Origin of the sequence: Bradyrhizobium sp. HKCCYLRH2047, assembly GCF_051168175.1 — a bacterium.
Classification (GTDB): Bacteria; Pseudomonadota; Alphaproteobacteria; order Rhizobiales; family Xanthobacteraceae; genus Bradyrhizobium.
In genome coordinates this window covers 450225-505040 of sequence record NZ_JBNPUM010000004.1, presented here as the reverse complement: position 1 = coordinate 505040, position 54816 = coordinate 450225, and the positions used below count along the sequence as shown (strand labels likewise).

Here is a 54816-nt window from a genome sequence, read left to right as displayed (position 1 = left end):
CATCAGCGAGCTGTCGCGCACTGCCGAGCGCATCGGTGATGTGCTCAAGCTGATCACCTCGATCGCCGCCCAGACCAACCTGCTGGCGCTGAACGCCACCATCGAGGCGGCGCGCGCCGGCGACGCCGGCCGCGGCTTCGCGGTGGTCGCCTCCGAGGTCAAGGCGCTGGCGTCGCAGACCGCGAAAGCCACCGAGGAGATCGGCCAGCAGATCGAAGGCATCCAGAGCGCGACGCAGTCCTCGGTCGCCTCGATCAAGCAGATCGGCGGCACCATCCAGCAGATCTCGGAGATCGCCGCCGGCATCGCCGCGGCCGTCGAGCAGCAGGGCGCCGCCACAGGGCAGATCTCGCGCAACGTGCAGGAGGTCGCCGGCGGTACGACCCGCGTCGCCAGCAACATCGGCGACGTCAGCAAGGGCGCCAGCGCCACCGGCACCGCGTCATCGCAGGTGCTGGCGTCGGCGCATTCGCTGTCGCGCGAGAGTGATCACCTCAAGGACGAGCTGGAGACATTCCTGCGCAAGGTGCGCGCGGCCTGACCCAGTTCAGCCGGCGCGTCGGGCGCGTCAGCGTGAGCATCACCCGCCATTCCTCCGCGTCGCAGGAACGGCGGACGACGTTGCACTGAACCGGGCCGACGCACCGGGCGTGCTACATCCCGTGGCTCTGGAACACCGCCGAGCAGCGCTTGCTCAGCTTGGTCCGGTTCTGCGTCAGACAGTTCTGAACTGCGAAGTCATCGCCGAGCTGACTGCGGCAGAAGCGCTTGGCATCCGGCGCGCACGCCTTCTGCTCCTGCGGCGTCCCCATATGGCCCTGGGCCATGGCGAATGACGGCAGAACGGACAGCGACACGGCAACCGCAAACATCAGCTTCTTCATTGGGTGCTCCTTCTTGGGCTGAAACAAACGTTTCCCGCCCAAGGGGGTTCCGACGGAACTGTGCGTCCGAAGACCGGATGGCGAGCATCGCAGCCAATGCGGCCTGCACATCCTGCTTTGAACGATCAGCGCCTTGCCGCAATTCTCAGCCGGCGCCGGACATCGCCCGCGCCAGCGCAGCACGCGCGAGCAGACGCGTCGAATCCAACGTCGGCAGAGGCGAGTTGGCATCGTCGATGATCAGCGGAATCTCGGTGCAGCCGAGTGCGACGGCGTCGCAGCCATCACCTTTCAACCGTGCGATGATCTTCTGAAAGGTCGCGACGGAGGGCGGCTCGAACCGCCCGTAGACGAGCTCATCCATGATGATGCGGTTGGCTTCGACGCGATCGGCCTCCTCGGGACGCGCGAACGCCAATCCGTGTGCCATCAGGCTGTCCGGATAGACATTGCTGTCGACGAGCCATGTCGTGCCGGTGATGCCGATACGCCTGTAGCCTCTCCTGACCGCCTCCTTGGCCACCTCGTCGGCGATGTGCAGCCACGGCAGCGGTGAGCATGGCAGCACGAGCGGCAACGCCTGGTGGATGGTGTTGTCGGGACAGATCAGGAAATCCGCGCCAGCCGCAGCGAGCTTGTGCGCCGAGGTCAGCATCAGCTCGGCGACGCCATCGAGATCGCCGCGATCGAGGCAGGCCACGTAGTCGGCGAGCGACGGCGTGTGCATCGACACCTCGGGATGGGCATGCGGCCCGAGCAGGTCGGCACCCTCCCTGCAGATCGTGCGATAGCAGAGCGCCGCGCCCTCGGCGGAGCAGCCGACGATGCCGATGTGTCGTGTCATTCGTCGTTCCATCCCATCAACGTCGCCGACGATGATAGCGCGAAAGGCGGCCGAGCGTGAGCATCGCCAGCCGCCCACGCGCACCATCCTCCGTCATTGCAACAGAACGCGCGCACGGCATCGCCAGGGCAGATCACACGCTGATCCGCCCTGCCGAGAGATCCGTTCGCGCTGGCCGGTCCGCAGCTACATCACGCCGCGGGACATCATGACATTTGCCATGTCGTGCCTGAGGCGATCGAGCGCGCGGTGAGCCGCGATATGGTCGAGATCGCCTTGCGTCAGGCCAATATCCACCAGTTGCGCCTCGCTCAGGTCCCGCAGATGCAGTCTCATCATCCGGCGCCGGCGGCTCTCCTGGAACGCCAGCCAATAGCCTGCGAACAGGCCGAACAGTCCCGGAGCCGTGAGGCCTGGCGGCCCCGCCGCATTCTTTTCCGACAATGCGTCGCGCAGCACCGTGACGGATGCGTCTGGACGCGGCGCGGCTGGCACCTGGTGCGCCGCGTTCTTCAGCAATGTGAGAGGACGATCGCGCGTGGCGGCATTGCGCGCGATCTCGGCAGTGAGGTGGCTCTGGGGTGGCATCGGATGCTCCTGCTGCGTGGTGCCGGCAGGGAGCGTGGCCAAACAAAAGGCCCCGTCCGATGCCGGCGGGGCCTGGTGGAATGATCGTGTCGTCGAAAACCTAGCGCACGACTCCTCCCACGGCCCGGCTGCGGCGGGTCGTATGTTTACGGTTGGAATTGCGCACGACGTTGATCATGATCTGCATGTACCATGGAGATTGCGCCGGATCAAGGCATGTAGTTCCTGCGCTCGCAGATGAGCACCTATGCGAGGCTTGCGTTCTGCCAAACTCCGCGCACACGACGTTTCCGGCAGAATGGTGTCCGGAGAGAAGCGCGATCTCACCGCCGTCATTGCGAGCGCAGCGAAGCAATCCAGAGTCGTGTGCGGGACCCTGGATTGCTTCGCTGACGCTCGCAATGACGTCGCGGCGATCATCTTGTGCTCTTGGTCGACTGTCGCCGCGGTCGCCACGCCCGCGATCGACTACATTCCCCGACGCGAGACGCCGCCCGGATATGGATCATCCCTCAACCTGTCGAGCGTCTGCAGCGCGGCGATGTGCTCGATCTCGGCGCGCGTGATGCCGATATCGGTGAGCTCGCGTTCGCTCAGCTCGTAGAGGCTTGCCCGCACGCGCTCGCGGCATTGCCATGCTTGAATGGCACGCCAGCATCGGCCGATCAGGCGGATGATCAGCCAGGTCGGCCTGGCCGGCGGACCGGCCGCGTCCTTTTCCGACAACGCGTCTCGCAAGGCTGCGATGGAGGTCATGGACTGCGTCGATGGCTGCACGCTGCTGATCGCGTCTTTGACTGAGGCGATTTGGACCGAGGCGATCGAGAGATCGACGGTGAGCCCTGACACGCGCCCGGCGTCGATCGTCGAGTTGGTCTGGTGGGGTGGCATCCTGCGCTCCTGCTGTTGTGCCGGCAGGGAGCGTGGCCAAACAAAAGGCCCCGTCCGATGCCGGCGGGGCCTGGTGAGAACATCGCGTCGTCGATCTCCTAGCGCGCGACTCCTTCCATGGCCCGGCCGAAGCCGGTCATGTGGTCGAAGTTGACGATGCGGATCGATGTGCTCATGAGACCTGGATACCACCAACATCGGATAAAATCAAGAGCTGTTCCGCATGACGGCGCATCTCTGACGCGAGTACTTCGAAGTGATGAGCTTACGAAGTGTCGTAGGGCGGATTAGCGCCAGCGTAGTCCGCCATTTCACGGGAAGACAAGGCGGCGCATCACGCTTCACTAATCCCCCCCTACTGATCTGCTCTGCGAAGTGCGGACTACGGGCTGGGGGCCGCCATGAAACGATCCACGATGGCTTTGGCCAACAATGACAAAACGCCTCCCAGAACGCCGATCATCGGCACGCTGATCTGAACACCATTAGACTGGAGCGCCATCACCCCACAGAACGTCAGAACCCCAGTCAGGACGCCTACGTAGAACAGCCTCATGCTTGCCTCCGAGCTTAGTTGGCCCCAACTTCAATCGGCGCGCCGCCGAGAATCAGCAGAACCAGCGGCGCCAACGGCCCTACAATCGCGGCAGCCCACAACCATCGTCGGGGCGATCGATCGCGCTCGACCGCCATCGCCGACGCGAGCGGGATCGATCCGAGCGACACGATCATGAAAATCCACCACGCCACTGTCATGTCATTCTTCCGAACTTTCGGCCGGATCCTAGCACGTCGGCAGTTCGGCCGACCCATCCTCGTCGAAAGCTAAGGCTGCCGTCTCGTGCGAACAGGCATCGCCGGACGCCCTGCGCCGAAAAACTCATTTATTCAATCGCTTCAAGCGGATCACCTTGATCCGCCGTCACCGATCAGATTCATGTTTCGTTTTTCCGAAAATCATGCTACACGTCGCCCATCCCACCTCGCCATGAGGGGCGCATCGCGATCGTCACGAGCGTGAGGTGGGCTGCGGTGGGCGTGTCGGGGTGCAGCGTGGTTGATCCGCGCGGACGAACATCCTGATGCGCACGGTGAAGCCGTGTGGTCCTGGCCTCCCGACGCTGAGGCCAAGCGGGCGCTGCGACGAAGCGCGCCGGTGACGGGGGCAAGAACGCCGGTCCCCGGGGAGAGCACGGAGTAAGCCGTAAAGCCATCGCGCAGGGAGGGCCGGATGTCCGGTCCGTACCTGTGGTTCTGCCGCGTGCTTTCTTTCTGCACGCGGACCATGGGTGCGACCAGCACCCGGCCTTCCCTGCGCCCTCTGTTCTCGAAGAGGGTTTTGAATGGCAAAGCTCGGGCGCGGATGCGCCGCGAGGACGATTGGTCATGTCTGAACGGAAAGCACACGTGAACGGAGCATTCCGACGCGATGGAGCACGTCTTCCTCGCGAGGATGCATCAGCCCCGCGGCCGTCCTTCGAGACGCACGCCTGCGGCGTGCCCTCAGGACGAGGTTCGTGGTTTTGGCGTGATCTCGGAGGGATGCTGGAGAGATCTTGGCGAAGCTCTCAACCTCATGCTGAGGAGCGCCGCTTGCGGCGCGTCTCGAAGCACGAGGCCCGGAATCGCTCGATGGCAGATGGAGGGCGTTGGACAGATGCGCGGCAACTTCAGCCGAGGACGAAGAGAGCGCAGCCCCCCTGCCCCTCTAGCGGCCGCGGCCGGCGGCCTGCGGCAGGAAGGTCGGCTGATGGACCGGGGCGATCGCCACCGCGCGGTTGCGGCCCTCGTTCTTGGCCCGGTACAGCGCATTGTCGGCGCGCTTCATGACGTCGGCAATCGGCTCGCCCTTCTGCTCCAGGGTCGACAGCCCGATCGAGACCGTGACCTCGATGCGCTTCTCGCCCTTGTGCACGGCGAACGGCTCGTTGGCGACCGAGCGCCGCAGCCGCTCGGCGACCATGCCGGCGACGTGGAGGTCGGTCTCGGGCATCACGATCACGAACTCCTCGCCGCCATAGCGGCAGGCGAGATCGATGCCGCGGATCGACTTGCGCACGCGCATCGCGAACTCGCGCAGCACGTCGTCGCCGGCATCATGGCCGTAATTGTCGTTGATCGACTTGAAGTAGTCGATGTCGAGCATCATCAGCGCCAGCGGCTTGCCGCGGCTCGCGGCCTGGTCGGCCAAGGTCGAAAGATGCGTCTCCATGTAGCGGCGGTTGTGAAGGCCCGTCAGCGCGTCGGTGATCGCCATCTCGATCGAGTTCTGGACGTTGTCGCGCAGATGGTCGGTGTAGCGGCGCTTGCGGATCTGGGTGCGGGCGCGCGCCAGCAGCTCGTTCTTGTCGACAGGGCGCAGCAGATAGTCGTTGACGCCGATCTCCAGCCCGCGCAGCAGCCGCGAATTGTTTTCCGCATCGGCGATCGCCAGGATCGGCACGTGGCGCGTGCGCTCCAGCGAGCGCAACTGGCTGCACAGCCTGAGGCCGTCGAAATCGTTGAGGTCGAGCGAGACGATGACGAGGTCGTAATTGCCCTCGGCGGCGTTGAACACGGCCTCGGCGGGATTGGTCTCGACGTCGATGGAATGCTCGGTCGCCAGCATCGGCCCGAGCCGCTCGTAGGACGACGGCCGGTCGTCGACCAGCAGCACCCGCCCGCCCTTGCCGGCGTCGGCGACCGCGTTGCGCTCGGGCGCCTGCACGCCGATCTCGAGCGAGGTCAGCGCGCGCATGCGCAGCTCGTCGGTCATCATCTTCAGCCGCGTCAGCGAGCGTACGCGCGCGATCAGCACGACGTCGGAGACGGGCTTGGTGAGGAAGTCGTCGGCACCGGCCTCCAGGCCGCGCACGCGGTCGGACGGGCTGTCGAGCGCCGTCACCATGACGACCGGAATGAAATGCGTGGCCGGATTCGACTTCAGCCGGCGGCAGACCTCGAATCCATCCATGTCCGGCATCATGACGTCGAGCAGGATGATGTCGCATTCGGCGCGCTGGCAGATCTGCAGCGCCTCGGCGCCGTTCGCGGCGGTCAGCACGTCGAAATATTCGGCCGACAGCCGCGCCTCCAACAGCTTGACGTTGGCCGGGACGTCGTCGACGACGAGGATACGCGCGGACACTGCAGAAACTCCTTAGCCGATAAAGCGGCGTACCGTTTCAATGAATTTTCCGACCGAGATCGGCTTGGAAAGATAGGCTTCGCAGCCACCCTCGCGGATGCGCTCCTCGTCGCCCTTCATCGCAAAGGCCGTCACTGCCACCACCGGGATGGCACGCAAATCCGGATCGTCCTTGATCCATTTCGTCACTTCCAGGCCCGAGACCTGCGGCAGCTGGATGTCCATCAGGATCAGATCGGGGCGGGTCCGGCGCACGATGTCGAGCGCCTCCACGCCGCTGGACGTACCGGAGGTCTGGTACCCGTGGGCTTCCAACAGATCGCGGAAGAGCTTCATGTTGAGCTCATTGTCTTCCACGATCAGGACGGTCTTGCCCATCCGCCCCTCCGAATCACTGACACCGGCATGTCCTCTGGCGGACGACTGTCCACCGCTACTCATCTAATTCAAACTAGCCCCAGATTCGTTCAAACCCGTTAAGGTGGGATTCCATCTTTCCCCGAGATGGTTTCCACTTGCTTGAACCCATTCCGAAGACTCGGGCATGATGGGCGCAAAGTAGAGCCGACAAGTTAACGGAAAGGCAAATCCGCCGTTGAAAAAGCCCGTTCGAAATCCGCGCGAAGTCGCTGAAATCGTTGCAGTTCAGGCCCTCGGCTTCCTGGCCGGCGAACCGGAGCGGCTGGGCCGTTTCCTGGCCGAGACCGGGATCGGGCCGGAGACGCTGCGATCCTCGGCCGCCGACCCCAATTTCCTGGTCAGCGTGCTCGATTTCGTGCTGCGCGATGACGAGACGGTAAAGGCTTTTGCCGCCCACTCCAAGTTACATCCCACCAATATCATGGCCGCGCGGCAGGTATTGGGCGACCGGCAGTGGGAGCGCGACGTGCCGTGACCGAAGCAGCGCCAGCGAGCGGGTCGCGCGCGGTCAGCGGGCCGACCTGCTTCTGCCGCGACTGCCTGACGGACCTCGACGATGGCGCGCGCCGCTGTTCCGCCTGCGGCTCGCCGCGCCTCGTCCGCCATCGCGCCCTGCCCGCGCTGACCCTGGCCCATATCGACTGTGACGCGTTCTATGCAACCGTCGAGAAGCGCGACAATCCAGAGGTCGCCGACCGGCCCGTCATCATCGGGGGCGGCAAGCGCGGCGTGGTGTCGGCGGCCTGCTACATCGCCCGCACCTATGGCGTGCGCTCGGCGATGCCGATGTTCAAGGCGCTGGAGCTGTGTCCCTCGGCGGCCGTGATTCCCCCGGACATGGCGAAATATGTCCGCGTCGGGCGTGAGGTCCGGCAGGCGATGCAGGCGCTGACGCCGCTGGTCGAGCCGCTGTCGATCGACGAGGCGTTCCTCGACCTCTCCGGTACCGCGCGCGTCCACGGCATGATCCCGGCCAAGGTGCTGGCGCGCTTCGCCCGCGACGTCGAGCAGACCATCGGCATCACGGTGTCTGTCGGGCTGTCCTGCAACAAGTTCCTGGCCAAGATCGCCTCGGATCTCGACAAGCCGCGCGGCTTTGCCGCGCTCGACCAGGAGGAAGCACTGATGATGCTGGCCGACAAGCCGGTCGGCTTCATCTTCGGCGTCGGTCCGGCGACCCAGCAACGGCTGGCGAACCAGGGCTTCCGCACCATCGCCGACCTGCAGCGCGCCGACGAGATCGAGCTGATGAAGCAGTTCGGCGGCGACGGCCGCAGGCTGTGGCGGCTGGCGCGCGGCATCGACGACCGCAAGGTGGTGGCCGACCGCGGCGCCAAGACGATCTCGAGCGAAACCACCTTCGACACCGACATCCGCGACTACGTGACCCTGGAAAAGACCCTGTGGCGGCTGTCGGAGAAGGTGTCGGCACGGCTGAAGGCGAGCCAGCTCGCCGGGTCGACCATCACGCTGAAGCTGAAGACCGCGGACTTCCGTCAACGAACGCGCTCGCAATCGATCGCGGCGCCGACGCAGCTCGCCGGCAAGATCTTCGCAATCTGCAAGGAGATGCTGGCGCGCGAGACCGACGGCACGGCGTTCCGGCTGATGGGCACAGGCGTCAGCGCGTTGCGCCCGGGCTCGGAGGCCTCCGACACCGACATGCTCGACCGCCGCTCGGCCTCGGCCGAGCGCGCGATCGATGCGCTACGCAAGAAGTTCGGCCAGGCCGCGGTGATCCGCGGCATCGCCTATGACGGCCCGGAGCAGACCGAATGACGCCCCGGTCAATTGCTGCAGGGCTTGCCGTCCTTCACGTCCTTGACGTCGAACTTGCCGAGCGCGCCGGCGATGACGAAATCATTGTAGTCGAGCACGAGCGCGCGCGAGACGCCGTTCTCGTAGAGCTCGAACGACATCGCGTAGACCGGCGTCTGCTCGCCCTCGGCCCGCTTGGCGTCGCGGTCATAATAGCTGACCGTCACCGGCCACCGCGTCATCTTCTTCATCTCGTCATTGTCGGTCGAGGCGTCGGGCTTGGCGGCGGCCTTGTCGGCCGGCACGGGCGCACCGATCACGGTCAGCGTGTTGTAGACCTTCTCGCCATTGTCCGAGCCGTCATAGACCGTCAGCTCGAGCAGCGACTTGCCCTCGCGCGCGGCGGCGATGATGCGATGAATCTGCTCGGTCGGAAAAACGGTCGAGCCGTCGAGCGTGAAGGTCTTCGCCTCGGGCTGCTTGAGCTTGACGGTGATGTGATCGCCGGTGCGCTCGGCGATACCGTCGACCGGGCTGGAGGCCTGCTCGTTCATGCGCGAGTCGATCTTGAAGCGGTAGCTCTTCCCGGCGCCGTCCTCCCATGCGGTGGACCGCAGGTCGCTCAGGGTCACCTTGCCCTCCCCGAGATCGAGCTCCGAGACCTGGCGGAATTCCGAAGTGTAGCCGTCGCAGGCGTTGCCGGAGAAATTGTAGAGGATGCGGCCGCGCGCGCTGTTGACCGGGCTCGAACCGCGCGACTTGACCAGGCTCAGGTCGTAGAGCGCCTGATGCGGCAGGAACGGCACCGCCGCCCCGGCCTGCGCCGGACCGAACGTGATCGCCGCGACGGCGAGCGCTCCCATCGACAGTCGAAACGAATGAGCCATGAGTTTTCCTCGGAGGACGTATCGCTAAACCGTCACATTAGAGACCGCTGCATTGCGTCGCAACTGCGGCTGTCTCACGGAAACGTGCGCTTAAAGCGCCGGAATCGCGTCGGTGCTGGCAGCTTGCATGTCACTGGCAACTGCGCCAAACAGGGCTGCGGTCCGGCACGGGACCGGCTTTCAGGCGACAGAACGGGGATTTGAGATGGCGGGTACGGTCGAACAGAACCTGGCGGCACAGGGCATCACACTGCCGGCACCAAAGGCACCGGTGGCCAATTACGTCCCGTTCGTGCGCACTGGCAATCTGCTGTTCGTGTCGGGCCAAGTCTGCCTCGGCGGCGACGGCAAGATGATCGCTTCCGGCAAGCTTGGCGGCGGCGTGTCGATCGAGGACGGCTACGCGGCCGCGAAGGGCTGCGGCGTCAACCTGCTGGCGCAGGTGAAGGCGGCGGTCGGCGATCTCGACAAGGTCGTGCGCGTGGTCCGGCTCGGCGGCTTCGTCAATTCGGCGCCGGATTTCCTCGACGGACCGAAGGTGCTCAACGGCGCCTCCGACCTGATGGTCGCCGCCTTCGGCGACAAGGGCCGCCACGCCCGCACCACCGTCGGCGTCTCGGCCCTGCCGTCCGATGCGGCGGTGGAAGTCGAAGGCGTGTTCGAGGTTGAGTGAGTTCGAAGTTGAAGACAATGGACGGGGCGAATGCGCGCACCTGACTGGCTGACGGCCCGCCCCGTCGCCCATCGCGGCCTTCACGATGCTGTCAGCGGCATCATCGAGAACATGCCGGCCGCCGCACGCGGCGCCGTGGCCGGCAACTTCGCCATCGAATGCGACATCCAGCTGTCGGCCGATGGCGAGGCCATGGTGCATCACGACTATGATCTCGGACGCCTCACCGAGGGCACCGGCCCGCTGATCGAGAAGACCGCGGCAGAGCTGAAAGCGATCAAGTTCAAGCAGACCGACGAGCAGATGATGACGCTCGGCGACCTCTGCAACCTGATCGCCGGACGCGTGCCGCTGGTCGTCGAGGTCAAGAGCACGTTCCAGGGCGATCGCCGTCTGGTCCGGCGCATGGCCGAGGTGCTGGCGTCCTACTCCGGGCCGGTGGTCGGGATGTCGTTCGATCCGGACCAGGTCCGTGCCTTGCGCGAGACCATGCCGAAGCTGACGCGCGGCATCGTCGCGCAGCGCAGCTACGAGGACGGCTATTGGGCCAAGCTGACCCAGGCGCAGCGCGACAGCATGCTGCATCTGAAGCACGGCTTCAGCAGCCAGCCGCATTTCGTCGCCTATTGGGTCGACCAGCTGCCTGCGCCGGCCCCCTGGATCGCGCGCAATGTGTTCGGCTGCCCGCTGCTGACCTGGACCGTCCGCACCCCCGAGCAGCGCGCCGCTGCGGCCCGCTACGCGGATCAGATGATCTTCGAAGGGTTTACGCCGGAGACGTGACGCCGGCCTTGAACTCGCTGCTGCGATGCACGATCTTCAGGGCGTGGCATCTGGAACGTCCCGGCCGGGGCGTCCCGTGCCGGCCGGTTTGACAAGGACTCGATGGCATCGCCTGAGATCACGCTCGAAGCCGTTCCCGGGATCAGCGAGATCCCGGCGGCCGCATGGGATGCCTGCGCCAATCCCGGCGGTCGCGTTGGTCCCGGCTCATCTCCCGCCTGCGGCCGCGGCTACAATCCGTTCATCTCACACGCGTTTTTCTCAGCACTCGAAGCCTCTGGCTCGGCCACCCTGCGCACCGGATGGGCGCCGCGCCATCTGGTGGCGAAGATCGGCGACGATATCCTCGGCGTCGTGCCGTGCTATCTGAAGTCCCATTCGCAGGGCGAATACGTCTTCGACCGCGGCTGGGCCGACGCCTATGAGCGCGCCGGCGGCCGCTATTATCCGAAGCTGCAGGTGTCGGTCCCGTTCACGCCGGCGACCGGGCCGCGGCTCTTGATCCGCGCCGACCAGGACCAGGAATTGATCGGCAATGCGCTTGCGCAGGGGCTCAAGGCGCTGTGCGGGATCAGCGAGGCGTCCTCGGTCCACGTCACCTTCGCCCGGGAGTCGGAGTGGCAGCTGCTCGCCGCGCAGGGCTTCCTGCAGCGCACCGACCAGCAGTTCCACTGGCACAATCAGGGTTTTTCCAGCTTCGACGATTTCCTGGCGACGATGAATTCGCGCCACCGCAAGGCGATCAAGCGCGAGCGGCGCGATGCGCTCGGCGCCGGCATCACCATCCATTGGCTGACCGGCAAGGACATCACCGAGGACGCCTGGGATGCGTTCTTCGCGTTCTACATGGAGACCGGCTCGCGGAAGTGGGGCCGGCCGTATCTGACCCGCAAGTTCTTCGCGCAGATCGGCGAGACCATGGCTGAGGACGTGCTGCTGGTGATGGCCAGGCGCGACGGCCGCTGGATCGCCGGTGCGATCAACTTCATCGGCTCGGATACGCTGTTCGGGCGCAACTGGGGCGCCATCGAGCACCACCCGTTCCTGCATTTCGAGGTCTGCTACTACCAGGCGATCGACTTTGCGATCCAGCACAAGCTTGCCGTGGTCGAGGCCGGCGCCCAGGGCGAGCACAAGATCGCGCGCGGCTACCTGCCGCAGACTACCTACTCCGCCCACTACATCGCCGACCGCGGCCTGCGCCACGCCATCGACGACTATCTCAAGCGCGAGCGCGCCTATGTCGAGCAGGCCGGCCGCGAGCTCGCCGAATCCGGACCGTTCCGGAAAGGCATGGACGAGCCGTCTTGACCGGCGACACCTGCCGGTGAGAGTAAGGCGCACCAAGAAGAACCGCTTAAGGGACTGCCCATGACCGCCTACGATCCCAACAATCCGTTCGCAAAGATCCTGCGCGGCGAATTCCCCTGCACCAAGGTCTACGAGAACGACCACGTGCTGGCGTTCCTCGACATCATGCCGCGCGTCCCCGGGCATACGCTGGTGATCCCGAAGGTGCCGGCCCGCAACATCCTTGATATCACCGAGGAGGACTACCTCCACGTCGGCCGTGCCGTGCGGACCATCGCGCGCGCGGCCAAGACCGCGTTCGCCGCCGATGGCATCACCGTGCAGCAGTTCAACGAGCATGCCGGCGGGCAGATGGTGTTCCACCTGCACGTCCACATCATGCCGCGCCACAATGGCGATTCCCTTCTGCCGCCCGCGAGCCGCAAGGAAGATCCGAAGGTGCTGGAGGAGAACGCCGCGAAGCTGATGGCGGCGCTCAAGGGCTGATCAGGCCTCGTCGAGCCCGATGTCCAGCGCGGCCGACGAATGCGTGATCCAGCCGACGGAGATCAGGTCGACGCCGGCCGCGGCGATCGCGGGCGCGGTCTCCACGGTGATCCGGCCCGAGGCTTCGGCGATGGCCTTGCCGCCGATCATGCCGACCGCGGTTTCGAGCTCCGCCGGCGTCATGTTGTCGAGCAGCACCGCGTCGACGCCGAGCGTCAGCGCCTGCTCGAGCTGCGCCAAGGTGTCGACCTCGACCTCGATCTTGACGAGATGGCCGGCATGGGCCTTCGCGCGCGTGATGGCAGCCTTGATGCCGCCGGCGATGGCGATGTGGTTGTCCTTGATCAGGACGGCATCGTCGAGCCCGAACCGATGATTGCCGCCGCCTCCGGCGCGCACCGCATATTTCTCCAGCGCGCGCAGGCCCGGCGTGGTCTTCCGGGTACAGACGATCTGCGCCTTGGTCCCTTTCACCGCCGCGACCAGCGACGCCGTCGCGCTGGCGACCCCGCTCAAGCGGCAGAGGAAGTTGAGCGCCACGCGCTCGCCGGTCAGCAGCGCCCGCGCCGGGCCGCTGATGGTTGCGATCGTGTCTCCCGGCGCCGCGGCGCTGCCATCAGGCCGCACGACCTCCAGGCGCACGTCCGGCGAGACGGTCTGGAAGGCGCAGCGCGCCACATCGAGGCCCGCGATCACGCCGTGCTGGCGCGCCCGCAGCTTCAGCGATGCGCGCTGCTCGGCCGGCACGATGGCATCGGTGGTGATGTCGCCGGCCCGGCCGAGATCCTCAAGCAGCGCCATGCGCACCAGCGGCTCGTAGAGCAAGGGCGAGAGAGGATTGAGACTCATGGCACTGCACTCCTCAACGGCGTCTGCTCGGCCTCGACGATGTCGCGCGCAACCGTGATCGCCTCGGGCAGAGTGAAGCTGGACGGCTGCGCGACGGTCCGCGTGTCCGGACGATCGCTGCGGAAATGCGCGCCGCGGCTCTCCTCACGGGCATGCGCCGCGACCGCGATCATCAGGCCGACCAGCGCAGGATCAGCCGCGGGCCCGGCCTGCTCCGCCAGCGGAAGCAGGCTGCGGACGGCCGCCGCGATCGTGCGGCGCTCGCGCATCACGCCGAGCGCATGCGACAGCAGTGGCCGTACGGCCGACGGATCGGACGCCGGCGGAATAGCCGCCACCGCGCATGGCTTGCCGGCACGCTGCGGCGCGCCGGCCACGCTTTCGGCCACCCATTGCGCGCAGACGATCGCTTCCATCAGCGAGTTGCTGGCGAGCCGGTTGGCGCCGTGCAGGCCGGTGCGGCTGGCCTCGCCACAGACCCACAAGCCCTCGACCGTGCTGCGTCCCATCGCGTCAACAGCGATGCCGCCCATATGATAGTGCACGGCCGGCCGCACCGGGATCGGATCGCGCGCGGGATCGATGCCCGCCATGCGGCAGAAGGCGCTGATCACGGGATAGCGCGCGGCGAAATCCTTGCCCGGCTTGTCGCGCGCATCGAGCAACACACGGTGTCCCTGCGCGCGGCGCCGCCACACCGCGCGCGCCACCACATCGCGGGGCGCCAGCTCGGCCCCCGGCTCGTCGGCCATGAAGCGCGTGCCGGTCTCGTCGATCAGCACCGCACCGTCGCCGCGGATCGCCTCGGTGAGAAGCGGCAGCGGCCGCGAGGGCCCGTCAAACGCGGTGGGGTGAAACTGCACGAATTCGAGATCGGACAGCACGGACCCGGCCCGCGCCGCCAGCGCGAGCCCCTGGCCGAAGCAGCCGGTGGGATTGGTGCTGTCGAGGAACAGCCCGCCGATGCCGCCGGTTGCGATCACGACGCGTGTCGTGGCGAGGATCAGAGCCGCATCGCCGCGCACCGCAACCACGCCCTGGATCGCGTTGTCGTCGACAATCAGCCGGCGCGCCTCGACGCCCTCCAGAAGCGTCACCGAGGGACATCGCCTGACCGCCGCGATCAGTGCGCGCATGATCTCGCGTCCCGTGCCGTCGCCGGTCGCATGCACGATCCGCTTGCGGCTGTGCGCGGCCTCCAGGCCCAGACGCCAGCGTCCATCCGCATGCCGGTCGAACGCGACGCCGAGCTGGGCGAGGCGTTCGACCGCGGCCGGCGCAGCATCGATGATACGGCGCGCGGCGGACTCGTCGCACAATCCCGCTCCGGCAGCGAGCGTGTCCTTCAGATGCAGCGACGGATCATCGTCATCGCCAACCGCCGCGGCCAGTCCGCCTTGCGCCCACATGCTCGATGCCTCCGCGCCGAGCGGCGACTTCGACAGCAGCACGACGGGCTCGGGCGCGAGCTGAAGCGCCGTCATCAGACCTGCGGCTCCGCCGCCGATGATCACGGGACGGCCAGCCAACTTCGAAACATCGATGCTCATGATGCCAGCATCCTTTCCACGGCGCGCCGCGCGCGCTCGGCCATCGCGGGATCGATCGTGACCTCGTGCGTGTTGGTCTCGAGCGCATGGCGGATGTTCTTCAAGGTGATCCGCTTCATGTGCGGGCACAGATTGCAGGGGCGGATGAACTCGATGTCGGGATGGAGCACGGCGACATTGTCGCTCATCGAACATTCTGTCAGCAGCACCACCCGGGCTGGCCTTCTTGCTCCGACGAAGTCCGACATCGCCGCGGTGGAGCCGGCGAAGTCGGCTTCCGCCACGACCTCCGGCGGACACTCCGGATGCGCGAGCACGGTGACGCCAGGATGGCTGTCGCGAAGCGTGCGGACGTCATCGGCGCTGAAGCGCTCATGGACCTCGCAATGCCCTTTCCAGGCCGTGATCCTGACCTTCGTCTGTGCGGCGACGTTCCGCGCGAGATATTCATCCGGCAGCATGATGACGTGATCGACACCGAGGGACTCGACGACCGCGCGCGCGTTGCCGGAGGTGCAGCAGACGTCGGACTCCGCCTTCACCGCCACCGACGTGTTGACATAGGCGACCACGGGCACGCCGGGGTGGCGCGCGCGCATCAGCCGCACGTCGGCGGCGGTGATCGACTCCGCCAATGAGCAGCCCGCCTCCACGTCGGGGATCAGCACCGTCTTGTCGGGATTGAGCAGCTTGGCGGTCTCCGCCATGAAGTGGACGCCGGCGAGCACGATCACCTCGGCATCGACCTTGGTCGCTTCGCGCGCCAGCAGCAGGCTGTCGCCGACGATGTCGGCGACGCCGTGATAGATCTCGGGCGTCTGATAGTTGTGCGCCAGCACCACGGCATTGCGCCGGCGCTTCAGCGCCAGGATGGCTTCGACATCGTCCTCGAAGACAGCCCATTCCGGCGGCGGGATCACCCGCCTCAGACGCTCAGCAAGCGATGCATTCGGCGCGACGGCGGGCAGGACAAGATCGGCCATTTATACTCTCCATGAGCATAAGATGCCTTATACTTATCCTGAGCATAAGCCTTGTCAAGAGCGGGCGATCAAGACCGCGAGAGCGGCAGCTTGGTTCCGACCACCGCCCGCTCGGCCAGAACGCCCTGCCGGAAGCGAAACAGCTTGGCCGGCCGACCGATCGTGTCGGCAGCGATTGCGCCTGTCTCTTCAACGAGTTCCTGCTGCTCGATGAGGCGGCGGAAGTTCTGCTTGTGGACGAGCCGGCCTGCCAAGGCCTCGACGCTGCGTTGCAGTTGCAGGAGTGTAAATTCTTCCGGCATCAACTCGAACACGACCGGCCGGTATTTGATCTTGGCGCGCAGCCGCGCGATGCCGGTGGCGAGAATGCGGCGGTGATCACCCGTCATGGCGCGGCCCGGCACGATCGGATCGCCTCCCTTTTCGCGCACGCTCTCGGGGATCAGCCCCGCCTCATACAGCAGCTCGTAGCGCTGCAGCGTCAGTTCCTCGTTCCACTCGCGGCCATCGAGGCCGAAGGTGATGGCGGCGCGCCGCCACCTGGTCTTCTGCAGCGTCGGCTCGTCGGCGGATCGGGCCCAGGCTTTCAGCTTCGGCGCGATGATCTTGGCCAGGATCGCCGGCGGCCCGTCGCGATGATCCTCCCACGGGAAGTAGTCGTACCAGGATGACCATTGCGCATCCGCGCCCTCGCGCCCCTCCTCCTCACGGGTCAGGCCGAGATAGCTGATGGAGATCCGGTGCGGCGCGTCGGGATCGCCGGTACGGCCACGGTCGGCGAAGGTGTAGAGCTGCTCGACATAGCCCAGGGGATGGCCGGTCTGGGCCTCGACCCAGGCGCGCAGGCCGGTCTGCAGCGAGCGGTGCCCGAACTGAAACGGTCCGCTCGGCAGCGCCGCAGCGTGCTCGATCGTCATGATCCTGGGCTGCCCGTCGGTCACCGCCACCAGCACGGCGACGAGGTCCGCCGTGATCGCATCCAGAGCCGTCACCGTCTTCTGCGGCCGCTTGTTCACCTTCGACATCCGGATCTGTCGGTCCTATTTGTCATCCTTGCCAGCCGCCCCTGGCGTGAACACGCAGTGATCCGGTTTCAGATCGATCAGCGGCGTCTCGTCGAGGCAGTCGAGACCGCGCACCAGAACGGTGCTGCCCTCCAGCGCGACGAAGCGGACCGTCGACACGCCGATCGGATTGGGACGCACCGGCGAGCGCAGCGCGAAGGTGCCCCGGGTCTCGCCATCATGATGGCGCGGGCTCTGCTTCACGAGATCACGGCGCGCTCGGTTGAGCCAGTACAGCACCTGGAGATGGCTGAAATGATCGATGCCCTGCAGCGCCGGCACCCAGGGCTCGAAGATCTCGAGCCGGCACACCGGCCCCTCGAAGCTGCCCTGCCGCGGCGTCTCCAGACGCGAGGTCCAGGGCGTGCGGATACGGCCGATGAAATACAGCGTGGCGTCGCGCGGCTGTGGCGCGTCGATGGCGACTTCGCCCGGGCGGAGATCGGTATCAGCAGTCATTGCGGAGTCCTCAGGTCTTCCCGGCAATCTATCCGAACCTCGGCTCACCGCAATTGCGGCCGCGCAAGATCGCGCAACTCATCCGAGCCACCATTTGCCGGCCAGCATCGCGGCCTCGCCGCAGACGACACCGGCGAAGATCGAGCGACGGGTCGCCATGAAGGCCGCAAGGCCGGCAACGACGGCACCGTAGCGCAGGCCCCACGGCACGCTGGCGAGCGCGCCCGGCGGCTGCACCAGGATCTGGGCGATGACCCCCGCCAAGATGGCGGTCGCGACCGCCTTGACCCACATCAGCAGGTCCGAGCCCTCGTCGAGCCCGCTGCCGAACCAAAGTCCGAGCAGGCGCCAGATCTGGTTGGGGATCACGCCTGCCACCAGCAGCACCACGAGCGCATGCCAATCGCCGATGAAGTCGCTCATGCCAGCCCCCGCCGCTCGCGCCATTTGTGCGCGCCGAACGCGAGCGTTCCGGCGACGACGCCGCTGACCAGGATGTCGACGCCGCTGTTGAGCTGGGCGGCCAGCGGATACAGCACGAGGCCGAGGCCCAGCGCGAGCACGTCGGCAAGCTCCCTGGCGTTGCGCAGGGTCGAGAACAGGAAGGCCAGCGGCGTCAGCAAGAGCACCGCGGCGCCGAAGGTCTGCGACAGATTGGCGGCGAGAAGATACCCGATGATGGTCGCGATCAGCGCAATCCCCATCAGGCCGGTGCCGAGGCCATGGACGAAGGCGATGCGGCGCTCGCGCGGCACATGCGGCAGGAAGCGATAGCATTCGACCCACAGGGTGACTGCGGTGAAATGCGCGATCAGCACCAGGTGCCGCCGCTTGGTCTGGGGCGAGCGGATCAGCGGCAGCACCGCCACCACCATCGGAAACAGCCGGATCGCGCTCATCGTCACCGCGATCGCCGATTGCAGAATGGTCTGGCCGGAGCCGAGCGTGGAGACCAGGATGATCTGCGCCGGCCCGGCCCATATCAGCACGGTGCTCAGGATCGCCCAGAGCATGCTGAAATGGGTGTCGTGGGCAAGCGCGCCGATGCCGATGAAGGTGACGAACAGCACCAGCGACAGGATGGTCGCCGACGTCGCGCGCAGCCCCCAGCCGAAGGCGCGCAGCGAACCATGCCATTGCGGCGAATCGAGCGGAGGAAGTGTCACGGGCGGCCCAGCGGAACGAACCGCGATAAGGCTGGCGAAAGCCGTTCGCGTCAACCGCCGTCACGCGCGCGCAGCTCTGCACAGCGCGCAAGCCGTCACGCGTCAGACCCGGTTGCGCAGCACGAAGCAGGCGCCGCCGGCGCGGCGGATGCGGTTGCAGAGCCCGTCCGCCTCTGGCCGGCTCTCGGCACCGATCCGCACCTGGTAGAACGCGCGGTTGCCGCGCGAGCGCATCACCGACGACAGCAGGCTGGGGTCGCGGTCACCAATGATGGCGCCAAGTCCCTTGATGGCGCGGGCATACATCGACAGGGCACGGTTGCGGTCGAAGCCCGCCGCCAGCTGCACGCCCCACGGTTTCGCAGCCGCCAGCGCCACATGCTGCTCGAGCTCGCGGACGAACGGGTTCGGCGCACGCTTCAGCAGCGCCATCAACTGATGACAGGACGTCGGTGGCGGGCTCGGCGGCATCTTGCCGCCCTTCCCCGCCGCGGCCCAATCGTCGATCGACGCGCCGGTGATGGCCGAGACGTAGTTGCGGGTTTCCCACGGCATCTGCCCCTTTCCGCCGAGCCAGTCCTGCACCCGGCGCGGCCCCGCATTGTAGGCCGCCGCCGCGAGCCCGAGATTGCCGAACTGATCGCGCAGCTCGGCCAGGAACTGCGCCGACTTCGGCAGCGCCTGAACCGGATCGAACGGATCGAGCAATTGGCGCTCGTTCGCCGTGCCCGGCATGAACTGGGCGATTCCCTGCGCGCGCTGGCCGTTGCGCGTGACCGGCCCGACTGCATCGCTCTGAAAGCGGCTCTCCTGCCAGATCACGCGGGCGAAGAATTCGAGCGGCAGATCATTCGCCTTGGCTGCGGATTCGATCATCAGGCAGATCGCCTCGCGCGTGCCGCTCTCCTTGGACTCATCGGTCTTGTTCTCCGGGCCCTCTGCTGCAGCGTCTGCCGGCTTCGCAGCCTCCTGCGGCGAATCCTGCCGCGCGCCATCCTTCGGATCAGCCGGCACGGCAACGTCGCGGTCGGAGGCCTGCTCCGCCGCCACGCCGGACAAGGGCATGGTCAGCATCAAGGCAAGGCCGAGACAGGCAATGCGAGCAACGGAAACCATGGAAAGCATCGTGGGCGCGGTGCAATGGTTGGAATTCTGCCGACAGACAAAGCCGAAGACCATGCGGGGTTCCACCGCGCGGCGCCTTGACACAGCGAACGAGCCGGCTAGCAATCCCCAAGTCCTGCAGGGAGCGCGACGGATGACCGCACCGACCGACGACAGACTCGGCTTCGCGCCCGACAGCGATGCGCCATTGTCCTATATGGCGCGCACGCGCGACTACTATCTGGCGATCGGCTATGACACGCCCTATCGCTGGGCCCACTACACGTCGGCGCCGTTTCAGCCGCTGCGCAAGCCGCTCGCGCAGTCGCGCGTCACCATCGTCACCACGGCCGCGCCTTTCGATCCCGCCAAAGGCGATCAAGGTCCCGGCGCGCCCTACAATGGCGGCGCCAAGTTCTACTCCGTCTATGACGGCGACACGTCGGCGCAGCACGACCTGCGCATTTCCCACATCGCCTATGATCGCGTGCACACCTCGGCCGAGGATGCCGGCACCTGGTTTCCGCTACCACAGCTCCTAAGGCTGGCAGGTGAAGGCCGCATCGGCACGGTCGGACCGCGTTTCTTCGGCGCGCCGACCAATCGCAGCCACCGCGTGACGATCGAGACCGATGCGCCGGAGATTCTCGCGCGCTGCCGCGCCGACGCGATCGACGCCGTCGTGCTGGTGCCGAACTGTCCGGTGTGCCACCAGACGGTGAGCCTGGTGGCACGGCATCTCGAAGCGAACGGCGTCGCGACCGTCGTCATGGGCTGCGCCAAGGACATCGTCGAGCACGCCGCCGCGCCGCGCTTCCTGTTCTCGGATTTTCCGCTCGGCAATTCCGCCGGCAAGCCGCACGACGCGGCCTCGCAGGCCTTCACGCTCGATTTGGCTTTACGTGTCCTCGAGAGTTCACCAGCCGCACGCACGACCGTGCAATCGCCTTTGCAGTGGAGCGAGGATCACGGCTGGAAGCGCGACTACAGCAATCCCGCCATGCTCGCGCCGCAGGAGCTGGCGCGGCGGCGCGCCGAGTTCGATGCGCAGAAGGCGATCGCGCGGCAGGTTCGTGGAAAGCAGGTGTGAAAGCCACACTCGGGCGAAACTCGCCCGGGAATTTCTTCGGATAATGCTGATTGCGCTTGCCGTCCCGCTCCAGTTGCGCTTGAGTTCCCCCGGGTTTCAAGGGGGCAGTACCAAATGAGAGTTGTAGCGTTGGTGGCGCTGTGCGCCGCGCTGGGAGGTTGCGCGTCCGTGACGCGGGGTACAACCGAGACGATCAGCGTCGCGTCGACGCCGTCCGGCGCCGAGGCCACGGTCGCCGGTCTCGAAGCGCCGATGACCTGCACGACTCCCTGCTCGTTCGTCGCCAAGCGCAATGCCGACATCTCCGTCACCATCGAAAAGCCTGGCTACGAGACCCAGATCATCCCGTTGACCAAGGACATCCCGGCGACCGGCGCGGCCGGCTTCGCCGGCAACATCCTGGCGGGCGGCCTGATCGGCATGGGTGTGGACGCGGCGACTGGCGCGGCGACCGACCACAAGCCGAACCCGGTGATCGTCACCTTGCAGCCACGCATGGCGGCACCGGCAGGCCGTGCGCAACGGCCGCCGCGGCGGTCGGCCCCGCCGCCGGCCCAACCGGAGGCCGGGACCTAGCCCGCTCGCCAGGCCTGTCAGCCAGCCGCCGATTGCGCTTCGCCAGGAGCGACCGCATCGACCGGCAGCGCGAACTGCTCGACCCGGTTGAGCGGCTTCTTGTTGAGCAGCAGCCGGGTCACATCGGGGCGCGAATAGTGCCCCGCCGGATCGGCGGCATTCTTGGCGATGCCGATCATGCCCAAATCGATCTCGGCGATCAGCAGGCCTTCCTGCTCCGGCGGCAGCTTCTCGGCGAGCGAAGAGCCATCCGGACCAAAGATCGCGGCGTGGCCGCCGCCGACATGCAGCAGCGCGTGCTTGTCGGGCCGGTCACACAGCTCGTCGATCATCGCCTGCGAGACGGTGGCGCACGGCGCCAGCACGAAGCACGAGCCCTCGACCGCATAGACGCGCGAGGCGGCGTTGTTGACCTCGGCGCCGAGCGCCGGCGCGAACGGATCGTACAGCGAGAAGCTGGGCCAGGCGGCGACATGCACCTGCTCGTTCTGCGCGTACATCGCGTATTTCGACAGCGGCTGCAGATGCTCCCAGCAGCACAGCGCACCGATCCGGCCGATGTCGGGACGATCATGCACCGCAAGGTCACTGCCGTCGCCCTCACCGTAGACGGTGCGCTCGGCATGAGTCGGCCGCAGCTTGCGGCGCCGGGCGATGGTCTCGCCCTCGGGGCCGATCAGCCATTGCGCGATGTAGAGGCTGCCGCCGTCGCGCTCGGAGAGTCCCAGCACGGCGGTCAGCCTCGCCTTGCGCACGGCAGCCCGCAGCGCCTCGGCCTGCGGGCTGTCATAGGCCAGCGAGTTGTCGAAATAGCGCTGCACGAAGCCGCGGCCGATGCACCAGGCTGGCGAGTCCATCCAGATGTGCCAGGGGTAGCCGGGGATGAACACCTCCGGAAACGCGATCAGCCTGGCGCCCTTGTCGGCCGCCTCCTCGATCAGGGCGATGGTCTTCTTGATCGAGGCGTCCAGGTCGAGCCAGGCCGGCGCCGCCTGCACCACCGCCACCTTGTATTTCGGATGTGCCAGTCCCATCGCTGCTGCTCCCTGATGCCCGTGCGCGGCGGGTGGCGCCGCGACCGGGCCAACTATTGACGCCAGCCGGCTTTCGCGCTCGTCTCCCAGGGAACGAACATTCGACTGCGGCTGCGACGAAGATCGAGCCGGCCCGGAATTTGCTGCATTGCCGCAGCCACAGGTGCAGGAGGAGACGGAGCGATGCCGATCCTGTTCACCACCGACGGAAGCCCGGGCCACCGCCGGCTGGCGCTGTGGCAGGACATCGTCTGCGACGTCTATGTCGGGCTCGATTGCACCTCCGATCTCGGCAGCGCGTTTCGCGGCTCGGTGACCCACACCGCGTTGGGACGGGCCGTGTGCTCCGAGGTCGCCTCGGACCGGCAGCGCGTGCACCGGACCTCGCAGCGGATCTCCCGGGCGGATGCCGACTTCATCCTCATCGCGCTCGGGCGCGAGGGGATCGGCGGCGTCGTCCAGGATGGCCGCGACACCGTGATCAGGCCCGGGGAGTTCGCGATCTACGACACGACCCGCCCCTATGAGCTGCAGTTCGACGCCGCGTTCAAGCAGATCGTGTTCAAGCTCCCGCGCGAGATGCTGCAGCGCCGGATCGGTCCGACCGAGACCGTAACGGCGATCAGCTTCGGCTCCGACAGCCCGCTCCAGCCACTCGCCCACGACTTCATCGTCAGGCTCTGCGAGCGCGCCGAGCGCATCGGCCCCGAGCATGCCGAACGGCTGGCGGACCAGGCCGCCGACCTGCTCGCCATGACCCTGGCCGAGCGGCTGTGCACCCAGCCCCTGCCCGCCTCGAGCCACCGCGCAGCGCTGCTCTATCGGATCAAGGCGCACGTCCGCACCCGGCTGTCCGACGCCGACCTCTCACTGCCGGAGATCGCACGCGAGCTCGGGCTCTCGGCGCGCTACGTCAACGATCTGTTCTCGGACGAGGAGACGTCGTTCCAGCGCTTCATGCTGGCCGAGCGGCTCACGCAATGCCGGCGCGATCTCGGCTCGCCGATGCTGGCTCATCGTCAGATCAGCGAGATCGCCTTTTCCTGGGGCTTCAATGACCTCTCGCATTTCGGCCGCGTGTTCCGCGAGCAGTTCGGCCTGTCGCCACGCGAGTGGCGGCGCAGCACCTTGAAGCGCTAAACTCCCTCGAAACTCCCTTGCAACGCGCCGGCCGCATGCGCTGGTCGGCCGGGCCGGATCTGCGATGCGCCGTTTTGCCTTGAAGGCTCTGTTTACCCTGCTGACGTTGAACCGGGATGATGACGATCCTCCCCGTTGGGATCTGATCATCCTGATCGGCTCGACGATCGTGAGCATTGGCCTGATCGGGCTTTACGCCTATGGAAAGGCCACCGGCCGCTGGTAGGCCGGATAAGTCGGGTGAACGTGACATGATCATGCGAGCAGGGCTTGGGTTGGCTTTGACGTGCCTGCTCACAGGCCCAAGCCATGCGCTGGACAGCGAGCAGAAGCGTGGAAAAGCGCTCTTGCAAAGCCTTTGCAGCCGATGCCATGCCGTAGGTCTCACGGGCGCCAGCCCGCACCCCGACGCGCCCCCGTTCAGGACCTTCGGTGACAGCAAGCTCTACGACGAGGATTTCGCCCAGCGGCTGCAGGCCGGCCTGTCGACCATTCACAAGGACATGCCGAGCTTCCAGTTCGACCGGCCCGAGGCGGAAGCCGCGGCCAACTATCTCAAGGCGATTCAGGTCCGCCCCAAACGGCGGTGACGCGTCGGCGCGCTCCGCCGGCGTGGAACGGGATATGTACCGCCGTGTTGCCCGTTCCCGTCCATTGTCCGCGGCGCGGCAGCGGCCGGAGCCCGCATGATGACGCCGACGACCCCAGGTCTGCACGCCGACGGACTGCCGCTGCCGCAGCGCACCTGGGCGATCGTGACGATCGCGCTCGGCATCGTGCTGGCCGTGGTCGACGGCGCCATCGCCAATGTGGCGCTGCCGACGATCGCCCGCGACCTGAACGCCAGCCCGGCGTTCTCCATCTGGATCGTCAACGGCTACCAGCTCGCGGTCACGATCTCGCTGCTGCCGCTGGCCTCGCTTGGCGAGATCATCGGCTATCGGCGGGTCTATCTCACCGGCCTCGTGCTGTTCACGGCGGCCTCCGCGTTCTGCGCGCTCGCCGACAGCCTGCTGCTGCTGACGCTCGCGCGCATCCTGCAGGGCTTTGGCGCCGCCGGCATCCTCAGCGTCAACTCGGCGCTGGTACGTTTCACCTACCCGCACGCTCTGCTCGGCCGCGGCATCGGCATCAATGCGATGGTGGTCGCAGTGTCCGCCGCGGTCGGTCCGACCATCGCCGCCGGCATTCTCGCCGTCGGCAGCTGGCCGTGGCTGTTCGCGATCAACGTGCCGCTCGGCATCGTCACCTTCGTCTTCGGCTTCCGCTTCCTGCCGCATACGCCGCGCGCCCCGCACATGTTCGACTGGCAGAGCGCGGCGCTGAGCGCGGTCGCCTTCGGCTTCCTGATCGCCGCCGTGGACAGCCTCGGCCATGGCGAGGCGCTGGTGACCTGCGCGATCGAGTTCGTCGTCGCCATCACGGCCGGCGTGTGGCTGGTCTGGCGCCAGACCCACATGGCCTCGCCGCTGCTGCCGCTCGACCTCTTGCGCATCCCGGTGTTCGCGCTGTCGATTGCGACCTCGATCTCGTCGTTCTGCGGCCAGATGCTCGCCTTCGTCGCCATCCCCTTCTATCTCGAAAGCCATTTCGGCTATTCGCCGGTGCAGATGGGTCTCCTGATCACGCCGTGGCCGATCGCGGTCGGCCTGACCGCGCCACTGGCGGGCCGGCTGGTCGAGCGCGTGCCGGCCGGCCTGCTTGGTGGGATCGGATTGGTGATCTTCGCCTGCGGGCTCGGTGCGCTCGGCCTGCTGCCGCGCGAGCCGTCGGCATGGGACGTCGTCTGGCGCATGGCGCTGGCGGGCTGCGGCTTCGGGCTGTTTCAGACGCCCAACAACCGCACGATGATCGCGGCCGCCCCGCGCGAGCGCGCGGGCGGCGCCAGCGGCATGCTCGGGACGGCGCGGCTGCTCGGCCAGACCACGGGCGCAGCCCTGGTCGCGATGTTCCTGGCGATCGACACGACCGACGGCACGCGGCTGTCACTCTTGACCGGCGTCGGTTTCGCGCTGGTCGGCGCATTCCTGAGCATGCTCAGGCTGTCGCCGGCCGGCGCCCGCGGCGCCGAGCGCGTCCGCGTCCAGGACGGCCAGCGGCTGAAGGGCGAGTAGCGACAGCGATGACGGACTGGACGATGCTGGCCCTGCTCGCCCTCGCCGCCTTCGGCTCGGGTATCGTCAATGCGCTGGCCGGCGGCGGCGCGTTCCTGACCTTCCCGACGCTGCTTGCGGCCGGCATCCCGGCCATCGACGCCAACGCCTCCAGCACCGTCGCGCTGTGCCCCGGCCAGTTCGTCAGCGCCTGGGCCTCCCGTGAGATCTTGAACGACGCAAAGGCGCCGTGGCGTCACGACCTCGTGCGGCTGTCGATCATCAGCCTGCTCGGCGGCACGCTCGGCGCCGTGCTGCTCCTGGTCACACCGTCGGCCGCCTTCAGCCGGCTGGTGCCCTGGCTGTTGCTGTTCGCCACGATGGTGTTCGCATTCGGCATGCGCTTTACGCCGAAGGATGGCGCGCGCTGGTTCGGGCCGCGGACCATCCAGGCGGTGCAGTTCGTGATCGCGATCTATGGCGGCTATTTCGGCGGCGGCATCGGCATCCTGATGCTGGCCGCGCTGGTGTTCTATGGCCTGCGCGACATCCGCGCCATGAACGGCATGAAGGTGCTGCTCGCCGCGCTCATGAATATGACGGCCTCCGCCATCTTTGCGTTCTCGGGCCGCGTGCATTGGCTGGAGACGCTGACGATGATGGGCGCTGCCATGGTCGGCGGCTTCGTCGGCGCGCGGCTCAGCCAGATCATCCCGCCGGCCCATGTGCGCCGCTTCATCATCGCCGTCGGCTGCGGCCTGACGGTGTATTTCTTCGTCAAGCCGGCCTGAGCCGGACGTCGCATCAAAGCACCTCCCGTCAACGAAAAAGGCCGGCGCGACGGCCGGCCTTTCGTACTCATCTCGTCGCGTCAGGCTTACGCCTTGACCAGCGGTCCCTTCGGCGCCGGCCCCTTCGAGCCGCCGCCGGATTTCGGCTTGCGCTTGCGCGCCGCCGGAACTTCGGACTTCGGCGTGACCGGGCCCTCGACGAACTCGAAGCCGATCTTCTCCTCGACGCCGGACTCGTCCTTGACGAGCACGACGCGGACGTGGCCGCCGCCCTTCAGCTTGCCGAACAGCACCTCATCAGCAAGCGGCTTCTTGATGTGCTCCTGGATCACGCGGCCCATCGGCCGCGCGCCCATCTGCTCGTCATAGCCGTGCTGGATCAGCCAGCTCTTCGCCGGCTCCGACAGCTCGATCGTGACGTCGCGATCGGCGAGCTGGGCCTCGAGCTGCAGCACGAACTTCTCGACGACCATTCCGATCACCTCGACGTTGAGGTGCGCGAACGAGACGATGGAGTCGAGCCGGTTGCGGAATTCCGGCGCGAACTGCCGGTTGATCGCCTCGTGATCGTCGCCTTCCCGCTTCGAGCGATGGAAGCCGAACGCCTGCTTGGCCATGTCGGCCGCGCCTGCATTCGTGGTCATGATCAGGATCACGTTGCGGAAGTTGACCTGCTTGCCGTTGTGGTCGGTGAGCCGGCCGTGATCCATGATCTGCAGCAGCACATTGTAGAGATCCGGATGCGCCTTCTCGATCTCGTCTAGCAGCACCACGCAATGCGGATGCTGGTCGACGCCATCGGTCAGGAGGCCGCCCTGGTCGAAGCCGACATAGCCGGGAGGCGCGCCGATCAGGCGCGACACCGTGTGCCGCTCCATGTACTCCGACATGTCGAAGCGCAGCAGCTCGACGCCGAGGGTCGACGCGAGCTGCTTGGCGACCTCGGTCTTGCCGACGCCGGTCGGACCCGAGAACAGGTAGCAGCCGATCGGCTTCTCCGGCTCGCGCAGGCCGGCCCGCGCCAGCTTGATCGAGGCCGACAGCGAGTCGATCGCCTTGTCCTGGCCGAACACGACGCGCTTCAGGGTCTGCTCGAGATGCTTGAGCACCTCGGCATCGTCCTTCGACACGCTCTTCGGCGGGATCCGCGCCATCGTGGCGATCGTGGTCTCGATCTCCTTGATGCCGATCGTCTTCTTGCGCTTGTTCTCGGCCAGCAGCATCTGCGCCGCGCCGGATTCGTCGATCACGTCGATCGCCTTGTCCGGCAGCTTGCGGTCATGGATGTAGCGCGACGACAGCTGCACCGCGGCCTCGATGGCCTCGTTGGTGTATTTCAGCCGGTGATAGTCCTCGAAGTACGGCTTCAGCCCCTTCAGGATCGCGATCGCATCCTCGACCGACGGCTCGTTGACGTCGATCTTCTGGAACCGGCGCACCAGCGCGCGGTCCTTCTCGAAATGCTGGCGATACTCCTTGTAGGTCGTCGAGCCCATGCAGCGGATCGAGCCCGAGGCCAGCGCCGGCTTGAGCAGGTTGGACGCATCCATCGCGCCGCCCGACGTCGCACCGGCACCGATCACGGTGTGGATCTCGTCGATGAACAGGATCGCGTTCGGATGCGCCTCGAGCTCCTTCAGCACCTGCTTCAGGCGCTCCTCGAAGTCGCCGCGATAGCGCGTGCCCGCGAGCAAGGTGCCCATGTCGAGCGAGAACACGGTCGCGGCCGACAGCACCTCGGGAACTTCGCTGTCGACGATGCGCTTGGCGAGGCCCTCGGCGATCGCCGTCTTGCCGACGCCGGCTTCGCCGACGAACAGCGGGTTGTTCTTCTGGCGCCGGCACAGCACCTGGATGGCGCGGTTGATCTCGGAGTTGCGGCCGATCACCGGATCGATCTTGCCGTCACGCGCCTTCTTGTTGAGATTGACGCAATAGGTTTCCAGCGCCTCGCCCTTTTTCTTGGAGTCCTCGTTGCCCTTGGCTTCGGTCTCCTCGTCGACGCCACGAACCGGGCGCGCTTCGGAGACACCAGGACGCTTGGCGATGCCGTGGCTGATGTAGTTCACGGCATCGTAGCGCGTCATGTCCTGCTCCTGCAGGAAGTACGCGGCGTGGCTCTCACGCTCGGCGAAGATCGCGATCAGCACGTTGGCGCCGGTGACCTCTTCGCGGCCCGACGACTGAACGTGGATCACGGCGCGCTGGATCACACGCTGGAAACCTGCGGTCGGCTTGGCGTCGTCGCTGCCGTCGGTGACCAGATTTTCGAACTCGGTTTCGAGGTAGTTCACGAGACTGCCGCGCAGCTTGTCGAGGTCGACGCTGCATGCGCGCATCACGGCCGCGGCATCGCTGTCATCGATCAAGGACAGAAGGAGATGTTCCAGTGTCGCGTATTGATGATGACGCTCGTTGGCGATCGCCAGCGCACGATGCAGGGATTGTTCAAGGCTTTGAGAAAAAGTCGGCATGCGCGTCCTCTGTGGCCCCTTGCCATCATGATCGCCGCCGCCCGGTCAGGCAACAACAACCTTCGTCAAATATAGTTATAACCGAGTGCGACAAAAGACCGGCCGAGCCGCTCGATTACGGGTTCACCGGATCGTCAATGCAAAACCCGTTCCCATTGCGGCAAATCGGGCTTGCGCCAACCGAACGTCGCAGGCCGCCGAGCGGGAAGAGATAAGGACCGGAGCGGCCGTAATTCTTCGGGCGAAACGTGAAACCTGCCGGATCGCGCTGACCTCGTCTGCAGCAATCTGCGGCCTTCGAGGATCCTTCGTCCGACGCCGATTCGCGGCGATCAGTCGGGCAGCCCCCCGAGCAGCCGGAGCCCCCGCCCCCCCTGGCTCGCAGACGCGCGCGTCGGCGGCTCTCTTCGCGGAGGGAGCCGGCTATTTCTTCTCCATCACACACTGCAACGGATGCTGGTGCTTGCGGGCGAAGTCCATCACCTGCGTCACCTTGGTCTCGGCGATCTCGTAGGTGAAGACGCCGCACTCCCCGATGCCGTGATGGTGCACGTGGAGCATGATCTTGGTCGCGGCCTCGACGTCCTTGTTGAAGAACTTCTCCAGGACGTGAACGACGAATTCCATCGGCGTGTAATCGTCGTTCAGGATCAGGACGCGGTAGAGGTTGGGGCGCTTGGTCTTCGGCTTGACCTTGGTGATCACGGACGTGACCGGGCCACCGGTGCCACCGGACTTGTTGTCGTTATTGCTCATCCTGGGCGCGGATCGGTTCAATCTGGAAGTTGGCTGCGACATCTTGCACGCGTTAGATATGGCTGCGAGGCTCCCAATAAAGAGTTTCCCTCGGAGGGTTGCTCTCATAAGGGGCGCCCCGACCTGTCCCCTGCCGGGCCGCTTTCCGCCACCCGGTCCTGCTTTCCAGATCGCCTGTCCCAGCCGACCGGTCCGGTCGGACCGACACCAGGAATATGGGTCAGCGACCGGTTTGCCGCAAGCGCAGGCCCAGGACGGACCGACGCTCCGGCAGGACCGATTCCCTGCCCCGGCGATGAGGCGCAAGGTTAATCAAACCGGTCGCATTTTACAAAGCCCATTCAGCGGGCATTGACAGGGAACCAGCTCGGTTGCGGGCGCGGCGCCAGGCTGCGGGCATTGGCCCGGTGTTTCGCGGTTTCGATTTACCCGGCCTTGACGAAGCTGAACCGAAAACACCTGCAGAAAACCATAATTGGTGAGCGACATGACCGATGTCTCCTTCATTCGTTTCTGCCGCCGCGCCGTCCGACGGTTCGCCTGCGACCGCGGTGGCAACATCTCCATGCTATTCGCCATCTCGCTCGTCCCCATCCTGGCCTTCGTCGGCGCAGGCGTCGACTACAGCCGGCTGAACGCCGCGCGGTCGTCGATGCAGGCTGCGCTCGACGCCACCTCGCTGATGCTGTCGCGCGACCTGGCGCAGGGCACCATCAGCGCAACCGACATCGGAACCAAGGCAAGCGCCTATTTCAAGGCGCTCTACACCAGCACGGACGCGCAGAACGTCACCGTGACGGCCAGCTATACCGCCTCGACCACAACGTCGGCCTCCAACATCCAATTGTCGGCCTCCGGCCAGATCGTCACCCAGTTCATGAGGATTGCCGGCTTTCCGACCATGGACTTCGGCGTCAAAACGACATCGACCTGGGGCGACGTGAAGATGCGAGTGGCGCTCGCGCTCGACAATACCGGCTCGATGGCGTCCAGCGGCAAGATGTCCGCGCTGCAGAACGCCGTGGCCGGCAGCGGCGGGCTGATCGACCAGCTCAGCGCGCTGGCCAAGACCCCGGGCGACGTCTACATCTCGGTCGTTCCATTCGCCAAGGTCGTCAACGTCGGCGCCAGCAATTACGCCAAGGACTGGATCGACTGGACCGACTGGCAGAATCCGCCCACGATCCAGCCTGCCAATGGTTCCTATCAGGCCGCAATCCCGAACGGCAGCTACACGCAATCGCAATGGGACATGGTGGGACCGGGATCCTCCTGTCCGTTCAAGTCCGGCAACGGCTTTCCCTACTTCTCCTGCACCAGCGACCCGGCGACCGGGAGTTCGAGCGCCTCGAGGATTCCGTCGAGCGGGAGCTACACCGGCTACGTCTGCCCGGGCTATGATTCAGCCTCGCACAGCTACTACAATGGCTGCTGGAACAGCGTTCAGACCAGCACGCGGGTGAACTGGTGCACCGGCAGCTATTGCAGCTGCCCGACCAGCGGCAGCAATCTTCCGAACAACACGTGCAGCTGCACGGGAAGCGGATCCAGCACGGTGTGCAAGGTCAACACCTTCACCCACACCTGGGTCGCCAACACCAAGAGCACCTGGACCGGATGCGTCGCCGACCGCACCCAGCCGAACGACGCGAATGCCGTGTCGCCGGCGACCTCCGACGTGACGACGCTGTTCCCGGCCAACCAGCACATGGAGAACAACATCCAGTACTGCAGCAGCACGGCCTCGACGAAACTCGCGGAGATCGTGCCGCTCAGCTACAGCTGGAGCTCGCTGAAGAGCGCCGTCAACGCCATGCAGCCGACCGGCGGCACCAACCAGGCGATCGGACTTGCCTGGGCCGTGCAGTCGCTGATTCCGAACGGCGTGCTCGGCGCGCCGGCGGAGGACGTCAACACCACCTATAATCGCGTCATCATCCTGCTGTCGGACGGCCTGAACACCGAGGACCGCTGGCCCGAATACGGCAACGGCTCGTCGCAAGCCTCGGGCAACCCGATCGACGCGCGCCAGGCCCTGCTCTGCTCGAACCTGAAGAACACCAAGGATTCGAAGGGCAACGCGATGTACACGATCTACACGATCCAGGTGAACACGAGCTCGCCCGCCGACCCGACCTCGACCGTGCTGCAGAACTGCGCCAGCAGTCCCGACAAATTCTACATGCTGACGAGTTCGAGCCAGATCGTGACCACGTTCAACTCGATCGGCACCGCATTGTCGAAGCTGCGGGTCGCCAAATAGCAGAAGCGCCGGGCCCCCGACAGCGCTCTGCCTTCAGCCAACAAAAAAGCCCGGCGCAAGCCGGGCTTTGTGCTCCCTGCGGGCGCGAACGGTCAGTGCGCGGCCGGCGGGGTGAACTTGGCGGCGATGCCTTCCAGCGGCTTGAACGCCTGCTTGGCGAGATCCGAATACAGCCCGGCGATCTTCTGCGAATCGGCGACGAAGGTCTCGTAGGCCGACTTGGCGAACTCGGTCTGCACCTCGAGCACCTTGTCGAGCGACTTCACGCCCTGGAGCTTCTCGACGAACGACTTGGTGTCCTCGAACGACTTCTTGGTGTAGTCGCCATAGGCGGTTGCGATGGCTTGGAGGCCGTTCTGCACGGTCGTCGCGGAGTTCACGACGGTCTCGAACTGCTCTTTGCCGTAGTTCTGAAAGTCTTCAACCTTAAACATGTGGCATTCCTTTCCCTGACTTTGAGCGCCCTCAGGGAAGCCCCGGCTCCCTGACGCGATCACAATATAGTGCAGCGCACAAAATCAATCAAGAATCTTGTGCAATGCACCATCATGGGCATTGCTGCCCGATCCACCGTCAGGCGCTCCAACCCGGGTCAGTTCGGCAGAAATACCGGCCATCGCCGCAAGGTTTCTTTAATCCTTTGGAAACTCGACCGTCCTAACCTCTCCGGTGGTCCCGGCCAGCGTCGGCCGAACCGTAAAGCTGTTCTAAAACAGCGTCTTAACAAAACCTCAGTTCGGGCCCTTCGATGCTAGGCAGCGTCACGGCACGATCGGGAGGTCCGACAGGCACGGTCAAAGGGGCGTTCGGCACAATTTCGCCTTACGAGCCGGTGATCACGTCAGAAATTGGACGGGGATTTCATGCTTCGCAAAAAAATGGCTTCCTCGCGCCTGTTGCGAGTTGGCGTCTACGGACTGATCACCCTCGCGACGGCAGCAGTGGTCACGGTCGACAGCGCGGAAGCGCGCCGGCGTCATCGGCACCACCACGCGCGTCACTCGCCCCATACCGACGAAGGCAGCTACAGCCCGGCCTTCGCCTCGATCATCGTCGACGGCAATTCGGGCGCGACCCTGACCGCGACCAACCCGGACGCATTGCGGCATCCCGCGTCGCTCACCAAGATCATGACTCTCTATCTGCTGTTCGAGCGCCTGGAGTCGGGCAAGATGAAGCTCGACACCGAGATGCCGGTGTCCGAGCACGCCTCCGAGCAGTCGCCGACCAAGCTCGGCCTGCGCCCCGGCCAGACCATCCGCGTCGAGGACGCGATCAAGGGCCTGGTGACGCGCTCGGCCAACGACGCTGCGGTGGTCATTGCCGAGGCGATCGGCGGCGACGAGGATGATTTCGCCAAGATGATGACGCGCAAGGCGCGCTCGCTCGGCATGAGCCGCACCACTTATGTCAACGCCTCGGGCCTGCCCGCCGACGAGCAGATCACGACGGCACGCGACCAGTCGATCCTCGGCCGCGCCATCCAGGACCGCTTCCCGCGCTACTATCGCTACTTTTCGACCGAGGTCTTCAATTATCGCGGCCAGTCGATCCGCAACCACAATCACCTGCTCGGCAGCGTCGAGGGCGTCGACGGTATCAAGACCGGCTACACGCGCGCGTCCGGATTCAATCTCGTGACCTCGCTGCGCCGCGGCAACCGCCATCTGATCGGCGTCGTGTTGGGCGGCCGCAGCGGCGGTTCGCGCGACGCGATCATGCGCAATTTGCTCGCCGAGAACCTCGAGAAGGGCGCGACCAAGCGCACCGTCGCGGCGATCGGCGAGCGCGGCGGCTCCGATGCCGGCGACGACCGGGGCACGGTCCAGCTCGCCTCGGCGGCGCCAGAGGCCCCGGCCCCGAGCCGCGCCGCCAAGCTGATCTCGACCCTGTCGGAAGCCACCGCGGCCCTGCCGCCGGCGGCGCCGAAGGAAGCGAAGGTCGAGCCCGCGCCGATGACATCGGGTGTGATCCAGACCCAGCCGATGTCGATCGTTCCCGGTTCGACCGAGCCGATGAAGCCCGTCAAGGTCAGGACCGTTCAGGTCAAGGCCGGCGCGGTCAAGCTCGCCACGGCGGCCCCGCAGCCGGTGGCGCCACCGCCTGCCCCGATTGCACAGCGCATCGAAGCGATCGAGCCGGCGCCGCCGATGGTGCGCGCCGAAGCCGCCCGCCCCGAGATGCCGCCGCAGCCGCCGGGCCATGGCACCGGCAACGGCATTCTCGGCGTGCTGCCCGCCTCCAGCCTGCCGGCAGGCTCGTCGCAGGCCATGGCCTATGCCGCGCCTCCGGCCCAGCCGACGCAGATCGCCTCCGCGAGCGCTGCGCCGGAGCTCCCGAGCAAGTCGTCCGTCACGCGGAGCGGCTGGATCATTCAGGTCGGAGCGCTGGACAACGAGGCCGAGGCCCAGAAGCGGATCGAGGCGGCCCGCAGCTCGGCACAAGGTCTCCTCAGCAAGGCCGATCCCTTCACCGAGACGGTCGCGAAGGGCGACAAGACCCTCATCCGCGCCCGCTTCGCCGGCCTCGATCGTGATCAGGCCGAGGCCGTCTGCAAGAAGCTGAAGCGCGCCGACATCTCCTGCATGACCGTGCACAACTAACGCACCGACATCACGACATATGAGGCCCGCGCGACACACGCGCGGGCCTTTTTCTTTGCGCGCGTGCGACACCGCCGCGAACGCGCTCGCGCAAACCACTCGTCAAGGAATTGCCGCTAGAACTTTTTCACCATGTCGCACGATCGCGCCTGACAGAGCCGGGAGCCGCTGATGTCGACATGGCTGTGATGGAAGCAGTTTCGATCTGTGGCGTTGGTGGCGTTGCCGGAGTTAGCCGTGATGCGTACGAAGCAGAGTATCCTTGGCCTCGTTCACCCGGGCGGCGAGATACGTCGACCCCCCTTGGTCGGGATGCAGTTTCTTCATGAGCGCACGGTGGGCACGCCCGATCTCGTCTCGCCCCGCGCCCGGCTGCAGGCCAAGGATCTGATAGGCCTCCTCTTCCGTCATTTTGGAGCTCGACGCCGCGCGGCGCTGCCGCCCTGCCGCATCGCCTTGCGCGTGCTGACGCCAAGTGGGAAACCGGCGGTCCAGATAAGTTTCAAGTAGAGCGACGCTGTCGGCATCGAGGCTCGGTGCCATCGCCGCGAGCTGCGGCAGATCGAACTCGTCGAGCGACCGGCCGGCATGGATGCCGGCGACGAAGCGGCCCAGCATCTGGCCACTGTCGTGATCGAGCACCATCTCGATGAACTGCGAGCGCACCCGCGAGCTCTGACCGGACGAGCGCTGCCCACCCAGCCCGAACATGCTGCCGAGATTGCCGAGCCCGCCGGGTGACCAGCCGAGCAGCCCCGCCCCGAACAACCCGATCGGGATCGCCACCACCAGCTCGCCGCGAAGGCCGGTGAAAGCTGCCACCGCAAGGCAGCCGATGCCGCCGGCAACCTTGATCGCGCGCGCCAGCGCCGCCGGATTGGCGTTCCGGAACATCTGCAGCAACAGATAAAGGGTGATGACGGCGACGGCGCCAGCGATCAGTGTCATGGGCCGAATATAGAGCGTGTCGGCACAAAAAGCATGATCGGCGGTCTGCGTCCCCGACCGGCAGGCTCGAGCCGGTGCGCTTGATGTTGGCGGCGGCCGAAATCGATCTCTACTTCATCTGCCCGATCAGGCGTGCCGCGCCCGCTTCGGAGCCGGCGAGCCGGAGCAGCGCCGCGCGACCGCCCGCAGCGTAGGCCGCGGCGGCGCGCAGGAGCTCGCGCAACTGCGCGGAGGCGCCCGGATCGAACCTGCACCACGCTCCTCCCGAGAGCCGCGCCATCTCGCGAAACGCCTGCTCGGCCGCGGGCTCATGGCCCTCCTGGAACATGAACAGCGGGACCTTCAACAGCCCGAGCTCGCCGGCCTTCGCACAGAGCTCGTCGACATTCTCCTCCATCGCGTCGCCAACGAACACGACGGCGCGGATTCCGGACGCTGTCGCATGGCGCCGCGCCTCGGCAAGAACCTTGCCGATCTGGGTCTTGCCGCCGCGGCAATCGATCTTGCCCATCAGCCGGGCGAGCTCAGCGCTGTCGGAAATCCAGCCCGTGGCGCGACATTCGTTGAAGCCCCTGTAGTACACCAGCCGGATATCGAGGCTGCCGAGGGCTGCGGCCTCGCGAAACATGTCGGCCTGCAGGGCGCAGGCCATGTCCCAGGTCGGCTGGCGGCTCAGGGTCGCATCGAGCGCGAAGACGAGGCGGCCTCTGGTCCCCAGAGCCGCGGGAGCCATGGCCTTGGCCTGCGCGACGAATGCCGCAATCGCGTCTGCCGTGGAATGCTCATTGTCCGGCAAGCGCTGCTGACGCGAGCCATCGTCGGGCGAGGTGATCGGGGCAGAACCGGGCTTCGAACGATGATCGACCATGCACGCACCTTGCTCGGACGCGCATCATGTGGGCAGGCGGATGGACAGCTTCAATGACGGCAGTGACATCTGCCGGATACGCCGTTCGTTCCCGTCGCAAGGGCCGCAAGGATCAGGCGAGACCGGCGTGCGCCCCGCCCCTGCCCCCTCAATGCGTCAGCGGCTTGGCCGGCGTCGCGGTCTTGCCGACCGGCGCATAAGGCGCGACGGGACCCGGATCGAGCAACGGGGTATTGGTCTTGACCGGCCCGATCTCGCTGGCGCTGTCGCTGTCGGCGAGGAACTTGTCCAGCATGGCCTGGATCGACGACTTGGCGTCGTCGGGTCCGGTGTCGCGCATGTCGTTGTGCTGGAAGTCCGTCTTGACGACGGTGATGCCTTCCTTCTCGCAGATGTCGTCGCTCGGGATCACGCCGGGATCGGTCTTGAACTGCGGGTCCTTCGAGCGGAACGACAGAATCTTGAACCTGCCGTCGGTGACGAACGGGACGCGGAGGTTGTCGAGCGTGACCACCTTCCGGACGTCTTCGGGATACTGCTTGGCGAAATACATCGAGATGTCGCCGCCCATCGAATGACCAACAATCGTCAGATGATCATAGTCGGCATTCGGCTGCACCTGGTGCATCTGCTCGACGGCGAATCGGATGTTGGCGACGCCGCGCTGGATCTGCGGCAGCCGGCCGACATAGGGCTCGCCGATCTTCGTCACCATCGGCGCATCGGTCGGCAGGTCGTGCTGGATGCTGACCGCCATGTAGCCGCGCGCAGCAAATACGTTGGCCAGGAACGAGTACTCGGTGAACTTGACGGTGTTCCCGTGATTGAGGATCGCGACCGGCAGCTTGATCATGCCGGCTTCGGCCTGCATCTCCTTGTCGCGGCGGACGGCGACGGCGACTTCGACCAGACGGTTGTCGCGCGAGGCGTCATAGAACCTGATGGTCTCGTGCCGGATCGCCCACTTGCTCGCGGTGAAGTACCCGACGGCCGCCAGCACGCTGACAGACACAAGAACGGTTATTCCACGCTTCATGTTCGTCCCTCGGGAGCACAATCAAAGGTAGTTTTGAACCTGTAAGACTCTCGCGACCCGTTCTGTTTAATATATGTAACGGCGCTGTGACAGGAAGACCAAATGTTGTGTATCCGTCGCCCGTTCGTTGTGCGCCGCACCTAGTTGCTGTGCAGCAGAGCGGGTTCCACCGCCCCCTCTTGTGACTTGAGCCCTGAACGTCAGGTTCAAATCAGTCATGAATTTGACGGTAATCTAGCGAAATTGGCGGCTGCGGCCTTGACCTGAGACAAATCTTCTTCCGTCCGGCCCAAACAGGCTGAACGCGCCGTTACTCGCCACCGCTGTCAGGAGATTGTTTAACCAGGCCGCGGGCACGTTCAACGCGCACAATGTCTCAGGCGAGGTCTCGCCTGAATGCGGACGGTATTCAGGCGCTGATGATGTCGTGCAGGTCGAGCGGCTTGTCGACCTGGGCGAACCATTCGGCGCGGTTCGCGGCGCGGCGGCGGCCGCGCTCATCCAGCGGCAGCTTGAGCTGACGCAGCAGGCTGGTGACCTCCTCCCGGGCCGTGACGTGGCCAAGATTGGGGCGAGTGCCCAGGGTCGCCTCGTCGATGTCGTCGAGCGCGGTCAGCCCGCGCGGGAAGAACTCGCGATAGACGACGCGTTCGGCAAAGCCGTCGATGGCGCGAAAGCCGAGCCGCAGCGACAGGTCCTTGAGGCCGTCGGCGACCAGTTGCTTGTTGCGCGAGCCGAGCATCGACAGCCGGTTGCGGACCACGATCCAGTCGGTCATCGCACCGTCCACCTGGCGGCGCTTGCGCCGGACGTCGCGCACCATCTCCGCATAATGGCTCTCGCCGGTCACGGCATAGGTCGCGGGATCGACCGTTCCCAGCACGTCGAAGTCGAGGAAGCTGTCGTTGATCGGCGTGACCAGCGTATCCGCCATCGAATGCGCCAGGCGCATCAGGTAGCTGTCATTGCCGGGCGTATCGATGACGATGAAGTCGAACGAGCGTTCGACGGCGCTCACGGCCTCCATGAACTGCTGGAACTCGGTGTTCTCGTTCTCGTCGATCTGCAACGTCCTGCCGAGCTGGATGCAGTAGTGCGTCGGCAGCTCGAGGCGCAGGCCGGTGCGGCGCGCCCAGGCGCTCCGGTTGTTGATGTAGTGGGTGAAGCTCTGCTGGCGGCAATCGAGATCGATCGTGGCGACACGCTGGCCAGCCTTCAGGAGTGCCACGGCAATATGCAGGGCGGTGGTCGACTTGCCCGACCCGCCCTTCTCGTTTCCAAGCACAACCACGTGGGCCGAGCCCGATTGTCCTTGGCTAGTCTGCACCAGCATGTTGTCGACCTCTTACGATCATCTTCGAGTCACGGTCGTCTGCGGTCAAGTGAAATGCATCGTCATCGTGAATCCCACGGGGGAGCATCCTCCGCTACTACTTGACGCGCGCGTTTACCAACTCCGCATCGGACGCGGAGACGTGCTAACAGGCGTATTCAAGTATGCTGAGCGGCGTGCCGCGTCCTTGTTAAGGGCGGTCGCCCGAGCGTCAAGGCCGAACAGAGCAACCGCAATTTTTCGCTGTGAGATCGAGCAAAAATGTCACGAAGCCCGCGCGTCGCCCGCACCGTTTCCGCCCTCCGCCGCGAGCTCGACAGCTTGCGCGCGAGAAAAGCCAGCATCGCGCTCGTGCCGACCATGGGCGCGCTGCATGAAGGGCACATCTCGCTGGTCCGGCAGGCGAAGCGCCGCGCCGACAAGGTGGTCGTCTCGATCTTCGTCAACCCGACTCAGTTCGCGCCGACGGAGGATTTCGGGTCCTACCCCCGGACCTGGAAGGAGGATGTTGCGAAACTTGCGGCCGAGCGCGTCGATCTGATCTGGCATCCCGACGCGAAGGCGATGTATCCGGACGGCTTCGCGACGCGGATCGTGCCGGAAGGCGCGGCGTTGGCCGGGCTGGAGGACCGCTTCCGTCCGCATTTCTTCGGCGGGGTGGCGACCGTGGTCGCCAAGCTGTTCACGCAATGTCGGCCGGACGTCGCGATCTTCGGCGAGAAGGACTATCAGCAGCTCCGCGTCGTCGCCCAGATGGCGCGCGACCTCGATCTCGGCGTCCGCGTCGTCGGATCGCGTACGGTGCGCGAACGCGACGGACTCGCGATGTCGTCGCGCAATGTCTACCTCTCGGCAGACGAGCGGCGGGCGGCGCCGACGCTGCACCGTGTCCTGAAGGAGCTGGCGGCCCGGCTGCGCGCCGGCGAAGACATGCAGGCGGCGGTTGATGATGGCGCCGCCGCAATCACCGAAGCCGGCTTCGCCTTGGACTATCTCGAGGTCCGCCACGCCGAGACGCTGGCGCCGATCGCCCCGAACGAGTCGGGACCCAAGCGCATCCTGGTCGCAGCGAAGATCGGAACCACGCGACTGATCGACAATATCGCGGCGTGAGGCGCCGGGAGACCGGCGGTCCGCCAAGACACCGTGAGCGGCTCCCTCGCCCGCAAGGCAGAGGCAACGGCAGCCGACGCCGCCTCGAACGTACGCCCTGCCCTTGCGAGCGAGGCTGAACTTCCGCCGCGCGTGAGATGCTCACGCGCAACACCACCGGCACGTCGAGGTGCTACAGCAACCCGAGATCGCGCAGCTCGCGGCGCAGCGGCTCGGGCATGGCTTCGACGCCCGCCGCACTGGCCTTGCCGAGATCGGCCGGCGCATCCTCGGCGGTCAGATAGCGCCACCCCTGGAACGGACGCATCGGCCGCGGCGACACCGCGATCACCTTCGGCTGCATGATGATGCGGCACCGCCCGATGCCGTCGCCGTCGCGGAACGGCTCGATGCCGACGATCTTCTCGCGCGCGGCGACCTCACCGCGAATCACCCAGTACAGCGAGCCGCCGGCGAGGATGTCCTCGACCCGTTTCGGCGTCATCCGCGTGACATGGACGTGCTGCTGCGGCAGGCCCTTCTTCTTGGCCGCGAGCATGCGCTCGGCGATCCACTCCTTCAGCTCTTTCACGGACTCGCAGCCGACGGCGAGCTTGATCAGGTGCAGAGGCATGATGGCGGTTCAACCAGCGGGATCTATTCGTTGTTGGCGGCCGGCTCGGCGGCCTCAGGCGCCGCTTGAGGCGCCGCAGCGGCCGGCTTCGGCTTCGGCGCGGCCCTCTTGGCCGCCGGCGCCTGGGCGTGGCTGGCAGCAACGCTCGGTGGGGCTGCGGGCGACGGCGTAAGCTGCGTCGGCGGTTTCGGCGCCGCGGCTGCCGGGGCGGCCGAGCGCGTCGAGGCCGTCGGCTCGGGATTCATGATGCTGACCGGCGGGGTGTTCGCCGAGCTGGGAAATTCCGCGGTCGTCGGCTTGCCGCTCGGCGCCGACGGCGCCACCCCTGGAGGCGCCAATCCCGCAAAGGTTCCAGCGACGGGCTGGCCCGGCGCCGCATTCCACTGCGAGGCGTAGCGCGTCACCAGCCCCTCATAGGTCCGCCCCTCCATGTTGTTCATCAGTTGCTGGCGATCGCCCACGGCACGGAACATCACGCAATCGCTCGGCGTGCAGCGGTCGCGTGTCAGCAGCACATAGGCCATCAGGCCATAGCGATCGCGCTCGACGGCACGGCGCAGCGCCAGCAGCTCCGCGGTCATCACCTTGTTGGCGCTGGCGACGTCGCCCACCTGGGACAGCCGGCTCAGCATGCCCGCCGCATAGCTGACGGCAGCGGCCGTCATCTCGGCCGATCCGAACAGGCTCTTCTCGCAATTCGCGAGCACCAGATCGCCGGCGAGATCATCCACGCAGGCCAGCGCGGGCGGCGAGAGGCCGACGGAGGCGGTCACCGCAGGATCGCCATTGGCGCCACGCGGGGTCGCATCCTGGCTCCGCATCATCGACGCCACCGCAATCCCGACCGCCAGCAGCGTGATCACCGTCAGCGCGCCGTTGGCGACCGATTTCTCGGCCCTGAGCAGCGTCGTCAGGACGACCAGCGCAAAGAAACCCGCCGCGGCAACGGTGAGCCACATCGGGAACGCCGGTGAGTTCAAGAGCTGATCCAACGAGGAAGGCCAGGTCGAGTTCATGCGCGCTTGTTCCTGACGTGGGCCAGCGAAAGCGGCCCCGATGGCGTCCCTACATGGGACGGCCGTGAAACGATCATCAAATTCAAATGATCACCCGATCGATTGCGGCCCCACCAAGACAATAAGACGATTCCATGCGCCTGCGGGCGCCGGATGGTGTGGAGCTACCCGCTATCCCCAAAAGGGATCGCGCAGCAATCGTCATCGTCTCGCGCCACGGCTCCCGAACGCGTGGCACCTCTCCCTCTCGCTTCGGCTACGTCTCCGGCGGCCGCGTCCGCCGACGCGGCACGTGGTTCTCAAGACAAGGCCAATTGGCTCTCTCTGGCAACCCGCTCAAAGGCTTCCGTCGAGCTTTTGATCCGATACTGGCAGTCGTCGTCTTCCGTCGGAAGCTGGCGGATGATCTCGTAGGTGCCTGTGGCCGCCGGACGCGAGACGTTGCTCGCGGTGAAATAGACGGTCGCCCCAATGGGGAACTTGTGTTTCAACGCCCTCTCCTGCTCGCATGCCGGCAAGAGCCCCTGGTCCCGCTGCCCGAGCCGGCGTGTCTTTATAAATATCGCGCTTATATCACGCCGCCGCCCGCCCTGACCAGCGACCTCACGACGTGGCAAACGCGGAGATTGCGAGATTCTTCAACGGGATGGGTCCGCAAACGGTATTCCTGGACGAGCGGCTCGGGGCGCGCTCGTCCACCACGGACCAAATCGCGAACAGACGAGACCGTTCAGACGTTCTCGACCCGCTCGATGACCCAGTCCTCCGCGAGGCCGTCCTTCACCCAGGCCGCGAAAGCCGGCATCGCCATCATCATGTCCATGTAGGCGCGGGTCTCAGCGGCGACCGGAATGGCGAAGCTGTGGAAGCGCGTGACCACCGGGGCGAACATGGCGTCGGCGGCACCGAAGCGGCCGAACAGGAACGGCCCGCCATGGCCGTAGCGGGCACGGCAGTCGCGCCAGATGTCCTCGATCCGCGCGATGTTGGCCTTGGCATCGGCTGACAGTTCCACCGGCCGCACCGGCCGGTGGAGATTCATCGGGCATTCGTTGCGCAAGGCCGGAAAGCCGGAGTGCATCTCGGCGCAGACCGATCGCGCATGGGCGCGGGCAGCGGCATCGGCGGGCCACAGCCCCGCCTGCGGGAAGCGCTCGGCGAGATATTCGATGATCGCGAGCGAATCCCACACGCTGATCGCGCCATCGATCAGGATCGGCACCTTGCCGGCCGGGGAATGCTTGAGGATGCGCGCCTTGTCGGCGGGATCGTCGGTGTAGAGCGGGATCACGATCTCATCGAAGGCGATGTCGCAGCCGCGCAGCGCCAGCCAGGGCCGCATCGACCATGAGGAATAGTTCTTGTTGCCGATCACCAGCTTCAGCGTCATGTCGCACCGTCTCCGTGTTGGGCGTGGACGGCCCGCGCAGCCGCGCCGTCGACGCTCATGCTATCGGCGACGCATACAGGATGATCGGCCGTTGCGTCGACACACAAGCGCGAAGCGCCCGGCCGCAGATCAGCGGGCGAAATCTTGCGGCGTGAACGACATCTCGATCACCTTCCACTCGTCGTAGCGATCGGGAGGCAACATCGCGTAGGGCTGGCAGGCATTCAACGCCTGGACCGCGCTCTCCTTGAGCTGGATCGCCTTGGAGGCCGCGACGACCTCTATCACCTCCGGCTCTGTCGCCAGCCGTCCATCGGGTGTCATGCCGAAGCGCAGCCTGATGAGCACGTTGTCCGACAGCGACAGCGAGGCCGGCAGCCGCGCGCAGCTCCTGACCTTCTGCCGCAGAGCCGCTTCCAGATTGGCGGCGAGGTTCGTCGTCGCGGTCGGCCCGGCGTCCTTGCCGTCCTCCGGGCCGCCGGGACGCGGCAACGGAGACAATGGCTCGGGCAGACCGAGCATGACCCCATACTTCACCGTGAGATCCGGTTCGGGAGGCACATAGGTCGGCGCGGGTGCCGGCACGGGTGGCGGCGCCGGCTTGACGGCGGATCTGCTCTCCGCCTTTGCGGCCGTCTTCACCGCTTTGGGCGATGCTGCCGGCGCCGGCTGTTTCGCCGCCGGCGCGGCCGGAATCGGAGGATTGGGGGTCTCCTTGGCGTCCTGCGGGGGACTGGGCGGTGGCGGTGCGGCGGCCGCCGGCGAGGCGCTCGGGTCCGGCTGCGGCAGCACCAGATCCGGCGTCGGGGATGGCGATGGCGTGGCGACGGGCTCGGGCGTCTTCTGCGGCTCGTCGGCGTCGACGATGTTGACCTCGATCTCGTCGCTCTTGGGCAGCTCATAAGGCCGGACCGTGGTCGAGACCATGACCCCACCGGCGATCAGGAGATGCGCGAGCACGGACGCGGCGATGCCCCAACGGATGAACTGCCAACGTTCCATGCTGCTTCACTACGCCCGCGCATACGCGAAGGTGCGCGTCGCGCCATCGCTCCGATCATCGGCAGGGAATGCGGCAACCGCCGTCGTGCGGCCCGCCGGCCGCGCCCTGTCATGTCAGGCTTTAGCATAAATGCGCGGGCGCCGCCCTCAATCCCATTTCGGCGCAAAGGCGAAGTTGGTCATCCGCCCCTCGGGACTGCCCATCGCGAAGATGTCGGCCATGTCCTGCTCGGACAGCTCGAAATCGAACACGTCGAGGTTCTCGGACAGCCGTTCGATCTTGGAGGTGCGCGGGATCGCCACGACGCTCTGCTGCACCAGCCAGCGCAGGCAGATCTGCGCCGGGCTCTTGCCATGGGCGCGGCCGATCCGCGTCAAGGTCGGATCGTTCTTGATCTTGCCCTTGGCGATCGGGCTGTAGGCGACGAGCGCGATGCCATGGCGCGCGCAGGCCTCGCGAACCTTGGTCTGATCGAGATAGGGATGATACTCTACCTGGTTGCACACCAGCGGCTCCGGCGACGCCGCCACCGCCTCGTCGAGCAGACCGACCGTGAAATTGGACACGCCGATATGGCGTGCGAGCCCGAGCGTCTTGGCATGCGCCAGCGCGCCGAGCGTCTCGGTCAGCGGCACGTGCGGATTGGGCCAGTGCAGCAGCAACAGGTCGACCTCGGAGACGCGCAGCCGGACCAGGCTCTCCTTGGCCGAGCGCTCGAGATCGTGCGGCGCGAAATGCGTGGTCCACACCTTGGTGGTCAGGAACACCTCGTTGCGCCGGACGCGGGACGCACGCAGGCCCTCGCCGACCTCTTGCTCGTTCTCATAGACTTGCGCGGTGTCGATGTGCCGGTAGCCGAGGGTGAGCGCCTGCTCGACGATGCGGCTGCAGGCGCGCCCGCGCAGCTCCCAGGTTCCGAGACCCAAAGCGGGAATCCTGGCACCGTTGGCCTCGATCATCAGCATGGCCGTGCACTCCAGAGCGCGTGCAACATTATGTAGGCACACGCCGGGCGTTGCCAACGCACGACCCGTGGTTGGCTTAAGTCTTGGCTAAGGCGGCAAACACCGTCTCGGGCGCATGCGCGATGACGGTGAGCAGCGCGCGCGCCGGGCCGCGCGGCATGCGCTTGCCCTGCTCCCAATTGCGGATGGTCTCGACGGGCACACCGAGCTTGGCGGCGAATTCCTGCTGGGTCAGATGCACCCGCCGCCTGAGATCGCGCACTTCGAGCGGAGCCGCGGGCGCCAGCGGAATCTCCTCGCCGTCGCGCAGCTCCACGATCCGTCCATCTGCCTTCAGCCGCAAGCGTTGCATCGTCCGACTCCGTGTCGAGCGACAGTCTCGCCGAACCGCGTTAAGGCCGGATTAACGATATAAGTCGTTCAGGCGCAGCGGTTATTTCAGGCCGAACCAGAGCGTGGCGATGCCCAGAAACGAGAAGAAGCCGACCACGTCGGTCACCGTCGTGACGAAGGTTCCGGAGGCCACCGCCGGGTCGGCGCGGACCCGTTCGAGCACCATCGGGATCAGGATGCCGCCCAGCGCACCCGCGACGAGATTCGAGATCATCGCAAGCCCGATCACGATGCCGAGCCCGGGCATCTTGAACCACGCCACGGCGGCGATGCCGGTGACGAGCGCGAAGGCCAGGCCATTGACGAGCCCGACCAGCCCCTCGCGCATCACCACCCGCATCGCATTGTTCGGCCCGAGTTCGCGCGTCGCCAGCGCGCGCACTGCGACCGTCATGGTCTGGGTCGCGGCGTTGCCGCCCTGGCTGGCGACGATCGGCGCCAGCACGGCGAGCGCGACCATCTGCTGCAACTGGCCCTCGAACAGGCCGAGCACCGAGGACGCCAGGAACGCGGTGGCAAGATTGATCAGCAGCCAGTTGAAGCGGCCCTTGGCGATGGTCCAGACGCTGTCGGACAGCTCCTCGTCGCCGGACACGCCGCCGAGCGCCTTGAAATCCTCGTCGGCCTCCTCCTCGATGACGTCGACCACGTCGTCGATGGTGATGACGCCGGCCAGCCGGTTCTCGGCATCGACCACGGGGGCTGCGACCAGATTGTACTTGCCGAACAGCCGCGCCACCTCGGCGAGATCGTCGGTGACGGTGACGCGACGGCGGTCCTCGTCGATCAGATCGGCCAGCGGAACCGGACGGCGGGCGCGCAGCAGCGCATCGAGCGACACCGCGCCCTGCCAATGCCGTGCGTCGTCGACCGCATAGATCTCGTAGAACCGCTCGGGCAGATCCTGCGTCTCGCGCATGTAGTCGATGGCTTCGCCGACCGTCCAGCCCAGCGGAACCGCGATGAACTCGCGCTGCATGCGGCGGCCGGCCGAGCCCTCGGGATAATCGAGGCTGCGCGCGAGCGCGTCGCGCTCGGACGGCGGCAGGCGTTCGAGGATCTCCTCCTTGTCCTCCTCGTCGAGGCTTTCCAAGAGCTCGACGGCGTCGTCGGATTCGAGCTCGCGCACGCCCTCCGCGACGGTCTCGGGCTCGAGTTCCTCGAGGATCTCCTCGCGGACCGCGTCGTCGACCTCGTTCAGCGCGGAGAAGTCGAAATCGGTGCCGGTCAGCTCGACCAGCCGGACACGGTCGTCCGGTGCGAGCGCCGCGATCAGGTCGCCGAGATCGGCCTCGTGCAGCTCGGCGACCTCGGCGCGCAGGAACGCCTCGTCCTCGGCGGCGATGGCCGCCGTGATGGCCGCGATGAATTCGGCGCGAATCTCGCCGGATTCGGTGCGCATCGGCGCGCGATCGCGTAGAGTTGCATCAGCATGGGCAACGTCCGATGTCTCGTTCATGACGTGCCTCACGCGCTTGATTTCAGAGCAAATGGTCTGATTTGTGCTTCACGCATTACATAATCGGCAACAGCGAGCGCAACGGGAAAAGATGCGGCCTTGGCGATCGATGACGGGATGGGTAAACGCGGCCGGCGTCGTGGCGGCGCTGCTCGCGGCTGACGTCGCCGCGGCCGCGCCCGCCGCATGCCCGCGCGAAGGTACGCTCGGCACGTCGCGCATTCTCACCGTCGACGCCGCGACACATCCGCGCGTCGGCCTGAAGAGCTTCCCGGACACGCTGCCGCTGCATGACGGCGAGGTGGTGCTGACCTTCGACGACGGCCCGTCGCCGCCGATGACCGACAAGGTGCTCGCCGCGCTCGCCAGGGAATGCGTGCGCGCGACCTTCTTCCTGGTTGGCCAGCCCGCATCGGGCCGCGCCGCGCTGGTGCGCAAGATCGCGGCCGAAGGCCACACGGTCGGTCATCACACCTTCACGCATGCGCATCTCGCGCACATCACGCCGGAACAGGCCGTCGATGAGATCGATCGCGGCATCGCCGCCGACGAGAAGGCGCTCAACGGCGTCGAGACGACCACGCCGTCGACGCCCTTCTTCCGCTTCCCCTATTTCGAATCGACACCGGCGACGCTCGACCTGCTGCAGTCACGCGGCATCGTCGTGTTCGGCGCCGACTTCTGGGCCGGCGACTGGAACCCGCTGTCGCCGCAGCAGACTCTCCATCGGCTGACCAGCCGGCTGAACCAGGCGCGCAAAGGCATCATCCTGCTGCACGACCCGCAGCCGCGCACGGTGGCCATGCTGCCGGCGTTCCTGCGCTACCTGAAGACACACGGCTATCGCGTGGTCCATGTGGTGCCGAAGCCGCCGCAGGATTTGCATCACGAGGAGCATAGCGAGCGCCCTTCAGCCGCGCCGACGCCGCCGCACGAAGGTGGTTAATCCGCCGTTCAGGACCGCCGTCTACGCTCGACTGCCGTGATTGCGGCGATTTCTGCCGCTTGCAATCCGGCAACAGCCGCGGGCAAACCGGAACCCGGAACGATGTCATCTCGCGACAGCCGCACATCCCTGCTATGTCTTGGCGGTCGCTTGCCCGTTCCGCGCGGCTGCGACACATCATCGATCGTGGAAGACCCTGGCCGAAGGAGCCGGGACGGTGAAGGGAATGTGAGCAGCGTGATGCGTGATCGTCGGTGGGCTTGCGTCGGACGGCCAACATGGCTCGCAGTGCTGTTGGGCACCGTCGCGTGCTTCGCCTCCAGTGTCGGATCGTCGGCCGCACCGGTGGCCGATTGTCCCGGGCATCCGAACGCGCTCGGCACGTCACGCGTCCTGGTGGTCGATCCGCGCGAGCATCCGCGCATCGGCGCGATGCAGTACAAGGAGACGCTGCCGCTCAAGGATCACGAGGTCGTCATCACCTTCGATGACGGCCCGCTGCCCAAGTACAGCAATCAGGTGCTGCAGATCCTCGCCGATCAATGCGTCAAGGCGACGTTCTTCACCATCGGCCGCCAGGCCAAGGCCGATCCCGAGGGCGTGCGGAAGCTTGCGGCCGCCGGCCACACCATCGGCACCCACAGCCAGAACCATCCGCTGAGCTTCAACAAGATGACGCTCGACCAGGTCAAGCCCGAGGTCGACCAGGGCATCGCCTGGACGACGGCGGCGCTGACCGATCCGTCGGCGCTGTCGCCGTTCTTCCGCGTGCCCGGCCTGCTGCGCGGCGACGCCGTGGAGAGCTACGCCGCCTCGCTCGGCCTGCAGCTCTGGAGCGCCGACTTCCTCGCCGACGACTGGCGCAACATCTCCGGCGCCAAGGTCTACGAGCTCGCGATGAAGCGGCTGGAGGCGCGCGGCAAGGGCATCCTGCTGCTGCACGACATCCATGCGCGCACCGTGACGGCGCTGCCGAAGATCCTCGCCGAGCTCAAGGCCAAGAACTACCGCGTCGTCCACGTCGTGGCGGCGACGCCGGACCTTCCGGCGACGCCGACCGAGCCCGAGGATTGGCTGGTGCACCGCCCGTCGGACGAGACCCCGGTGGCGCATTGGCCGAGGATCGCGCCCGTCGATCTCGCTGGCGCCGATACGGGGGCCCGCGCCAGGCTGGATGATTTCGGCATTCTCGACGTGCCGGCGGCCGTCGGACGTGTCGCGCAGAAGCCGGCATGGCCGCGTCCGCCGCTCGCGCGGCGGCTTGCGGCGCCGGCCTTGGCAGCGCCGGCGTCCGATCTGTTCGCATGGCCGCCTGTCGCGCCGCTGTCGGCGCAGCGGCGCCAGCTGGCCCGGCTCGAAAGCCCGGCGCCGAAGGCTGTGGCCGCCAAGCCGGCGCCGCGCCCGGTGCGCCTCGCCAGCCTCAGGCGGCGCTGAACATTCGCAGATGTTGCAGGTGAGGACGCGAAGACGATTCGCCCGCGCCGCGCGCGATCAGTTCGAGACCAGCTTGCTGACGCAGAGGATGACGGCGGCCGCCAGGAAGAACAGGTCCATGTAGGACTTCTTCTCGCCGTCCTTGCGCAGCGATCCGACGTCGGACACCACCTGCCTACTGACCACCTGCCCGACCGGCCCGTCGCCCAGCATGCCGGCCAGCCGGCGAACGTCCGACTCCATCTTCTCGATCCGCCCGAAGAAGTGGAAGGTGCGCACCACCGTGACGGCGCGCATGCCGGCATAGATCAGCACCACCAGCGCCAGCACGGCGCGGTTCTGGTACTTCTCGACGTAGTTCAGGCTGAGATAGACGGCCGCGAGAAATACGAAATTCGAGACGAAGCGGTACACGAGGCCCGTGAAGTTCATCTGCTCCCCCACATGATGTTCGGATCACTGGCCGACGACAGAACTCACGAAACGCGTTTCGCCCCCGCGTCCTGGTCCAACCGGCGTCACCCTAGGAGAGCGGGCTTGCGAATTCGTGAAGTGGAGATTTTGCAGCGCCAGAACAGGCCCGCTTGGTAAACAAGGGACTGCCCGGCAGGCGCCGCTGCAGCCTGCAATTGCAGGGCTGCAGCGGCTCCCGCACTATGCGCCGAACCGGGCCGGCGCGCAGGCGGCGACGTCGACGCTCGGCGCCTCGCCGCTCATCAGCTCGGCGAGGATGCGGCCGGTCGCAGGCCCCAGCGTGAAGCCCTGGTGGCCGTGGCCGAAATGCAGCCACAGGCCCTTGTGACGCGCCGCCTGGCCGACCACCGGCAGCATGTCGGGCATGCACGGCCGCGTGCCGATCCACGGCTCGGGCTCGACCGGCTTGCCGAGATCGATGAGCTGGCGCGCGGCAGCCTCGGCCTTGCCGAGCTGAACCGGGGTCGATTTCGCATTCGGCGATGACAGCTCGGCGCCGGTCGTGATGCGCACGCCGAGCGCCATCGGGTTCATCAGATAGCCGCGCGCCGCATCGCGCAGCGGCAGATCGAGCGGCGCGCCGCCGGTGTAGTGACGGTGATAGCCGCGCTTGCGCACCATCGGGATGTCGTAGCCGAACCGCGTCAGGAACTCCGGCGACCACGGCCCGAGCGCGACCACCACGGCCTCGGCCTCGATGCGTCCCTCCGCGGTGGTGACGGCCCAGCCGCTGCCCGCCTGCGCGAGCGTGGTCGCGTCGCCACGCAGCAGCTTGCCGCCACGACGCGTGAACAGCTCGGCATAGGAGGCGACGAGGCTGCCGGGATCGGACACGGTCCACGGCTCCTGCCAGTGCAGGCCGCCGATGCCGCTGTCGATCAGCCCGGGCTCGGCCTGCTTGAGCTGCTGCGCGCTCAAGAGCTTGAACTTGACGCCGAACGCCTTGCCGACCGCCTCGGCCTCCCTGGCCTCCTTGTCGAACTGCGCCTGCGTACGGTGCAGCACGCGGAAGCCGTCGCGGCGCACGAGGTTGCCGGCGCCGGCCGCGAGGATCAGCGGCTCGTGCTCGGGCGCGGCGCGCGCGATCAGTTGCGCATAGGTGCGCGTCAGCACCTCGTGGCGCGCGGGGAACGAATTCCACCAATATTGCAGCAGCGGCCGGACGTGATAGGGCAGCGCCGCGAGGCTGTAATGCACGTCGTTGGTGCGCGCCAGCGCGATGTCGAGCACGCCGGCGAGATCATAGGGCATCGCGTAGGGCCGGACGGCCTCGCTCTGGATGATGCCGGCATTGCCATAGCTGGTCTCGCGGCCCGGCTCCCTGCGGTCGACCAGCGCCACTGACCAGCCGCGGCTCTGCAGATGCAGCGCCGTGCCGACGCCAACCATGCCGCCACCGAGAACGATCGCGCTTCGCATCGTCATCACTCCTACCTCAGGTCCGCGCCGCCGCGACGACGGTGACCTCGATCTTCACATCCGCGATCATCTGCGCCTGCACCGTGGTACGGACCGGCAGCGGATCCTTGAAGTGCCTGCGATAGGCTTCGTTGTAGGCGGCGAAATCCGCCTTGTCGGCGAGGTGCACCATGCAGGACACGATGTCGTCGAGCGTCAGGCCTTCGCCGGCCAGCGTTTCCGCGATGTGCTTGAAGACGAGGTCGGTCTGCGCCGCGATCCCTTCGGGAATGCTGCCGTCATCGGCGACCGGCACTTCGCCGGACAGGAACACCAGGCCGCCGGCGCGGCGCACCAGCGAGAACGGCCATGAGGGGGCGTCGGACATCGTTAGTCGCTCCAGGATGTAGTGATCATGAGGGCCGCCTCAATCCCACGCCATGAAGCCCGGCGTCTGCGCCAGCGGCGGCAGCGACGCGAGCCTTGCGAGATCCGGCCGCGGACGGCGAAGCTCGGCGTCGTCGGCAAAGGCGGCTTCCAGCGCCGCGGCCACGCCGAGCACCAGCGCATCGCCGCCGCGCGGGCCGACGATCTGCAGGCCGAACGGCAGGCCGTTGTCGTCGAGGCCGAGCGGCAGGCTGAGCGCGGGATGCCCGGCCAGGGTCACCGCATAGGCGAGCGCCAGCCAGTGGAAGTAGGACCGCGTCGGCACGCCGTCGATCTCGGCCGGATAGAGCTCCGCCCAGGGCCGCGGGCTCAAGGTGATGGTCGGGCTGATCAGCACGTCGTGGCTGGCGAAGAAGCTCTGATAGGCGCGATAGATCCGGGTCTGGTTGGCGCTCGCGCGCGAGAAATCCTCGAGGCTGTAGCCGAGCCCCTCCTCGACATTGGCGCGCACGTTCGGCCCGAGCATGTCGGGCCTTTCGCGAAAATTCCTGCCGTGCTGGGTGAGGAACAGCGAGGCGCGCAGCACCGCAAAGGTCTCGTCGGCCCCGCTGCAATCCGGCGCGCCCTCGTGCGTCTCGGCAAACAGCGGCGCGATGCGCGACACGCGCGCACGGAAGGCGCGGCGGATCAGTTGTTCGGTCGGCGCGAAGCCGAAATCCTCGGTGAAGGCGAGCCTGAGCTTGTTCAGTTCCACCGCTGGCGGCACCGCCCAGCGCGCTGGCGCGCCGCGCACGGCCTCGCCGGGCAAGGTGTAGGCGAGCGGATCGCGCGCATCGTCGCTTGCCATCACCGACAGCATCAGCGCGGTGTCGGCGACGTCGCGCGCCATCGGCCCGTCGGTCGACAGGCACGACCAGCCATGGGCGCGCTTCTCGCTGGCGACGAGGCCGTAGGACGGCCGCATCCCAACAATGCCAGAGAAGCCGGCCGGATTGCGCAAGGACCCGCCGGTGTCGGAGCCGGAGGCCAGCGGGGCCATGCCGCAGGCGAGCGCGACCGCCGAACCGCCGGAGGAGCCGGCGGCCGAGCGCGTGGGATCGAACGGGTTTCCGGTGGCGCCGAACACGGGATTGCGGGTGTTGCCGCCCGCCGCCCATTCCGGCGTGTTGGTCTTGCCGAAGATGATCGCGCCGGCCGCGCGCAGCCGGCCCACCGAGGCCTGGTCGACGGCCGGGACATTGTCGGCCAGGATCGGGCTGCCATAGGTCGAGCGCATCCCGGCGGTGTCCTGGGTGTCCTTGATCAGCACGGGCAGGCCGTGCAGCGGCCCCCTGTCCTCGCCCCTGACGATCTCGGCCTCGGCGCGCTTGGCGGCCGCCCGGGCGCCAGATTCATCCAGGGTCACCACCGCGTTGACCGCCGGGTTCGCCGCCGCGATCCGTTCCAGACACGAGTCGAGCAGCGCAACCGGGGAGATCGCCTTTGTTTTCAGCAGCTTGACCAGCTCGACGGCGGTCTTGTCGCAAATCGATTGCACAGGGCTTCTCTTTTCCGTTTCGGAAAACTATTTAGCATATAAGAAATCGAATGCACGACCTGAAAACGCATTGTTCCACCGCTGTCCACGCATGACCTTCGGACGTCGGAGCACACAATTGAATTTCCTGCGCTTTGGGGCGAGATTGCCCGAACTGCCCCGGCCATCGGCACGCCTGATCCGCTAACGGATTTTCCGGAGATCGCTTTGACAGACACTGCCATCAGCGTTTCAGCCGAAGGCCCGCACTCCCAGCTCGGCCAGTGCCTGAAGGCGGCCCGGCAGGCGCGCGGCCTGACCCTGAAGCAGGTCGCGGAGAAAACGGGGATGGCGCTGTCGACCTTGTCCAAGGTCGAGAACGGCCTGATGTCGCTGACCTATGACAAGCTGCTGCAGCTCACCTCGGGCCTGCAGATGGACATCGCCGAGCTGTTCAGCCCTGCTTCGCCGCGCCCCGAGCCGGGCCGCCCGGTGACCGCCCGGCGCAGCGTCAGCCGCGCCGGCCAGGGCCAGATCGTCAACACCCGATTCTACACCTACACCTATCAGTGCACCGACCTGATCGGAAAGCGCATGGTGCCGATGATCGCCGAGGTGCGCGCCCGCACGCTCGAGGAGTTCGGCCCCCTGCTCCGCCACAGCGGCGAGGAGTACTTCCTCGTCACCCGCGGCACCATCGCCGTGCACACCGAGTTCTACGCGCCGGAGATCCTGCACGAGGGCGACGGCATGTATCTCGACAGCACCATGGGCCACGCCTACCTCAACGCGAGCGAAGCGGCGTCGGCGCAGGGCGTGTGCCTGTGTACGAGCGAGCAGTCGGATCTGTTCGAGCAACTGCACAGGATCGCTAAGAAAGATGCGGTGGAGTGAGGGCGGAGCGGTCTGCTGCTCCGTTGATATCCGTGTGGTGAAGTGCTACGTTGAACAATAGCAGCTTTTGTCTAACATGATCGAAGCGTCCATGACCAAATCCCCCGCCGGCAAATCACCAACCCGCCGAGATAAGGGCGCGGCAGGCAGCAGTTCGCGGATTCACCGCGAAGCGGCAACTGGCCAGTTCGCCGGGAGCGAGACGCGGTTCGAGGCGGTGATGCGGGCAGCCGAGCGGTCGGGTCTGCTGAAAGACAAACAAGGTCGTATCGGCGGCCGGGTGAGTTCTGCACTTGTCCGCCAAGCGAAGCGGCAAACGGGCATCGAGACGGATACGGACTTGATCGAATTTGCCCTCGCAACGGTCGCGCTTGAGGACAACTTCGCAGATGTGTTCAAACGGTCGCGTGGTACGGCGGATCCGAAGCTGAAGCTCGGTTTTTGACGTGGCGGCGTTCGATTTCGATGCCGCACGACGATGGGCGCGGTTCGACCCGTGGAAAACGCTGCCCCGAAGAAGTGATGACCAACTACCATTTGTTGACGCGACCCTGATCGCTGGACAGGGGCTTTTGCTCGACACCTGCGTCTACATCGACCAGATGCAGGATCGATCACCTCCGATTCTCGACGATCTGATCGCACATCGGCAAGTGAATCACTCAACAGTTGCGATTCAGGAGTTGATGCACACGGTCGGCGTATTGAACCCCTCTGATCCGCGCACAGCCCCGGTCATCGATGTGATCGGAAAGCACATCAAAGCGATGCCACCCCATCGCACCTTTGCACCTGATGGCGACACGCTCGGGCGCGCAGCACTCCTTTCGGGTATCCTTTGCCGTCTTCAGAGTTACGAACGAGACGGTAAGCTGCGCGCACTTCAGGACAGTGTGCTGTTTCTTCAGGCCCAGAAGCTCGGTTTGGTCGTCCTTACCGCGAACGTCGCGGATTACGACCTTCTGCTGCAACTCGTCCCCGCG

At 66.4% G+C, this 54816-nt stretch carries 59 protein-coding genes (2 of these 59 running past the window's edge); 22 read left to right on the top strand and 37 right to left on the bottom strand.

Features of this window, described 5'->3' with window-relative positions; genetic code table 11:
- Positions 1-541, top strand: the 3' end of a protein-coding gene (locus ACQR1D_RS12645) for a protoglobin domain-containing protein (RefSeq protein WP_434838263.1). It extends 812 nt beyond the left edge of the window; the window shows 541 of its 1353 coding nt (coding positions 813-1353); its start codon lies beyond the left edge, outside the window; its stop codon occupies positions 539-541.
- 112 nt (positions 542-653) lie between these two features.
- Here the strand turns inward: ACQR1D_RS12645 and ACQR1D_RS12640 are convergent, their stop codons facing one another.
- The 8 genes from ACQR1D_RS12640 to ACQR1D_RS12605 form a co-directional block, all read right to left on the bottom strand.
- Positions 654-884 carry a hypothetical protein gene (locus tag ACQR1D_RS12640; protein ID WP_315804107.1) on the bottom strand — a complete coding sequence of 77 codons (231 nt, stop codon included), beginning with the start codon at positions 882-884 and terminating at the stop codon, positions 654-656.
- Positions 885-1029: 145 nt separating this feature from the next.
- On the bottom strand, positions 1030-1728 hold the full coding sequence (locus tag ACQR1D_RS12635) for an aspartate/glutamate racemase family protein (RefSeq protein ID WP_316237476.1): 699 nt from the start codon (positions 1726-1728) through the stop codon (positions 1030-1032).
- Between the two features lie 186 nt (positions 1729-1914).
- On the bottom strand, positions 1915-2316 hold the full coding sequence (locus tag ACQR1D_RS12630) for a DUF1127 domain-containing protein (RefSeq protein WP_315804109.1): 402 nt from the start codon (positions 2314-2316) through the stop codon (positions 1915-1917).
- Between the two features lie 468 nt (positions 2317-2784).
- Positions 2785-3207, bottom strand: coding sequence for a DUF1127 domain-containing protein (locus ACQR1D_RS12625; RefSeq protein WP_434838264.1), 423 nt, complete (start codon positions 3205-3207; stop codon positions 2785-2787).
- Positions 3208-3589: 382 nt separating this feature from the next.
- Entirely contained in the window at positions 3590-3763 is a 174-nt protein-coding gene (locus tag ACQR1D_RS12620) for a hypothetical protein (RefSeq protein WP_434838265.1), read from the bottom strand.
- A 14-nt stretch (positions 3764-3777) separates the two neighbouring features.
- Positions 3778-3963: a hypothetical protein gene (locus ACQR1D_RS12615; RefSeq protein ID WP_434838266.1), complete on the bottom strand. Its 186-nt coding sequence runs from the start codon at positions 3961-3963 to the stop codon at positions 3778-3780.
- A 952-nt stretch (positions 3964-4915) separates the two neighbouring features.
- Positions 4916-6334 carry a PleD family two-component system response regulator gene (locus ACQR1D_RS12610; RefSeq protein WP_316181848.1) on the bottom strand — a complete coding sequence of 473 codons (1419 nt, stop codon included), beginning with the start codon at positions 6332-6334 and terminating at the stop codon, positions 4916-4918.
- Between the two features lie 12 nt (positions 6335-6346).
- Entirely contained in the window at positions 6347-6712 is a 366-nt protein-coding gene (locus tag ACQR1D_RS12605; RefSeq protein WP_008964019.1) for a response regulator, read from the bottom strand.
- Positions 6713-6929: 217 nt separating this feature from the next.
- Between ACQR1D_RS12605 and ACQR1D_RS12600 the strand changes: the two genes are divergently transcribed.
- Together ACQR1D_RS12600 and ACQR1D_RS12595 are read left to right on the top strand one after the other, a co-directional pair.
- The gene (locus ACQR1D_RS12600; RefSeq protein WP_315718395.1) at positions 6930-7229 is read left to right on the top strand and encodes a DUF3572 domain-containing protein; all 300 of its coding nucleotides are present in this window, start codon (positions 6930-6932) and stop codon (positions 7227-7229) included.
- Positions 7226-8533, top strand: coding sequence for a DNA polymerase IV (locus ACQR1D_RS12595; RefSeq protein ID WP_434838267.1), 1308 nt, complete (start codon positions 7226-7228; stop codon positions 8531-8533). The genes ACQR1D_RS12600 and ACQR1D_RS12595 overlap by 4 nt, the downstream gene beginning before the upstream one ends.
- Positions 8534-8541: 8 nt before the next feature.
- Here the strand turns inward: ACQR1D_RS12595 and ACQR1D_RS12590 are convergent, their stop codons facing one another.
- Complete coding sequence (locus ACQR1D_RS12590; RefSeq protein ID WP_315804115.1) at positions 8542-9399, bottom strand: cell envelope integrity EipB family protein; 858 nt, start codon at positions 9397-9399, stop codon at positions 8542-8544.
- A gap of 205 nt (positions 9400-9604) precedes the next feature.
- On the opposite strand from ACQR1D_RS12590, the gene ACQR1D_RS12585 reads away from it, so the two are divergent.
- From ACQR1D_RS12585 to ACQR1D_RS12570, 4 genes are all read left to right on the top strand, one after another.
- Complete coding sequence (locus tag ACQR1D_RS12585) at positions 9605-10072, top strand: RidA family protein (protein WP_315804116.1); 468 nt, start codon at positions 9605-9607, stop codon at positions 10070-10072.
- Between the two features lie 30 nt (positions 10073-10102).
- The gene (locus ACQR1D_RS12580) at positions 10103-10855 is read left to right on the top strand and encodes a glycerophosphodiester phosphodiesterase (protein ID WP_316237479.1); all 753 of its coding nucleotides are present in this window, start codon (positions 10103-10105) and stop codon (positions 10853-10855) included.
- A 102-nt stretch (positions 10856-10957) separates the two neighbouring features.
- Positions 10958-12166: a GNAT family N-acetyltransferase gene (locus ACQR1D_RS12575; RefSeq protein WP_434838268.1), complete on the top strand. Its 1209-nt coding sequence runs from the start codon at positions 10958-10960 to the stop codon at positions 12164-12166.
- 60 nt (positions 12167-12226) lie between these two features.
- Positions 12227-12652: an HIT family protein gene (locus ACQR1D_RS12570; protein ID WP_316218273.1), complete on the top strand. Its 426-nt coding sequence runs from the start codon at positions 12227-12229 to the stop codon at positions 12650-12652.
- On the opposite strand, the gene nadC is transcribed toward ACQR1D_RS12570, so the two are convergent.
- The 8 genes from nadC to ACQR1D_RS12530 all read right to left on the bottom strand — a co-directional run bounded on the left by nadC (position 12653) and on the right by ACQR1D_RS12530 (position 19839).
- Positions 12653-13501, bottom strand: a complete 849-nt coding sequence (nadC, locus tag ACQR1D_RS12565) for a carboxylating nicotinate-nucleotide diphosphorylase (protein ID WP_315804120.1) — start codon at positions 13499-13501, stop codon at positions 12653-12655.
- Positions 13498-15051 carry an L-aspartate oxidase gene (locus ACQR1D_RS12560; RefSeq protein WP_434838269.1) on the bottom strand — a complete coding sequence of 518 codons (1554 nt, stop codon included), beginning with the start codon at positions 15049-15051 and terminating at the stop codon, positions 13498-13500. The genes nadC and ACQR1D_RS12560 overlap by 4 nt, the downstream gene beginning before the upstream one ends.
- Entirely contained in the window at positions 15048-16034 is a 987-nt protein-coding gene (gene nadA, locus ACQR1D_RS12555; protein WP_434838270.1) for a quinolinate synthase NadA, read from the bottom strand. Before nadA ends, ACQR1D_RS12560 begins: the two co-directional genes overlap by 4 nt.
- A 68-nt stretch (positions 16035-16102) precedes the next feature.
- Complete coding sequence (locus ACQR1D_RS12550; protein WP_315804123.1) at positions 16103-17059, bottom strand: NUDIX hydrolase; 957 nt, start codon at positions 17057-17059, stop codon at positions 16103-16105.
- Between the two features lie 15 nt (positions 17060-17074).
- Complete coding sequence (tsaA, locus tag ACQR1D_RS12545) at positions 17075-17557, bottom strand: tRNA (N6-threonylcarbamoyladenosine(37)-N6)-methyltransferase TrmO (protein ID WP_434838271.1); 483 nt, start codon at positions 17555-17557, stop codon at positions 17075-17077.
- Positions 17558-17635: 78 nt separating this feature from the next.
- Positions 17636-17980 (bottom strand): AzlD domain-containing protein, encoded by a 345-nt coding sequence (locus ACQR1D_RS12540; RefSeq protein ID WP_315804125.1) that lies wholly within the window; start codon positions 17978-17980, stop codon positions 17636-17638.
- The gene (locus ACQR1D_RS12535; protein WP_434838272.1) at positions 17977-18723 is read right to left on the bottom strand and encodes an AzlC family ABC transporter permease; all 747 of its coding nucleotides are present in this window, start codon (positions 18721-18723) and stop codon (positions 17977-17979) included. The genes ACQR1D_RS12540 and ACQR1D_RS12535 overlap by 4 nt, the downstream gene beginning before the upstream one ends.
- Before the next feature lie 102 nt (positions 18724-18825).
- Positions 18826-19839, bottom strand: a complete 1014-nt coding sequence (locus ACQR1D_RS12530) for a transglycosylase SLT domain-containing protein (protein WP_434838273.1) — start codon at positions 19837-19839, stop codon at positions 18826-18828.
- A gap of 142 nt (positions 19840-19981) precedes the next feature.
- On the opposite strand from ACQR1D_RS12530, the gene ACQR1D_RS12525 reads away from it, so the two are divergent.
- Positions 19982-20917 (top strand): glycine reductase, encoded by a 936-nt coding sequence (locus ACQR1D_RS12525; protein WP_316181830.1) that lies wholly within the window; start codon positions 19982-19984, stop codon positions 20915-20917.
- Positions 20918-21031: 114 nt separating this feature from the next.
- Entirely contained in the window at positions 21032-21493 is a 462-nt protein-coding gene (locus tag ACQR1D_RS12520) for a PEGA domain-containing protein (RefSeq protein WP_316181829.1), read from the top strand.
- A 17-nt stretch (positions 21494-21510) separates the two neighbouring features.
- Here ACQR1D_RS12520 and ACQR1D_RS12515 read toward each other — a convergent pair whose 3' ends face one another.
- The gene (locus ACQR1D_RS12515; RefSeq protein WP_434838274.1) at positions 21511-22527 is read right to left on the bottom strand and encodes a carbon-nitrogen hydrolase family protein; all 1017 of its coding nucleotides are present in this window, start codon (positions 22525-22527) and stop codon (positions 21511-21513) included.
- A 183-nt stretch (positions 22528-22710) separates the two neighbouring features.
- On the opposite strand from ACQR1D_RS12515, the gene ACQR1D_RS12510 reads away from it, so the two are divergent.
- From ACQR1D_RS12510 to ACQR1D_RS12490, 5 genes are all read left to right on the top strand, one after another.
- The gene (locus ACQR1D_RS12510; RefSeq protein ID WP_434838275.1) at positions 22711-23667 is read left to right on the top strand and encodes a helix-turn-helix domain-containing protein; all 957 of its coding nucleotides are present in this window, start codon (positions 22711-22713) and stop codon (positions 23665-23667) included.
- Between the two features lie 64 nt (positions 23668-23731).
- A complete protein-coding gene (locus tag ACQR1D_RS12505) occupies positions 23732-23893 on the top strand; it encodes a hypothetical protein (protein ID WP_315804132.1) in 162 nt (53 codons plus the stop codon).
- Positions 23894-23918: 25 nt separating this feature from the next.
- A complete protein-coding gene (locus tag ACQR1D_RS12500) occupies positions 23919-24257 on the top strand; it encodes a c-type cytochrome (protein WP_315804133.1) in 339 nt (112 codons plus the stop codon).
- A 99-nt stretch (positions 24258-24356) separates the two neighbouring features.
- Positions 24357-25781, top strand: coding sequence for an MFS transporter (locus tag ACQR1D_RS12495; RefSeq protein ID WP_316181822.1), 1425 nt, complete (start codon positions 24357-24359; stop codon positions 25779-25781).
- A gap of 8 nt (positions 25782-25789) precedes the next feature.
- On the top strand, positions 25790-26551 hold the full coding sequence (locus tag ACQR1D_RS12490; RefSeq protein ID WP_315804134.1) for a sulfite exporter TauE/SafE family protein: 762 nt from the start codon (positions 25790-25792) through the stop codon (positions 26549-26551).
- An 86-nt stretch (positions 26552-26637) separates the two neighbouring features.
- Here ACQR1D_RS12490 and clpA read toward each other — a convergent pair whose 3' ends face one another.
- Complete coding sequence (gene clpA, locus ACQR1D_RS12485) at positions 26638-29025, bottom strand: ATP-dependent Clp protease ATP-binding subunit ClpA (RefSeq protein WP_315804135.1); 2388 nt, start codon at positions 29023-29025, stop codon at positions 26638-26640.
- Positions 29026-29448: 423 nt separating this feature from the next.
- On the bottom strand, positions 29449-29781 hold the full coding sequence (gene clpS / locus ACQR1D_RS12480; RefSeq protein ID WP_008960690.1) for an ATP-dependent Clp protease adapter ClpS: 333 nt from the start codon (positions 29779-29781) through the stop codon (positions 29449-29451).
- A gap of 487 nt (positions 29782-30268) precedes the next feature.
- Between clpS and ACQR1D_RS12475 the strand changes: the two genes are divergently transcribed.
- Positions 30269-32044: a TadE/TadG family type IV pilus assembly protein gene (locus ACQR1D_RS12475; protein ID WP_315804136.1), complete on the top strand. Its 1776-nt coding sequence runs from the start codon at positions 30269-30271 to the stop codon at positions 32042-32044.
- A gap of 92 nt (positions 32045-32136) precedes the next feature.
- Here ACQR1D_RS12475 and ACQR1D_RS12470 read toward each other — a convergent pair whose 3' ends face one another.
- The gene (locus tag ACQR1D_RS12470) at positions 32137-32478 is read right to left on the bottom strand and encodes a phasin family protein (protein ID WP_315718372.1); all 342 of its coding nucleotides are present in this window, start codon (positions 32476-32478) and stop codon (positions 32137-32139) included.
- 429 nt (positions 32479-32907) lie between these two features.
- On the opposite strand from ACQR1D_RS12470, the gene ACQR1D_RS12465 reads away from it, so the two are divergent.
- Positions 32908-34647 (top strand): serine hydrolase, encoded by a 1740-nt coding sequence (locus ACQR1D_RS12465; protein ID WP_315804137.1) that lies wholly within the window; start codon positions 32908-32910, stop codon positions 34645-34647.
- Positions 34648-34878: 231 nt separating this feature from the next.
- On the opposite strand, the gene ACQR1D_RS12460 is transcribed toward ACQR1D_RS12465, so the two are convergent.
- The 4 genes from ACQR1D_RS12460 to ACQR1D_RS12445 all read right to left on the bottom strand — a co-directional run bounded on the left by ACQR1D_RS12460 (position 34879) and on the right by ACQR1D_RS12445 (position 38832).
- Positions 34879-35595, bottom strand: coding sequence for a DnaJ domain-containing protein (locus ACQR1D_RS12460; RefSeq protein WP_316237485.1), 717 nt, complete (start codon positions 35593-35595; stop codon positions 34879-34881).
- 109 nt (positions 35596-35704) lie between these two features.
- Positions 35705-36463 carry a VWA domain-containing protein gene (locus ACQR1D_RS12455; protein ID WP_316181817.1) on the bottom strand — a complete coding sequence of 253 codons (759 nt, stop codon included), beginning with the start codon at positions 36461-36463 and terminating at the stop codon, positions 35705-35707.
- 148 nt (positions 36464-36611) lie between these two features.
- On the bottom strand, positions 36612-37499 hold the full coding sequence (locus ACQR1D_RS12450) for an alpha/beta fold hydrolase (protein WP_434874463.1): 888 nt from the start codon (positions 37497-37499) through the stop codon (positions 36612-36614).
- 409 nt (positions 37500-37908) lie between these two features.
- Entirely contained in the window at positions 37909-38832 is a 924-nt protein-coding gene (locus tag ACQR1D_RS12445; RefSeq protein ID WP_315718368.1) for a division plane positioning ATPase MipZ, read from the bottom strand.
- Positions 38833-39093: 261 nt separating this feature from the next.
- Here ACQR1D_RS12445 and panC point away from each other — a divergent pair, with 261 nt between their 5' ends.
- Positions 39094-39945: a pantoate--beta-alanine ligase gene (panC, locus tag ACQR1D_RS12440; protein ID WP_434838277.1), complete on the top strand. Its 852-nt coding sequence runs from the start codon at positions 39094-39096 to the stop codon at positions 39943-39945.
- Between the two features lie 172 nt (positions 39946-40117).
- Here the strand turns inward: panC and ACQR1D_RS12435 are convergent, their stop codons facing one another.
- The 8 genes from ACQR1D_RS12435 to mgtE form a co-directional block, all read right to left on the bottom strand.
- Entirely contained in the window at positions 40118-40558 is a 441-nt protein-coding gene (locus ACQR1D_RS12435; RefSeq protein ID WP_315804143.1) for a DUF1489 family protein, read from the bottom strand.
- Positions 40559-40581: 23 nt separating this feature from the next.
- On the bottom strand, positions 40582-41574 hold the full coding sequence (locus ACQR1D_RS12430; protein ID WP_315804144.1) for a hypothetical protein: 993 nt from the start codon (positions 41572-41574) through the stop codon (positions 40582-40584).
- 299 nt (positions 41575-41873) lie between these two features.
- Complete coding sequence (locus ACQR1D_RS12425; RefSeq protein WP_315718364.1) at positions 41874-42065, bottom strand: hypothetical protein; 192 nt, start codon at positions 42063-42065, stop codon at positions 41874-41876.
- A 239-nt stretch (positions 42066-42304) separates the two neighbouring features.
- Positions 42305-42964 carry a glutathione S-transferase family protein gene (locus ACQR1D_RS12420; RefSeq protein WP_316181807.1) on the bottom strand — a complete coding sequence of 220 codons (660 nt, stop codon included), beginning with the start codon at positions 42962-42964 and terminating at the stop codon, positions 42305-42307.
- Positions 42965-43093: 129 nt separating this feature from the next.
- Positions 43094-43966 (bottom strand): hypothetical protein, encoded by an 873-nt coding sequence (locus tag ACQR1D_RS12415; RefSeq protein WP_434838279.1) that lies wholly within the window; start codon positions 43964-43966, stop codon positions 43094-43096.
- Between the two features lie 147 nt (positions 43967-44113).
- Complete coding sequence (locus ACQR1D_RS12410; protein WP_315804147.1) at positions 44114-44932, bottom strand: aldo/keto reductase; 819 nt, start codon at positions 44930-44932, stop codon at positions 44114-44116.
- Between the two features lie 76 nt (positions 44933-45008).
- Positions 45009-45284 carry a helix-turn-helix domain-containing protein gene (locus ACQR1D_RS12405; RefSeq protein ID WP_315718360.1) on the bottom strand — a complete coding sequence of 92 codons (276 nt, stop codon included), beginning with the start codon at positions 45282-45284 and terminating at the stop codon, positions 45009-45011.
- 81 nt (positions 45285-45365) lie between these two features.
- Entirely contained in the window at positions 45366-46784 is a 1419-nt protein-coding gene (gene mgtE / locus ACQR1D_RS12400; RefSeq protein WP_434838280.1) for a magnesium transporter, read from the bottom strand.
- Between the two features lie 109 nt (positions 46785-46893).
- On the opposite strand from mgtE, the gene ACQR1D_RS12395 reads away from it, so the two are divergent.
- Together ACQR1D_RS12395 and ACQR1D_RS12390 are read left to right on the top strand one after the other, a co-directional pair.
- The gene (locus ACQR1D_RS12395; protein WP_316218258.1) at positions 46894-47730 is read left to right on the top strand and encodes a polysaccharide deacetylase family protein; all 837 of its coding nucleotides are present in this window, start codon (positions 46894-46896) and stop codon (positions 47728-47730) included.
- A 240-nt stretch (positions 47731-47970) separates the two neighbouring features.
- Positions 47971-49164 carry a polysaccharide deacetylase family protein gene (locus ACQR1D_RS12390; RefSeq protein WP_316218257.1) on the top strand — a complete coding sequence of 398 codons (1194 nt, stop codon included), beginning with the start codon at positions 47971-47973 and terminating at the stop codon, positions 49162-49164.
- Between the two features lie 57 nt (positions 49165-49221).
- On the opposite strand, the gene ACQR1D_RS12385 is transcribed toward ACQR1D_RS12390, so the two are convergent.
- The 4 genes from ACQR1D_RS12385 to ACQR1D_RS12370 form a co-directional block, all read right to left on the bottom strand.
- The gene (locus ACQR1D_RS12385; RefSeq protein WP_315804151.1) at positions 49222-49596 is read right to left on the bottom strand and encodes a hypothetical protein; all 375 of its coding nucleotides are present in this window, start codon (positions 49594-49596) and stop codon (positions 49222-49224) included.
- A 222-nt stretch (positions 49597-49818) separates the two neighbouring features.
- A complete protein-coding gene (locus tag ACQR1D_RS12380; protein WP_315804152.1) occupies positions 49819-51057 on the bottom strand; it encodes an NAD(P)/FAD-dependent oxidoreductase in 1239 nt (412 codons plus the stop codon).
- 16 nt (positions 51058-51073) lie between these two features.
- Positions 51074-51424: a RidA family protein gene (locus tag ACQR1D_RS12375; RefSeq protein ID WP_315804153.1), complete on the bottom strand. Its 351-nt coding sequence runs from the start codon at positions 51422-51424 to the stop codon at positions 51074-51076.
- A gap of 39 nt (positions 51425-51463) precedes the next feature.
- The gene (locus ACQR1D_RS12370) at positions 51464-52960 is read right to left on the bottom strand and encodes an amidase (RefSeq protein WP_434894127.1); all 1497 of its coding nucleotides are present in this window, start codon (positions 52958-52960) and stop codon (positions 51464-51466) included.
- Between the two features lie 207 nt (positions 52961-53167).
- Here ACQR1D_RS12370 and ACQR1D_RS12365 point away from each other — a divergent pair, with 207 nt between their 5' ends.
- From ACQR1D_RS12365 to ACQR1D_RS12355, 3 genes are all read left to right on the top strand, one after another.
- Complete coding sequence (locus ACQR1D_RS12365) at positions 53168-53833, top strand: helix-turn-helix domain-containing protein (RefSeq protein ID WP_434894126.1); 666 nt, start codon at positions 53168-53170, stop codon at positions 53831-53833.
- A 76-nt stretch (positions 53834-53909) separates the two neighbouring features.
- Positions 53910-54278, top strand: a complete 369-nt coding sequence (locus ACQR1D_RS12360; RefSeq protein WP_315804156.1) for a hypothetical protein — start codon at positions 53910-53912, stop codon at positions 54276-54278.
- Between the two features lies 1 nt (position 54279).
- Positions 54280-54816, top strand: the 5' portion of a protein-coding gene (locus tag ACQR1D_RS12355) for a type II toxin-antitoxin system VapC family toxin (RefSeq protein ID WP_315804157.1). 36 nt of this gene lie beyond the right edge of the window; 537 of the gene's 573 nt are visible here — the first part of the coding sequence; it begins with the start codon at positions 54280-54282; the stop codon falls past the right edge of the window.

Bases quoted from the DNA above. Each gene is read 5' to 3' on its own strand.
- nadA (WP_434838270.1), bottom strand. From the start codon at position 16,034: ATGGCCGATCTTGTCCTGCCCGCCGTCGCGCCGAATGCATCGCTTGCT.
- ACQR1D_RS12520 (WP_316181829.1), top strand. From the start codon at position 21,032: ATGAGAGTTGTAGCGTTGGTGGCGCTGTGCGCCGCGCTGGGAGGTTGC.
- ACQR1D_RS12460 (WP_316237485.1), bottom strand. From the start codon at position 35,595: ATGACACTGATCGCTGGCGCCGTCGCCGTCATCACCCTTTATCTGTTG.
- ACQR1D_RS12405 (WP_315718360.1), bottom strand. From the start codon at position 45,284: ATGCAACGCTTGCGGCTGAAGGCAGATGGACGGATCGTGGAGCTGCGC.
- ACQR1D_RS12415 (WP_434838279.1), bottom strand. From the start codon at position 43,966: ATGGAACGTTGGCAGTTCATCCGTTGGGGCATCGCCGCGTCCGTGCTC.
- ACQR1D_RS12445 (WP_315718368.1), bottom strand. From the start codon at position 38,832: ATGCTGGTGCAGACTAGCCAAGGACAATCGGGCTCGGCCCACGTGGTT.
- ACQR1D_RS12390 (WP_316218257.1), top strand. From the start codon at position 47,971: ATGCGTGATCGTCGGTGGGCTTGCGTCGGACGGCCAACATGGCTCGCA.
- ACQR1D_RS12495 (WP_316181822.1), top strand. From the start codon at position 24,357: ATGACGCCGACGACCCCAGGTCTGCACGCCGACGGACTGCCGCTGCCG.
- ACQR1D_RS12465 (WP_315804137.1), top strand. From the start codon at position 32,908: ATGCTTCGCAAAAAAATGGCTTCCTCGCGCCTGTTGCGAGTTGGCGTC.
- ACQR1D_RS12505 (WP_315804132.1), top strand. From the start codon at position 23,732: ATGCGCCGTTTTGCCTTGAAGGCTCTGTTTACCCTGCTGACGTTGAAC.
- ACQR1D_RS12530 (WP_434838273.1), bottom strand. From the start codon at position 19,839: ATGGTTTCCGTTGCTCGCATTGCCTGTCTCGGCCTTGCCTTGATGCTG.
- ACQR1D_RS12430 (WP_315804144.1), bottom strand. From the start codon at position 41,574: ATGAACTCGACCTGGCCTTCCTCGTTGGATCAGCTCTTGAACTCACCG.
- ACQR1D_RS12635 (WP_316237476.1), bottom strand. From the start codon at position 1,728: ATGACACGACACATCGGCATCGTCGGCTGCTCCGCCGAGGGCGCGGCG.
- ACQR1D_RS12380 (WP_315804152.1), bottom strand. From the start codon at position 51,057: ATGCGAAGCGCGATCGTTCTCGGTGGCGGCATGGTTGGCGTCGGCACG.
- ACQR1D_RS12420 (WP_316181807.1), bottom strand. From the start codon at position 42,964: ATGACGCTGAAGCTGGTGATCGGCAACAAGAACTATTCCTCATGGTCG.
- tsaA (WP_434838271.1), bottom strand. From the start codon at position 17,557: ATGACTGCTGATACCGATCTCCGCCCGGGCGAAGTCGCCATCGACGCG.
- ACQR1D_RS12630 (WP_315804109.1), bottom strand. From the start codon at position 2,316: ATGCCACCCCAGAGCCACCTCACTGCCGAGATCGCGCGCAATGCCGCC.
- ACQR1D_RS12570 (WP_316218273.1), top strand. From the start codon at position 12,227: ATGACCGCCTACGATCCCAACAATCCGTTCGCAAAGATCCTGCGCGGC.
- ACQR1D_RS12470 (WP_315718372.1), bottom strand. From the start codon at position 32,478: ATGTTTAAGGTTGAAGACTTTCAGAACTACGGCAAAGAGCAGTTCGAG.
- ACQR1D_RS12540 (WP_315804125.1), bottom strand. From the start codon at position 17,980: ATGAGCGACTTCATCGGCGATTGGCATGCGCTCGTGGTGCTGCTGGTG.
- ACQR1D_RS12590 (WP_315804115.1), bottom strand. From the start codon at position 9,399: ATGGCTCATTCGTTTCGACTGTCGATGGGAGCGCTCGCCGTCGCGGCG.
- ACQR1D_RS12515 (WP_434838274.1), bottom strand. From the start codon at position 22,527: ATGGGACTGGCACATCCGAAATACAAGGTGGCGGTGGTGCAGGCGGCG.
- ACQR1D_RS12550 (WP_315804123.1), bottom strand. From the start codon at position 17,059: ATGTCGAAGGTGAACAAGCGGCCGCAGAAGACGGTGACGGCTCTGGAT.
- mgtE (WP_434838280.1), bottom strand. From the start codon at position 46,784: ATGAACGAGACATCGGACGTTGCCCATGCTGATGCAACTCTACGCGAT.
- ACQR1D_RS12455 (WP_316181817.1), bottom strand. From the start codon at position 36,463: ATGGTCGATCATCGTTCGAAGCCCGGTTCTGCCCCGATCACCTCGCCC.
- ACQR1D_RS12620 (WP_434838265.1), bottom strand. From the start codon at position 3,763: ATGAGGCTGTTCTACGTAGGCGTCCTGACTGGGGTTCTGACGTTCTGT.
- ACQR1D_RS12615 (WP_434838266.1), bottom strand. From the start codon at position 3,963: ATGACAGTGGCGTGGTGGATTTTCATGATCGTGTCGCTCGGATCGATC.
- ACQR1D_RS12385 (WP_315804151.1), bottom strand. From the start codon at position 49,596: ATGAACTTCACGGGCCTCGTGTACCGCTTCGTCTCGAATTTCGTATTT.
- nadC (WP_315804120.1), bottom strand. From the start codon at position 13,501: ATGAGTCTCAATCCTCTCTCGCCCTTGCTCTACGAGCCGCTGGTGCGC.
- ACQR1D_RS12435 (WP_315804143.1), bottom strand. From the start codon at position 40,558: ATGCCTCTGCACCTGATCAAGCTCGCCGTCGGCTGCGAGTCCGTGAAA.
- ACQR1D_RS12585 (WP_315804116.1), top strand. From the start codon at position 9,605: ATGGCGGGTACGGTCGAACAGAACCTGGCGGCACAGGGCATCACACTG.
- ACQR1D_RS12375 (WP_315804153.1), bottom strand. From the start codon at position 51,424: ATGTCCGACGCCCCCTCATGGCCGTTCTCGCTGGTGCGCCGCGCCGGC.
- ACQR1D_RS12410 (WP_315804147.1), bottom strand. From the start codon at position 44,932: ATGCTGATGATCGAGGCCAACGGTGCCAGGATTCCCGCTTTGGGTCTC.
- clpS (WP_008960690.1), bottom strand. From the start codon at position 29,781: ATGAGCAATAACGACAACAAGTCCGGTGGCACCGGTGGCCCGGTCACG.
- ACQR1D_RS12525 (WP_316181830.1), top strand. From the start codon at position 19,982: ATGACCGCACCGACCGACGACAGACTCGGCTTCGCGCCCGACAGCGAT.
- ACQR1D_RS12395 (WP_316218258.1), top strand. From the start codon at position 46,894: ATGACGGGATGGGTAAACGCGGCCGGCGTCGTGGCGGCGCTGCTCGCG.
- ACQR1D_RS12475 (WP_315804136.1), top strand. From the start codon at position 30,269: ATGACCGATGTCTCCTTCATTCGTTTCTGCCGCCGCGCCGTCCGACGG.
- ACQR1D_RS12625 (WP_434838264.1), bottom strand. From the start codon at position 3,207: ATGCCACCCCACCAGACCAACTCGACGATCGACGCCGGGCGCGTGTCA.
- panC (WP_434838277.1), top strand. From the start codon at position 39,094: ATGTCACGAAGCCCGCGCGTCGCCCGCACCGTTTCCGCCCTCCGCCGC.
- ACQR1D_RS12605 (WP_008964019.1), bottom strand. From the start codon at position 6,712: ATGGGCAAGACCGTCCTGATCGTGGAAGACAATGAGCTCAACATGAAG.
- ACQR1D_RS12580 (WP_316237479.1), top strand. From the start codon at position 10,103: ATGCGCGCACCTGACTGGCTGACGGCCCGCCCCGTCGCCCATCGCGGC.
- ACQR1D_RS12575 (WP_434838268.1), top strand. From the start codon at position 10,958: ATGGCATCGCCTGAGATCACGCTCGAAGCCGTTCCCGGGATCAGCGAG.
- clpA (WP_315804135.1), bottom strand. From the start codon at position 29,025: ATGCCGACTTTTTCTCAAAGCCTTGAACAATCCCTGCATCGTGCGCTG.
- ACQR1D_RS12510 (WP_434838275.1), top strand. From the start codon at position 22,711: ATGCCGATCCTGTTCACCACCGACGGAAGCCCGGGCCACCGCCGGCTG.
- ACQR1D_RS12450 (WP_434874463.1), bottom strand. From the start codon at position 37,499: ATGAAGCGTGGAATAACCGTTCTTGTGTCTGTCAGCGTGCTGGCGGCC.
- ACQR1D_RS12360 (WP_315804156.1), top strand. From the start codon at position 53,910: ATGATCGAAGCGTCCATGACCAAATCCCCCGCCGGCAAATCACCAACC.
- ACQR1D_RS12640 (WP_315804107.1), bottom strand. From the start codon at position 884: ATGAAGAAGCTGATGTTTGCGGTTGCCGTGTCGCTGTCCGTTCTGCCG.
- ACQR1D_RS12490 (WP_315804134.1), top strand. From the start codon at position 25,790: ATGACGGACTGGACGATGCTGGCCCTGCTCGCCCTCGCCGCCTTCGGC.
- ACQR1D_RS12560 (WP_434838269.1), bottom strand. From the start codon at position 15,051: ATGAGCATCGATGTTTCGAAGTTGGCTGGCCGTCCCGTGATCATCGGC.
- ACQR1D_RS12500 (WP_315804133.1), top strand. From the start codon at position 23,919: ATGATCATGCGAGCAGGGCTTGGGTTGGCTTTGACGTGCCTGCTCACA.